Here is a 52,729-nt window from a genome sequence, read left to right as displayed (position 1 = left end):
TATTCCCATAACGACAGTTCGCTTTTTGATCAAAAAAGCTAAAATTAGTCATTTTTTATATAAACATGGTTGTAAAAGCATCAATTTATCTAAAATTTTCTCGTCTTGGTTCTTTTCCTGCCACCTGAGTGGGCGACAATCAATATATTCACAATATCCACCTTCACCTTGTAGACACTGTTCATTCCAGCTTAATTGGTATTGAAAGCTTCCTACATATCCTGCAGCTAATCCAAACTTGTAGTCACCACGGCTTTGTGCATAAAGTTCGAAAATAATTTTTCCATTTTTCTTACACTGCCAAGAAAACTCTCTGGGCAAATACATCTCTTTACCGTTCGGTGTTTTAACTTTTGGATAAACCCGATGGATATGTAAATTTACATCTTCGGTAAAGCTTTCAACAGGATTACCAAATTCTTGAATATCTAATCTTGAACATAAGATGATATTCCACTGATTTCTTATTTGTGAAAATGTAAGCTGAGCCGTTTCATTTAAGTTAATAATTTGGCATGTATAAAAACATAAAGATAAAAATGGTAAATGTAGAGCTCTTGCGTGTTTGAACCTTCCCAATCCTTCGACTTGATATTTTTGTCCTTTATAAAAAACTTCGCCCTCACACAAACATAGTGTTGACCAATAGTCCGAAACGCCCCACTGCAATGCAGAGGTATTAGAGATATTTTCTGAAATATGAATAGTAAGATTACAACCCATTTCCGGGTCTAATCGCTGAAGGTGGATCTTTGGAATTTTCCACTCAATCAAATCTGTTTTATCAAACTGATATTGTTTTGAGTCAAACTGGCATTGCCGCCGAATAGAATAAGTTTTTAAATGTCCCACACTATGCTGGCTATTACTTACAAGTACAGTTGCCGTATCGATTGCTGAAGTCGTAATTGTGTGAGTGTTATAGCAAAGAGGAATGCGCGGCTGTCCAACCAGGCTAATGTAATTAAAATAACGCAGTGGGGCCGGTAAATTTGGAAGGATTAAGCCTTGATAAACAATCTTGAAGAAGCCTCGAGAAGGTTGATATACAACCCCCTCTTTGGCATTAAGGCCCAGCTGCTGTAATTGATTAATTTGACTCATCAACATAGGCATACCGAACCTCTTCTATTTTATGTTTTTATTGTTTCATTACTCTTGCGTGCAAATAATGTCGTAACAAAACCAGAGAGAGCATAGAGAATTGAAACAGTCAAAATGCCCATTGGAATATTATAAGTGATTGCGGCAAAAATCAGTACTACTGGCAACATAACTACAAAGGGAACGCGTTTACGATCCATTTGTTTGAAAGAGTAGTATTTAATATTGGATATCATGAGTAATCCCACAACAACCATAAGCACAGCATTAATAATTTTAATCGCAATATCACGTAAATCAAAAATGAAAGGATAATCGCGAGCAACCCACACAAGTGAAATAATGATAATGGCAGCCAGTGGACTCGCAATTCCTATAAAATAGCGCTTATCAACGACACCTATCTGAACATTAAAACGTGCTAAACGGAAAGCTGCACATGCCGTATAAACAAAACAACATGCTAACCCAATACGACCTAAATCATGCAAACTCCAGCTATACATAAGCATTGCAGGAGCAACACCAAAAGCCAATAAGTCTGAGAGAGAATCATATTGCTCACCAAAAGCGCTTTGTGCACCGATCGCTCGAGCTACTCGGCCATCTAGACCATCAAGTAGCGCTGCAATAAAAATGGCATAAATAGCTTGGGTAAAATCCCCATTCATACTTGCAATGATGGAATAGAAACCAGACAACAAAGCGGCTGTCGTAATTAAGTTAGGCCAAAGGTAGATTCCTCGGCGCTTTACTTTTTGTCCTTCCGGATTATCCTCTTCTTCAACCACTTCGAATGTAATCCCATCAAATGAATGTTCATTATGAGTTAAATCTTGCTCTGGTTTAGGCGCATTTGTCATTATTTTCTATTCCAAACATGTGCATTGATTTAAGTTAACTGTTACTCACCTACTAACCAGCGAACAGCAGCGTGACCACCAATTTCTTGCATGCGTAGATGAGGGAATAACCACTGTAGAGCTTGGTCAGCTTGTTCAGAGAACTGCCATGGTGGGTTAATCACTAATAGGCCACAACCATTTAAACCTACAGGTGTATCATCTGGCCATACACAAATTTCACAGATTAATTGACGGCGAATACCGGTTTTGAACATTTTCTTTTCAAAACGCTCAATCATCGCTCGGTCTTTAATTGGATACCAAACTGCAAAAACGCCCGTTGGCCATTTTTTATAAGCTTGTTGTAAAAGTTCAACTAATTGCGGAAAGTCCTTACGCTCTAATTCGTAAGGTGGGTCAATCATGACCAAACCACGTTTTTCTTTCGGCGGGATAACTCCAAGCAAGCCTTCGTAAGCATCACGTTCATGTAAACCTGCACGTTTATCATAAATGTTGTGTCGCAATTGTTGAAAGACATCACGTTGCATTTCAAAAATTGTTGCTTTATCGATTTCACGCATGCCTTGCAACGCGAACCATGGTGATCCAGGATAACTACCCTTGCCTTGTTCAGAACGCAGCTGTTCTACCAACTTCAAATATTGCTGGATTGCTTCAGGTGCCTGACGCTTTTCCATTTCAGATATTTGAACTAGGCGATGAATGCCTGTAAGAAATTCTCCAGACTTTTGTGCAGGCGCCAGAGATAAATCGTATTTTCCTGCACCTCCATGCGTATCGATATAACGATAAGGTTTATCTTTAGCATTTAAACGGTTAAGAAGCTGTAGCAAAAGCACATGCTTCATAACATCTGCAAAGTTGCCCGCATGGAAATGGTGACGGTAATTCATGTTGACTTTAATTCCTCAATTCAACAAATAGTTTAACATGAAAAAAATATTCTTTCGTAAGGTTGTGATCATCTAAAATAAGGCTGCTTGATATTTTTACGATCTATCCGAGGTTCTATGCACTCTCATCCACTTCCCGATTCATGGAATCTGGGCCAAATTTTAGATGATTTAAATGCACATGGCTTTGCCATTATAAATCAAGCCTATTCAGATCAATATCGCGCTGAAGTCGCTAAGGAATGTAGCCAGCACATTGATGAATTTAGAGAAGCTGGTATTCAAAACGGGATCGTAAGTAATATTCGTAGCGATCATATCCTCTGGATTAATAATCAATTACCTATTGCTCAACAACATGTTGCAACATTAACTTCATTTTCCCAAAGTCTAAATCAAGCCTTCTATTTGGGGATTAAAGAAGTTGAAGCTCATTTTGCTCGCTATAATTCAGGTGAGTTTTATGCTTTACATCGCGACAATCCTCAACAAAAAAATGATCGTATTATTTCGACTGTCTATTATTTACATCCAGAATGGAATGAAGATTGGGGTGGTCAATTACGACTACAAGACAAAAATGAGAAATGGCATATTGTTAATCCGGACCCCAATCGACTGGTGATATTTCAAAGTAACTTATTACATGAAGTATTAATTTCAAAACAACAGAGATTATCTATTACAGCTTGGCTTCGTAGCGGAAATTCTATCTGGGTTTAAAGTTTACTCTTTAAATTTGGTAAAAGAACCCGATATAGATGCTATTGATCAAGAAGGGCGACGGTGTATGTCTATTGAAAGTAAAACAATTGTGAACAGAATTGGTGAAACAGACCAACTTTATTTGACTGAAAATACGCCTGAACTTGCTCTGGAGCGAGCAGACTTACGTTTGCAACTTGTCATATTAAGTCATGTTCGCCAAGAACAGCTTCACTTTTTACAAGAAGCGATTGTTTTACTTGAACAAGCGCGCATGGAATATGAAGAAATGCCATTGAGCTTATATCTGAATTTATCCTTGCACCTAGCTAAAGCTTATATGCTTTATTTCGAGTTAAATAAAGAAAAGCGTTTTGCCTTGATTACTCAGCAAATCTTGAAGCCTTTAGCACACTATGAGCATGCGGATATATATTTCTTTTTAGCTTATGCTTCAGCTGCACGACAAGAGACAGCCCTAACCCGACATTGGTTAACTAAATATTTATCGACAAGCACGTGTGATCTTGAATTAGTTCATGGCCAACCTGTATTTGACCTTGTTCGTCACGAGCCTTGGTATAAAGATCAATTAAAAGTAAAGACACATTAAACACTTAATGTAATTAGGCCTGTTTTATATATTGAATGTAAAACAGGCCTTTATTTTATTCGTTTATTTTTTCACACTATCTTCGTGTAATTGTTCATTAAGTTCATCAATAACCACAATCCATTCATCATCTTTTTCCCAATGGCTTTTTAAAAAATCGCTCTGACCTTTTGACCAAAAAGAGGCTTCATGTAATTTCTGTTCAGCTGGCAACTGATGAGTTTTGATAAAGTTTTCAATACTTGCTTCATCTGAATCTAAACCTAGCTGATCAAATAAAAGCTCTAAAGTAGGTTGCTGCTCAAACATTGTTGTTCTCCTATAACTTGTTTTAAATCATCTATTAACTAATCTAACAATAAAACCTTTTTATATGCATGATAGTGCCTATATTTTCTTGTTGTTTTTTGTGTTTCTCTTTGAATGATTGAATATAAAAAAGCACTCTAAAAAGAGTGCTTTTTTAACTTATCAAAAAGATAAATTATTTCAACATGTCAGCAATTGCTGCACGTTCTTCTTCAAGCTCATTTAACGTAAAGTTAATACGTTCACGGCTGAATTCATCAATTTCTAAACCTTGAACGATTTTGTATTCACCATTCTCAGTTGTTACAGGGAAACCGAACATAACGCCTTCTGGAATACCATAAGAACCATCAGATGGAATACCCATAGTTACCCATTTGCCATTTGTACCAAGTGCCCAGTCGCGCATATGGTCAATTGCAGCGTTAGCAGCAGAAGCAGCAGAAGACAAACCACGTGCTTCGATAATCGCAGCACCACGTTTACCAACAGTTGGAAGAAACACATCTTTGTTCCATGCCGCATCGTTGATTTTGTCTTTTAAGCTTTCGCCATTTACAGTTGCAAAACGGTAGTCAGCATACATTGTTGGAGAGTGGTTACCCCAAACTGTTAAGTGCTCGATATCAGCAACTGCAACACCAGCTTTTTGAGCAACTTGAGTCAACGCACGGTTGTGATCAAGACGCAACATTGCAGTAAAGTTTTTCGCTGGAAGGTCTGGAGCAGAGTTCATAGCAATGTAAGCGTTAGTATTTGCAGGGTTACCTACAACTAATACTTTAACATTACGACTAGCAACTTCGTTTAATGCTTGACCTTGGCCGATGAAAATTTCACCGTTAACTTTTAACAAGTCAGCACGTTCCATACCAGGACCACGTGGACGAGAACCTACCAATAAAGCGTAGTCAGCATCTTTAAATGCTACTTTCGGATCATCAGTCCCGATCATGCCAGCCAATAAAGGGAAAGCACAGTCATCAAGTTCCATCATTACGCCTTTAAGCGCTTGTTGTGCTTTTTCAACTGGAACTTCAAGCAATTGTAAAATAACAGGTTGATCTTTACCTAGCATTTCACCGCTTGCGATACGGAATAATAAGCTGTAACCAATTTGACCTGCAGCGCCAGTCACGGCAACACGAACGGGTTGCTTCATGTAATTGTCTCCAATGAGTGTCCTTAATCGGGCTAAATAGGGATTCTATCTAACCAAATCATCATAAACGGCAAAGATTGTACTCTAAAGATGTAGCAGATGCATGTAAAAGCGACTCATCTTCACCAAAAGTCTGATAGAAAATACAAATTAATATTTATAAAAAGATTCAATACATAGTCAGCATTTTTTTACGAAATGATCATCTTCTTTAATAACTACCTTTGATCATGATTTCGCCTGGGCAATTCGATACCACATGATTTGCACATTGTTTATATTGACCTTTTACCGTGTAACAAACCTTCACTTCCGTTAAGACAACATCCGAACGCGATAACTGACAAGTAAAACGAATACCATTTTGAGGCAAACTCGGGTTAAGGCGAGTAAATTGCTGTTTTAAGGCTGACTGTTGAAGTTCTACATTCGTCGAGCTTGTCAGGCTAGCCGGAATTTTCAAACGTTCAGCAAAGTTAATGACAGTCCGGAAATATTGACTTGCGCTCATAGGAATGCATCCCCCTACACTTTTCCAAAGCTGTACACGCGCATTATTGTCGGGCATGACCCGAGCTACGACTTTAGCTTGCAGTGGAGAAAGGGAGGCTGAACTTTCTGTTGAACAATCAGTTTGATTGGTTTCTGGCATAAGGCCCGTAATTGTCAATGAATATCCTTCAAGACATTTACGTTGTTTTTGCTTAGAAGGATCTAACGCACATGCGGCAGGTGTCATTTGTACATGCATGACATATCCCTGTAAATTAACAGGTTCGGCATGCAAAACGGAACTCATCAATCCTACTCCTGCACAGATCAGCCACCATGCAAGTTGTAGTATTGAACGAAGTTCCAAATATCTATATTTCATTTAATTAAAACTTAAATATGCCAATTAAAAGAAGATCCATTATCAACCACCTTAAAGTTAAGGCGACGTACGCATTGGAATGACTTTCATACGTTGTGATAACGATTGAGCACCTTGGCCCAATATCACTCCATAATGTGTTGCATTGGTCATAACATGTTTAACGTAGTCTCTGGTCTCTAACAATGGAATTGTCTCTGTATATTGGTCAGCCGAAATTGCTTGGTAGTCCGGTTGCCAACGTCTTGCCCTGTTAGGCCCAGCATTATAACCTGCCGTTGCCAATACAGGATTATTACTTAATTGCCCCTGAATCATCGACAAATAAAATGTTCCATAGCGAATATTGGTGTTCATTTCATTTAATGCCGCTGGATTATAGGTTTCACCCATTTGACGTGCAATCAACTTCGCTGTATCAGGCATAATTTGCATAAGGCCGCCCGCACCAACATGAGAACGTGCGGAGGTAACAAATCGGCTTTCTTGTCGCATTAAACCATAAGCCCACGCTGGATCAATTCCTGCATTGTAACTATGACTTACGACATTAGTCTTATGAGGTGTCACATAGCGATACGTATCATTATGTTTGTTTTTCGTGCGATCCGCTGCATAAATGGCACGATCATACCAGCCCATATCATGCGCACGTTTTGCCGCAGCTAACAATATACCATCATCATGTTGAAGATAAGCTTGTCGAACAGCCCAGTTCCACTCGCGGTTGGTATAGGTTGGGTTTGCATTAATACGTCTTAAGGTAAAAGCACGATTAAAGTGAATATTCTGGTCTAACCGTCTTAAATCACTTGCTGTTGGCTGATCATCATAGGGTTGATGATTATAACGCTCACCCAAACGATCTTTTGCTAAAAGGTTATGATAGTCATCGCCACTTTCAGCTAATTTCTTATAAATACGTTGCGCAGTATTTTTTGAATTACTGTCATTGCGCTGCTCTGTTGCACGAGCAAGCCAATATTGCCAGCGATCTTCTTGTTTTTGTGTCACGGTCATACTATCAATGGCACGAATTAAACTTTCCCAAGCACCAAAACGAATTGCCTGACGCGCATAAATTTCAGCCTCTTCAGGACTTAGAGGGTAACCGTAACTGGCATCAAAATATTGAAGAACTTCACGATTGAAATTATTTTTCATGACCGTGGTGCCACCAATATAAGCCACAGTTCGATATAAATACTTTTGTATATTCTCTGGTGTACCTTGAGCGACACGTTGTACATTCGAAAAAGCGTTGCTTAAGTCATTATTAGCCAAACGACCTAATGCAAAAATCAAATAAGCATAGTCTGTATCATTTGTTTTAGGCGCACTCCACAAATAATTGAGTGGGTTAGCCTGAATCTGGTTGAGCTGAGCCAAAGACAAATTCATACCCAAAGTCTGTGCTGTAGCAAGGGCCTGCCCTGTTAAACCAGAACGTAACTGCACCCAAAGACGCTGCTGTTTATCTTGTGCACTCATTAATGGACTAGATAACATCATACGTCCCAAACCCAGACAAGATTCTGGTTGTGACTCGGTTGCCAACCATACATCTTTGTATTCAGCAAAAACTAATGCGTCACCACTTTTCGCTCGCACTTGTGCCAATGCACAATTTTCAGCCTGATCTGGATTCGTTACATAAGACAATAAAGGTTGTGCAGATGCGAAGTCAGCTTGTTTAACTTTTTCTTCAACATAATCGGCCGCTAATTTCTCAGCCATTGCTGATTGAGGGTAACGCTGAGCAAAGCTTACGATAGAGGCAGTAGGTTGAAAGCCAAGGTTCGTATTGAGTTTCCAATATTCTGGATAATATCCCAAAACATCATTTTGCATAGCAAGCTGGTATTGATCTAATAATGCAGTATTGCCACTATTTGCAGCGCTTAATGCATCATTAAACTGCTCTTCGGCAGCATAGGTAAATGAACAACCAAGTAAACACATAGCTCCTAACCAGCTACGATGCATATATTTATTTTTCATTACACGACTATCGATTGATGAGCTCTTTCTACTTGGTCTCATAAATGTGTTAAACCCTGACTATTCACCTTCAGGACATAGTTTAATTATTCTTCGTGCTTTCTTTTGTTGTGTTATGTAACTATCTGATTCAGCATCATTAAAATTTACATTATTTATTTCAAAAAAACCTGTTCGTGTTCTAAGACTTTACTGTTATCTGTTCAGCCCAAATGCTGCTATAATAAATGATTTGCCCCATTTTGGGTCAATTTATTCTTTTTTAGATCGATTTGTTAGGAGCCTGCATGACGGTTCAAACCTTCATTCCCGATGGTGCCAAAGCTGCCTCAGAAAACACTGTTACCCAGCCAACGCACACCACTGATGTTTCAATAAAAAAACTTTATATTGAAACTCAAGGGTGTCAGATGAATGAGTATGACAGTCACCGTATGGCAGACCTTTTAGGGGATTCTCACGGTTACGTTTTAACCAACAATCCTGGTGAAGCAGACATCCTACTCATGAATACTTGTTCTATTCGTGAAAAAGCACAAGAGAAAGTATTTAGTGAGTTGGGACGCTGGCGTAAACTAAAAGACAAAAATCCTGATCTTGTGATTGGTGTCGGTGGTTGTGTTGCTTCGCAAGAAGGCGACAATATTCAAAAACGTGCGCCTTATGTCGACATGATTTTTGGCCCTCAAACATTACACCGTTTACCGCAAATGCTTGATCAACATAATGCTCAAGTCGAAAAACCCAAAAAAGATAAAATTAAACTTGTTGATATCTCTTTCCCAGACATTGAGAAGTTCGACTTTTTGCCAGAACCACGTGTAGAAGGCTTTAAAGCATTTGTTTCTATTATGGAAGGCTGTTCTAAATACTGTTCTTTCTGTGTAGTCCCATATACACGCGGTGAAGAAGTTTCTCGACCTTTAGATGATGTACTTGCAGAAATTGCAGGGCTTGCTGAAAAAGGTGTTCGTGAAATTTCACTACTGGGTCAAAATGTAAATGGTTACCGCGGTGAAACCTTTGAAGGTGGCATCTGTACCTTCCCTGAATTGTTACGACTCGTTGCAGAAATTCCGGGTATTGGGCGCTTACGTTATACAACATCGCACCCACTTGAGTTCTCTGACGAGCTTATTCAGTGTTATGAAGATTTACCTCAAATGGTGTCACATTTACACTTGCCTGTACAAAGTGGTTCGAATGATGTTTTAAAAGCAATGAAGCGAAATCACACGATTGATGTATACATTGACAAGATTGCGAAGCTACGCAAAATTCGTCCGGATATGCATTTATCAAGTGACTTTATTATTGGTTTTCCTGGTGAAACCGATGAAAATTTCGCAGAAACATTGCAATTTATCAAAGATTTAGACTTCGATCACTCGTATAGTTTTGTTTATTCAAAACGCCCAGGCACACCTGCATCTGACTTGCCGGACACTACACCTGAGCAGGTTAAAAAAGAACGTTTAGCTCAAGTTCAAAAAGTCATTAAGCAGTCTAGTATTGAAAAAACAGATGCCATGTTAGGTAAAATTGAACGTGTACTTATTGAAAAAGTATCTGATCAAGACCCTAATATTTTAATTGGTACTGCTGACAATACACGTCTGGTCACTTTCGTTGGAGATGCAACTTGGGTTGGCCGTTTTGCAGAGATAGAGATCACTGAAATTAAAACTTTAAATTTTGTTTACGGCGAGCTCTTGAATCTTGAACCTGACGTGGCGTAATGTAGAGGTATTCTAAAGTCTACTGAAAGGTTTTCTCTTGACTGCAGCGATTCGACGTACCGTAACATTTCCTGAAATTCCAATGGAACGTTTAAAGAGCATTCTTGGTGCCTATAATGGGCACCTGAAGCAAATTGAACAGCGTTTAGATGTCAAAATTACTCATCGTGGAGATGTTTTTCACATAGATGGTGAAATAGATGCTGTTGGGAGAGCCGAAGCATTATTGCAACGACTCTACGAAGAGTCCGAGGTATCTCAGCAAATCAGTGCCGATTTATTACACCTCCTTATTCAATCTTCACAGACTGAACGCAATTTCGAATTGGTTGGTGAAGAAATGGATGAGCATGATGCGCCACTAGATGTCTATTTTCAGACACGAAAAGGCCGCATCAATCCACGTGGTGCCAATCAAAAACGTTATGTACAACGTATTTTACAAAGCGATATTTCTTTTGGTGTAGGCCCTGCTGGTACAGGTAAAACCTATTTAGCAGTTGCCGCCGCCGTAGATATGCTCGAACGTAATGAGATCCAGCGGATTTTACTTGTACGCCCTGCTGTAGAAGCTGGAGAAAAGCTTGGTTTCTTACCTGGTGATTTAACTCAGAAAATTGACCCGTATTTACGCCCTCTTTACGATGCGCTTTACGAAATGCTAGGTTTCGAAAAAGTTGCTAAGTTAATCGAACGTCAAGTGATTGAAGTTGCCCCTCTTGCTTATATGCGTGGCCGCACGCTTAATCATTCATTTGTCATTCTAGATGAAGCGCAAAACACAACACCTGAACAAATGAAAATGTTCTTAACCCGTTTAGGCTTTGGCTCTCGTGCAGTAATTACAGGTGACATTACTCAAGTAGATTTACCTAAAGGTCAACAATCTGGTTTAGCACACGCACTTCGCGTACTCGAAAATATTACAGAAATTCATATTACCCGTTTCCATTCCCGAGATGTTGTACGCCATCAACTGGTTCAAAAAATCGTTGAGGCTTATGAAGGTTGGGATGGTGAACAACAGCGTCTTAATGCTGAAGCACGTGCTGAACGTAAAGCCCGTCAGGAAGCATTAGTTGCTGAAAACGATACAGCAGCAGACTTGCAACATCAGGATGCTTAAGGATTCATTTTGAAAATCAGTTTAAGTTTACAACAAGACCTTCAATTACCTGAGTTAGAGCTCAAACGAGCTCAACTCAAAAAAATTATTGAGACAACTTTACGCCACGTTGGTTATAAAGAAGATTGTGAAATTGGCGTTGCTTGTGTCGATTTAGCAGAAAGCCAACAACTTAATCTGCAATATCGCGAGAAAGACAAACCAACCAATGTTTTATCTTTCCCAAGTGATATTCCTGAAGAAGTTTTACCAATGCTCGATGCCTTTCCTCTGGGTGATTTAGTCATTTGTATTCCAGTTGTATTGCAAGAAGCGGTTGAACAGAAGAAAACAGCACAAGAACACTTTGCACATTTATTGGTACATGGTGTTTTGCATTTATTGGGTTATGACCACGAAACCAGTGATGAAGATGCTGAAGAAATGGAAGGGCTGGAAGTTGAAATTCTAGCAAAACTGAATATAGCCAATCCCTACCAAGAACAGATTTAATCATTACAAATTAGATGAAAAACATAATCTGCCTTCAGATGAGATTTTATCTAATTAACTAAAACCAATGTGGATAAGCTAAAACTTATCCACATTTTTTATTAATGCACTTCAAATTCTGCTTGAGCTGGGTCAAAACGCCAAGTACGCACAATACGCAACTCAGAAATATCTTTCATGTTGGCATCAAAATGTCCAAATGGTGCTCCACGTCTTACTGACGATTTAGCTGCTTCATCAAGAATTGAATGCCCTGAGCTTTCAAGTAATCGAATTGCACGAATTCCGCCCTGTGCATTCAAAATAACCATTAAACGAACCTCGCCTTTTAACTGTTCTTGTTTGGCTTGCTCTGGATAATATCGATTACCGTATAACTCTACTTTTTCACGGAATTTGTCCAAGTAGGCTGCCGATGCATCTTTTTTTGCTTGAATCCCATCTAATGTTTTAATTTTTTGCTGACGACTAAAGTCTTGCTGACGCTGTAAATATTGGGCTTCAAGACTTGCCACCATTGCAGCTTTTGCCTGAAATTGGCTTTGTAATTGTTCTAATTCTTTTTTCCTTTGAGTCGCATTAGCTTTTTTTTGCCAACTCAAAACAGTCATTAAGACTTTTTCTTCAAATTTAAGCTCTCTTTGTTGCTGAACCTTTTGCAAAGTTTCTAATTGTGCATCTCCAGTTGAAGCATCATTAGGCATAGGATTTGGAGTATTACTAGAGGTACGGTGGGCTTCACGAAACGCACCAGAACCTTGCTGGTCTGCTTGCGCCAAAAAGTCTGCCTGCTGAACTGGTTCATTGCTTGATCGAATCGAAATTGCAATTTCTTTAGTTGACTGCTCTGACAGACTAGGCATCGCAAAGTGAATGAGCAATACAAAAGTATGCAGTAAGATTGCCAATATTGTCGCAGCAATAAAGACGCGGTCTTGCCACCAATGATAAAAAGACTCTGTAGATAGACTTTTTTTGTTCAACATAATTTTAAAAGCATATAAATGCCTTTTCCCCACGGTTTAATACCGAATAAAATATAAACTGATATTCAAATCTGGATAAAAGTGTGATTCACTTCAAATATAGAGTTTTATCCATTTTCATTTTGTCAAAATGTATCAATTAAATTTGTTACACTGCAATATCAAAACTCGTTTTTTATCATAATAAAGATTGTGTTGGTTCTTAAGTAAATTATCTTCTGGAAGTTCTTTTATGCAAACGCTATTTTCCTCATTAGTCAGACGCCTTAAAAAAGTCTACCAAAAAGCAGAAGCATTCATTGAAGAAGAAAGAGATTTTACGCTATCACAAACCTTTCTGAATGCGACTTTACAACGTTATGTCACCAATAATGTTGAATTTCTAGATGACCTCCACGCTGATCTTTATCATGACTGGTTAAGGTTATATGCAACCATGCATGTAAAAGGCCTAGAGACGACATTATCTGTTGATTTAAAACTGATTCAGATGGAATTTAATCAAGAACAACAGCTCTTAGTTTTTGAACAAATTAGTAATACACAAATTATTGAAGCAAAATATAAAAACTTTTGGCAAAAGATTGCCGTAAAAGCTGCAGTTTTTTACTACCATAAAATTTTGAAAAAAGATCCCTTAGGAATGATTCTTGAACGTTTTAATGTAGCAAAAGAACGTGATGAGCTTATATTTCTTGACCTCAACCGCTGGTTTGGTAAAAAGGCTAGTATTATCGACACATTAGCTAAAGTACATGTAAATTACGCCCGAGTTCGTGAAGCTGAATTAGTTGTATTTGGAAATGTTAATTTAGCAGCTCTGCTTTATCGCGATCAGGACGATGATTTTGAAGATGAATTAGAAGATTCTGAAATCACGCCAATCCAGCAAAAAGATGTATAAGGTTCTTATGAGTAAAAATGAATTAACTGCCAAAAAACACAAATAGATTACACATTTAGCATAAACCCTGATTTTTTCTCCACGATCAACAGGCATAATATGTTTAAGCTATAGATGCATCAGCACTGACTTTTCAGTCTGTACAAGGATATTTACTTATGACAACAAAATTTCTGAAATCATTTGGCATCGCAACAGGTATTTCAACCACTTTGCTTTTTGTAGGCTTCTCAAGCCATGCACTTGCCATGAGCCCATTTCAAGCAAATTATCAGTTTACTTATAATAATAAAGGTATGGGTTCAGCTACACGTGCCTTAAGCCAACAAGGTAATAATTGGACTTACAATTTCACTGCAAAAGCAGGTGGAATTGCTTCTGCAAGTGAAATAAGTAAATTTAGCTTTGCTAATGGTAAAATTGGATCTCAAAGTTTTAGCCGTACCAGCAAAATTTTGATTCATAACAACACGATGAATATTAACTTTAATCCAAACAGTAAAACTATTTCTACCAAAAAAGATGATAAAGCTCGTTCATTTGCTTTGCAGCCTGGCGTACTTGATGAGCTAAATGCAGAGTTACAAGTTCGTGAAGATTTAAAGAATGGTTCACTTAAAACGTCATACCCTCTTGCCGATGCAAAAGAAGTTGAAAATCGTCGTTTTGTAAAACAAGGCAATGAAAAAATTAAAACCTCTTATGGCACCTTTGATACCATAAAAGTTGTTTTAGAACATGGCAGACCAGACCGTAATACTATTTTCTGGTTAGCACCGAAATTAGACTACTTACCAGTTAAAGTCAGCCATATTGATGGCAAAACATCTTATGGTTTGTTATTAACAAGTTATACAGGTAAGACGAATTAAAGCTTGCATTTTTTCGGATGCTTTTTAAAATACGCATTTGCTTTAAAAAGCATTCGTCTAGAGGATTCTCCCGTGCACGCACTAGAACAGAAAATCTTAACAGAAGGTATCGTTCTATCTGATCAAGTCTTGAAAGTCGACGCTTTCTTAAACCACCAAATTGATCCTGTATTAATGCAGCAGATTGGTAAAGAATTTGCCGCTCGCTTTAAAGATGCAGGGATTACCAAGATTATTACCATTGAAGCATCAGGTATTGCACCTGCAATCATGGCAGGTTTAGAACTTGGTGTACCTGTAATTTTCGCTCGTAAATATCAGTCATTGACATTAAAAGACGACTTATATCGTTCTAAAGTATTTAGTTTTACTAAACAAACTGAAAGTACGATTGCGATTTCAAACAAACATCTTCATTCAACTGATAAAGCATTAGTTATTGATGACTTCTTGGCAAATGGTCAAGCGGCATTAGGACTCATTGATTTAATTCACCAAGCAAATGCAGAAGTTGTGGGTGTCGGTATCGTGATTGAAAAATCATTCCAACCGGGCCGTGACTTATTACTTGAAAAAGGCTATCGAGTTGAATCATTAGCACGTGTTCATTCTCTTACAGATGGCAAAGTTACCTTTGTAAAAGAATAAATTGTGCAAATGAAAAAGAGCGGATATCCGCTCTTTTTTTTAACTGTCTAAAGTGAAGCCAGCAGCTTTTTAACAACCTCACCTAAACGTTTGCCTTGAGCTTCACACAAAATCTTTTCATCCTGACTTAAGCTCTGATCATGGCGAGGCCCGCTTACATGACTTGCCCCATACGGTGTTCCACCTGTTTTAGTATTAGATAAAGCTGGAATTGCATTTGGTAATCCCAAAATCATCATCCCATGATGAAATAAGGGAGGTAGCATCGTGAGTAACGTACTCTCCTGTCCACCATGCATTGATCCGGAAGTAGTAAAAACACAAGCTGGCTTACTGTGTAATGCCCCATTTAGCCAGAGACTAGTCGTTTGGTCCCAAAAATACTTCATTTCACTCGCCATATTGCCAAAGCGAGTTGGGGAACCTAAAGCCAAACCAGCACAATTTGCTAAATCATCTAAAGTACAATAAATATCACCTTCTGCCGGAATACTTGGTTCGGCTTCGACTACGACTGGAGCTATATTCGGTACTGTACGAATTTTCACTGCCATGCCCGCAGATTGAACACCATTGGCAATTAAATAAGCCATTTCTTTAGTAGAACCATATTTACTGTAATAAAGTACAAGAACGTAAGGTTGCATCGGTTTCATGAATTTTGTTAAAAAGAACACTATACGGTATTTTTTATTTTTTTGGCGAAGCCAATATTATGAAATTCTAGAAGCGATTGATCGTGTAGTACTGAAGGTAAGCTGCGTAACTTTCTCAAACCTATCAGATAAAAAGAGCAATCTTTTTGATTAATCTTATAACCTGATAAGAGAAATGTGACTTCCATCAAAAGATTATTGCTACAATTTTTTCTATAGCGCATAGTAAACTTACAGAATGACTTTCATTCTTTAAGTTATTATTTTGCTTTAATCTACTATTTAAGTTCTTAAGCTAATACTTTGCTAAGCTATCAATCGCCCAACATGATGACTAAAAAAATCGGGATAGACGACGTATGTTACAACGTTTTTTAAAGAAACTTCCTTTTTATAATAAAACCTGGTTTCAGTTCGTTTTATATGTATTTAAGCGTTTTGAAGCTGATCGTTGCCGGGAACAAGCTGGTGCCCTCACATATACGACTCTTTTTGCCGTTGTGCCGATGCTAACAGTTTTTTTAGTAATTATTTCTTCAATTAAAGCGTTAGAACCTGCAAGACAACAGCTTCAACATTTAATTTATAGTAACTTTCTACCTAAAAGTACCATCGCATTTGATAAAGCACTTAATGCATTTACCGAAAAATCCAGTAATTTAACTGTAATTGGTGTGCTATTTCTATTCGTCACGACAGTTTTAATGCTAACTTCAATTGAAACCGTTTTTAATCGTATTTGGCGGGTAAAAGAAACGCGTAGCGGCATTATGGGCTTTATGCGCTACTGGACCATTATTTCACTTGGCCCTATTATTTTAGGTAGTGCATTCGTTATTTCATCAACTGTTGCATCGATGAACTTATTAAGTAATAACTTCACAGGTTATCAACTTGATGGTGCATTTCTCCTCTGGCTAATTTCTTTTGTCCTCACTATTTTGGGGTTCTTCATTTTATATTGGACTATTCCCAATCGCACAGTACCAGTTTATGCAGCAGGCATTGCCGCTTGTTTAAGTGCAGCACTTTTTGAAATACTCAAAAATTTATTTAGCTTTGTGATGTCAAATTTCACCAGTTATGAAATTATTTATGGTGCATTTGCAGCAGTACCAATTTTCCTGTTATGGATCTTTCTTTCATGGAATATTATTTTACTAGGCGTAGAAGTCAGTTTTGCTCTAACTGCTTTTCATTCGGGTAAAGAGCAGAAACGTCACCCTGTTTTAATGCTATTAGATATACTTGAATTATTTTATAAAAAACAAAAGCTTGGTGAAAGTGTAACAGATAAAGAAGCTTTAGAGATTTTAGGCCGCGGAGAAATTGGCCGCTGGCCAGCTTATGTAATTTTACTTGAAGAGCAAAATTTGGTTAAACGCACGGATAAAGATGAATATGTTCTTGCACGTAATTTGTCTCAAGTCGACTTTTGGACTTTCTTTACAGCTCTTCCATATCCATTACCTTTACGTCAAGATGTTCAAAATGTTCATGACGATGATGAATGGATGGAAAAAATTGGTCCGGCCTTAATCGAGTCTAATGACTATTTAGCTGCAAAACTTTCTATTCCCCTTTCAACAATTTTGGAAGAGAAATAAGAAAGTAGAACCTCTCACGAATACCTCGTGTCCTAGAACCTCTAAATTATAAAAAACCCTATTATTAAAAAATAATAGGGTTAATAAATAAGTAGTTTAGCGAATTATGCTTTTACAAAAGTTTTCCACACAAAATCCTGTGTTGCACCTTTTAATGTCATTTTTAACTGATCACCCGAATGCAATGGCCCAACACCAGCAGGTGAGCCTGTCATAATCACATCACCCGGCTCGAGTGAAAAGACTTGATTAATATCAGTTAACAGATCGCCAATCGTAAACATTAATAGTGCAGTATTTCCATCCTGACGTAACTCGTCATTAATATGGAAAGTGAATTTGGTTTCTTGCCAATCTTTAATTTCGCTCACATCGACCCAGTCTGACAAAACACAAGCACCATCAAAAGCTTTTGCACGCTCCCATGGGTGACCTTTACTTTTCAGATCATTCTGTAAATCACGCATGGTTAAATCAAGACCTAAAGTCACCGCACCAATCGCTTTTAATGCTTTTTCAGGGTCTGTTTCACCCTTTAAAGGCTGGTCAATGCGTAAGACTAGTTCACACTCAAAATGACAACTGCCCCAAGCTGGATTCCATGAAATACCGTCATTTAAACCAATCAAGCTACTCGGTGGCTTAATAAATAATATCGGCTTATCAGGCATAGCATTATTTAATTCTTTGACATGATCGGCATAACTTCTGCCCACGCAAACGATTTTTGAAGGACGTGTATTCATTAGGCTTCCTTTGTTGTTGCGACTGATAATTCCAATAATTTATTTCTTAAATGTATTTTCAAATATAGTTTGATCTGAAACCTGTGCAAACGCTCGCTTTGGCACAATAATTACAGTTTTATTTTTTAGCTCTAGCATGTAAGTCAACTTACCTTTCGCAAAGGTTTGCACCTCTGCATATTGCATAACTTGCTTACGCCCATTAGCATAAAGCTCAAAATAATCCTGATATAGATCGATTCCCTGCTCACTCTTTCCAAACTGGTAACGAACAAATTGACGCTTAAATAACATTGGTAAAAGCCAATAACGCATTAAACCTTGCATTACCAGAAAAAATATACCTAAAGCGATATAATATCGACCAACCCCTGAAAGGCCTAAATAAAATCCCCAAATAATAATTGCAATACTAATCGCAGGTGTTAGAAAACGGGTAAATTGCTTTTTCCCAAACGTCACTAATGAAAATCCATCTTGTGACTCGTCTAAATTCAAATAGTAACGTAAAGATAAAGCTGTTTTTTGCTCGGTCATTGCACTGCATCAATACTCAATAAATCAAAACTATTAGAGCATATTCATTTCAGCTTTAAAATGAATCAAAGGCTATTTTTTGTTTTTGTTCAAAAGCCGAATATAGCTAGTACGACTTCATTCTTCGTTGCATATATAGAACATAGATTCATATTTTTTGAGCTTATTTCACTTTTAAAAATTTCTACAATAAGAGTATCACCCTTCTTAGTGGAATGTCTCATGTCTTTTTTTGCAAAATTATTTGGCTTAAATCAAAAAGCAACTGTCTCAAAAGATGTGGGCATACAAGCCACTCAAGAGGCCCCTTCTTTCAATGAAAAAAGTTTTTTAGAATTAATTAAAAATCGCCGTTCAATCTATTCAATTGGAAAAAATTTAGCACAATCTCCTATCGAGATTGAAAAACTTATTCAAGAAGCTGTAAAACATAGTCCATCTGCATTTAACTCCCAATCATCTCGTGCCGCAGTTTTATTTGGGCAATCACATCAAACTTTTTGGAATACTGTTTTAGAGGTTTTAAAAGATATTATTCCAGCGGAAGCAGTGTCTGGAACAGAGCAAAAAATCCAAAGCTTTGCAGCAGGTGTCGGCACAGTTTTATTCTATGAAGATAAAAATGTAATTAAAAGCTTACAAGAACAGTTTGAAACGTATGCCGATAATTTTCCAATTTGGTCTGAACATTCAACAGCAATTGCACAATTTGCTGTTTGGAATGTGTTGGCGGAACAAGGCATTGGCGCTTCGTTGCAGCACTACAATCCAATTATTGATGAGAAAATTAATACTGCATTTAATATTCCAGCCGACTGGAAATTAAGAGCTCAGTTAGTTTTTGGATCTATTGAAGGTGAAGCAGGCGAAAAAGCTTTTATTGAAGATGAACATCGTTTTAAAACGTTCAGCTAATTTTTTAATCCCGTTTCTTTTTAAAACTGGTTGCTATAAGCGGCCAGTTTTTTTATTAAAAAGTATAAAATTAAGGCACAAAAAAACCGCTATATATAGCGGTTAATTCTTCAAGTTGGTGCGCTCAGAGAGATTCGAACTCCCGACCCCTTAGTTCGTAGCCAAGTGCTCTATCCAGCTGAGCTATGAGCGCGTACTTGATGTTGCGCATTATACGCACTTTTCCTAGCTTAGGAAGCCTTTTTTCATATTTCTGTCATCAACCGTCTAGTTCTTAGCCAGTATCCTACTTTCCATCAAATAGTCGATAAAATTACTGACGTTTTTCTCATCTAAGATGTATTTGAAATATTTTTTTTCAAATAAGTTTTATAGGCTTTTTGAAGTATTTGACCATATAACTAGAAGTTAAAGGCGACTATTTTAGTCAACATTATAGAAATAATATATTTCTAGTTGAGCTTTAGCATTATAAACCCAAATAAAATTCATCTAATATAATGCTTCAAATAAGTGAAAATATAAGAAAAATCTAATTAATTAAAAAAATATTATATAAAAACCATTATTATTTTTATGTCTAAATTAAATAAATTACTATTCCTCTAAATATTATTAGCATCAAAAATGTGACTAGAAATACACATTGACAGCTTTTGATATCTAACCAATACTAAATTCCAATTATTGAGATACAAATCTCATTAATTATGTAGCGCAATAAATAATACTTACTTAAAAATACATAATTATATAGGAAATAGACCAACATGTTTTTACTAACAAATCTCGTATCTTCGATCTCAAAAGTTACTCAAGGCTTGGGTAATGGCGTATCGGCAAATACCACTGTAAACACTGGCTCCTCTGTTGACGCACACGTTTCAACAGGCTTACTTTCAAATGTTCTTTCAACAGTAACTAATACCGTTAGTCACGTAACAACAGGTGTCGTTGGTACTGTAACTGGTACCGTCGGCTCAACAAATCCATTAGGAACAGTAACCAATGTTGTTGCTGGTATAACTAGTGGCCACCCACTTGAGACTGTTACTGGCGCTATCAGTGGTGTAACTGGTAGTAACCCTCTTGGCACAGTAACTAATGTTATTGGTGGTGTAACTGGTGCTATCGGTGGCGTGACGGGTGGTACTACTGGCGGCAACCCGCTTGGTACTGTTACCGATATTATCGGTGGTGTGACTGGTGGTGCTACCGGAAGTAACCCTCTTGGTGCAGTAACTAATATTATTGGTGGTGTAGTGGGTGGCGGAACTTCTCCACTTTCACCAGTAATTAACATTGTTCAAAGTGGTATTGATGTTCTTCAAGGTGTCGAAAGCCTAAAAACTGGAATTATTAATACAGGCATTAATACAGTTGCAGGCACCGTAGTGGGTGTACTTCCTCAAACTGAACATCCTGTTACTGATATTGCCCATCTTGGCACTTTAACTTTTGAAACTTCTCGTGACACAGTAAATGGTGCTTTAGAAACTGTTTCTAACTTAGTCGGTGGTGATATTTCAGGAGCGACCCACTCTGCAACAGGTATTATTGGAACATTGGTTCACAACGGTTCAACTGCGACTGGCATTTTAACTGACATTCTGGGTGGTGTGACTGGTGCTATCGGTGGTGTGACAGGCGGCACAACTGGTGGAAACCCACTTGGTACGGTTACTGATATTATCGGCGGCGTAACTAGTGCTATCGGCGGTGTGACAGGTGGCACAACTGGCGGCAATCCGCTTGGTACGGTTACTGATATTATCGGCGGTGTAACTGGCGCTATCGGTGGTGTGACAGGCGGTGCGACTGGTGGAAACCCACTTGGTACTGTTACTGATATTATTGGCGGCGTGACAGGTGGCATTATCGGCGGCGGTACATCTCCTCTTTCTCCAGTAGTTAATGTTGTTCAAAGTGGTATCGATGTCCTTCAGGGCGTTGAAAGCTTAAAAACCAGTATTATTAATACAGGCATTAATACAGTTGCAGGCACCGTAGTGGGTGTACTTCCTCAAACTGAACATCCTGTTACTGATATTGCCCATCTTGGCACTTTAACTTTTGAAACTTCTCGTGACACAGTAAATGGTGCTTTAGAAACTGTGTCTAACTTAGTCGGTGGTGATATTTCAGGAGCGACCCACTCTGCAACAGGTATTATTGGAACATTGGTTCACAACGGTTCAACTGCGACTGGTATTTTAACTGACATTCTGGGTGGTGTGACTGGTGCTATCGGTGGTGTAACTGGTGGTGCTACTGGCGGCAACCCTCTTGGTACTGTTACTGACATTATCGGCGGTATAACTGGCGGTGCTACTGGCGGCAACCCGCTTGGCACTGTTACTGACATTATCGGCGGTATAACTGGCGGTGCTACTGGCGGCAACCCGCTTGGCACTGTTACCGACATTATCGGCGGTGTAACTGGTGGTGTGACTGGCGGCAACCCGCTTGGTACCGTTACTGACATTATCGGTGGTGTGACGGGGGGCGTTATTGGTGGTGGCACATCACCTATTTCTCCAGTAGTTAACGTTGTGCAAAGTGGTATAGATGTCCTTCAGGGCGTTGAAAGCTTAAAAACCAGTATTATTAATACAGGAATTAATACGGTTGCAGACACTGTAGTAGGTGTACTTCCTCAAACTGAACATCCTGTTACTGATATTGCTCACCTTGGCACTCTAACTTTCGAAACCTCTCGCGACACTGTAAATGGTTCTCTGGAGGTTGTATCTGATTTAGTGGGTGGTAATATCCAAGGTGCAACTGATCATGCAACTGGTGTTATCAATACTCTTGTTCATAATGGCTCAACTGCGACTGGTATTTTAACTGACATTCTAGGTGGTGTGACTGGTACTATTGGCGGTGTAGCAGGTGGCCATAGTCCACTTGGTACAGTGACTGATATTATCGGCGGTGTAACAGGCGGTACTACTGGCGGCAACCCGCTTGGCACAGTTACCGACGTTATCGGTGGCTTAACTGGCAGTGTAGGTGGTGATAGCCCACTCGGTACAGTGACTGACATTATCGGTGGTGTAACGGGTGGTGCGACCGGCAGCAACCCTATTGGTATCGTAACTGATATCGTAGGTAGTTTAACTGGTGGTGTGACTGGTGCAAGCGGCTCAGACGTTATCTCTGGCTTATTAGATGGATTAACTAGCGGTAACTTAGGTGGAGTAACTTCTACAGTATCGAGTGTAACAAATACTGTTCATAGTTTAGTACCTCAGTCATTACTTACTGATCACTTCTTAGATAATTCTTTACATACTGTTTAATAAAGCTAAAGAAAGCCACGGATATAGTGGCTTTCTTTTTTATATATACTTTTAAGTATTAGTTAATATTAATTCACTTCTTGCCATTTATAATATTTCTTATGTGCCAACTCTAACATTGCACAATCATTAGGTGTATCGCCATAAGCATAAATTATAGAATATTGGCTTAAATCATATTTATTTTTAATTCTATTTACTTTTTCTAAATAACCACAATCACCATCAATAAAATCACCTGTCAAAATACCATTACGTATTTCAAGTTGATTACAGATAAGGTCTAAACCTAAAGACTGACACCAACTTTCCAAATAAACATTTAATGACGCAGATACAACAACGACCTGATCTCCCTGCTCTTTATGCCAGAGAATACGCTCCAATGCGTTTTCACGAACACATGTAGGAAGTACCTTTTTAGCAAACTCTTGTCCCATATCTTTTAGGGAGTTCGCATCATAACCAATATACCCTACTTGGCAGAGCTTAGTCCGAATGATTCTATCCGTTACCCATCCAAGCTTATAACCTGCAATATAAGGTGCAAGACGAATCCCGCCTATTATTTGGGTTTTTCTATTCAAAGAAAATTTAAGAAATAAGCTGAATGTATCGTTATGAGTAATCGTGCCGTCAAAATCGAATAAAGCTAGGTTCATTTATGATTATCTCTAATATAATTAAAAAGTTATAAATTTAGATTTTTTTTAAAATCACTAAAAAACAAGCACAAAAAAACCGCTATAAAAGCGGTTAATTCTTCAAGTTGGTGCGCTCAGAGAGATTCGAACTCCCGACCCCTTAGTTCGTAGCCAAGTGCTCTATCCAGCTGAGCTATGAGCGCGTAACTTGTGTGCCTTTCAGCGATTCGTTCTATTTACTTGGTGCGCTCAGAGAGATTCGAACTCCCGACCCCTTAGTTCGTAGCCAAGTGCTCTATCCAGCTGAGCTATGAGCGCATTAAGTAATGGCGGTGAGAGAGGGATTCGAACCCTCGATACCAGTAATAGGTATGCTTCCTTAGCAGGGAAGTGATTTCAGCCACTCATCCACCTCACCGGAACGAGCCGCCATAATACAAACTAAAACCACATTGTTCAAGTCATCATACTGAAATTTTCTTGTTTTTTAGTTCAATGAATTATTTTTTAAGCAATTTCCTCATTATTTTCGTCTTTTTCGATCAAACGCTTGTTAAGATAGATATTATTTCTTCATCAAAATACTGTAGTGCATAACACATTATTGCAAACCTAAACGTGCAGTTCGGGTCTGCATGGCTTATGCTAAACTTATCTGCCAAGCGTGAAACAAAACGACATGACAAAAAACTGGGCTGACCCTGAAGCGAAAGCTGAAGCTGAACGTTATGACAATCCTATTCCAAGCCGTACTCTTATTTTAGATACATTGGAGCAGGTGCAAACACCACAATCTCATGCAGAGCTTGTCGATCATTTTAATATTCATGACCAAAAAAGTATCGAAGCATTAAGTCATCGTTTAAGTGCTATGGTTCGTGATGGTCAAATCATGAAAGACGGTTTTAAATTTCAGTTGGTGGCAGATCAACCAACATATGAAGCAACTGTCTATATTAATAGTAAAGGTTTAGGTACAGCACATATTGATGGTCAAACTGACCTTTTACTTCCTGAACGTGAACTACGTTTAGTATTTAATGGTGACCGAGTTAGAGTGCGCCAGACTTCGGTAGACCGTAAAGGTAAACCTTGGGGCTTTATTACAGAAGTTTTGCAACATCGCGTCAAACAATTGATCGGTAAATTGTCAGTTCATGATGGCGAATATTTTATTCAACCCAACAATCCTAATCAGCACCAGCCTATTCCTTTGGAAAAAGAACTCGTAAAACATGCTGAAGCGAATGTTGGCGATATGCTACGTGTTGCAATTGATACTTATCCGACCCGCGAAGAGTTTTCAACGGCACATATTATTCAGTCTATGGCAGACAAAGCTGATACAGAAATTATCATTCCACAAACCATTCTTGAATTTGGTTTGCCATATGAGTTTCCAGATCAGGTATTAAAAGAAGCTGAAAGTTTTAAAGAGCCATCTGCTCAAGACCGTGAAGGCCGTATTAATTTAAGAGATTTAGCATTAGTTACAATTGATGGTGAAGATGCCCGAGATTTTGACGATGCAGTTTATGCAGAAAAACGTCCGGGTGGTGGTTACCGTGTTGTAGTCGCAATTGCCGACGTAAGCCATTATGTACGCTTAAACTCAGCCCTTAATGAAGAAGCTGAGGAACGAGGCACTTCAGTATATTTCCCACACTTTGTATTACCAATGCTACCAGAGGCATTGTCAAACGGCTTGTGCTCTCTGAACCCTCATGTAGACCGCTTATGTATGGTCTGTGACATTAAACTCTCTCGTACAGGCCGTGTAACTGGCTATGAGTTTTATCCATCGGTCATGCACTCAAAAGCGCGTTTGACCTACACACAAGTAGCACAATATTTTGAAGGCGCAACAGACGCGATTCCAAAAGATCGTGATGTTCATAAATCATTAAATACGCTTTTCCAACTTTATCAAATTTTGAAAAACTTGCGTGCCGACCGTCATGCAATGGAATTTGAAACCGTTGAAACGTACATGACTTTTGATGAGTTGGGTGGAATTAAAGAAATTTTGCCACGTACACGTAATGAAGCACATAAGCTTATTGAAGAATGCATGTTGCTTGCTAACGTCGCTGCGGCTGAATACGCGTTAGAAAACGATATTCCAATGTTATATCGCGTGCATGAAGCTCCTGAGTTTTCACGTATTCAAAAAGTGAAAGACTTTGTGAAATTGCTTGGTCTACCCTTCCCTGATCAGCCAACTCAAGCAGATTATCAAAGAGTTATTGAAGCCACCAAAGACCGCATAGATGCACCAAGTATTCATGCCGTTTTATTACGCTCAATGATGCAAGCTTATTATGGCGCAAAAAATGCGGGTCACTATGGTTTGGCATATGAAGCGTATACGCATTTCACTTCGCCAATCCGTCGTTACCCAGATTTATTGTTGCACCGTGCTATCAAGGCACACTTGAAACAAAAACCTTCTCCTCTCTCTGGTGCCGCACTAGATGATGCTGGTGAACATTTTTCTAAAACTGAACGTCGTGCAGATGAAGCTTCTCGTAGCGTAACGACTTGGTTGAAATGTCACTACATGCAACAGCATTTAGGCGAAGAGTTCATTGGTATTGTAAGTGCGGTAACCGAATTTGGTTTATTCGTAACTCTTAAAGACTTATACGTCGATGGTATGATCCATATTAGCCAACTCGGTGATGACTTCTTTATTTATGACCAAGCGAGTCAAAATCTTGTAGGTCAAAATCGGGGTCAGGTCTTTGGTTTAGGTGATGAAGTTAAAATTCAGGTTGCTGGCGTAAATCTTGAAGAACGCAAAATTGACTTCCAGCTACTTCAACAAGTCACACATGCAGGACGAGTCGTTCGTAGCCGAGCTCCACGTACAACGAAAACATCTCCACAGGCAACTGAAGAAGTTTTCAGTAAACCAACGAGTAGTGATGGCGAAAGACCTGTTCACAAAAAGAAAGAAAAAGCTAAGCCTAGTTCTTATACTAAAAAGCCTGGTAAAAAAACTTCTGCAAAAGCAGAAAGTAAACCAGAAAAAGTAAAGAAAAAGTCTAAGCCTAAAAAGAAAAAGGCAAATGCTAAATCAAAGGCTGAATAATTAAACAATAGATGTTGCCAACTTAGAAATAAGTCCCGATTTGGGACTTATTTCTTTTTAGAAAGCTTATTTTGCAAATTAAACTTGATTTCCGACCTGACAGGACCTACATCTAATACCATGTTTAAAAAATAATGTGGCTAACAGCAATGACTTTACAGCAAGCAACTTTACCAACTCCGCGTTTTGACGAAATTAAATTAGAAAATTTAAAACAAGACATCCAGCAGGCAATTCAAGCTGGTCAAGAGTTTTTAAATACACTTACAGCCGCACCAACTGACACAGCACAACAACTTGCCGTACTAGAACAAGTCGATGCGCTTGAAAATAATTTGAGTGAATCATGGGGCGTTTTATCACATTTAAATGCTGTGATGAGCAATGCTGAAACAAGAGAAGTTTATCAATCGTTATTACCAGCCTTAAGCGAATACTATACTCAGCTTGGTCAACACACGGCGCTCTATCAAACGTATCAGCATCTCCATGATGGTCAGGGCTATACGGCTCTTAGTCCAGCCCAACAAAGTGCTATTCGCCTCGCTTTACGTGATTTTAAACTTTCTGGTGTAGCTTTAGAGGGCGAAGAGAAAAAACGCTATGCAGATATTTCTGCTCGTCTTTCACAGCTTTCTTCTGACTTTTCTAATCACGTACTTGATGCAACACAAGCTTACTTTAAACCCCTTACAGAAGCTGAGCTAAAAGGTCTCCCTGAAAGTAATATTGAGCTATTAAAACAGTACGGCAAACAACGTGAATTTGACCAAGCCGTAGCAACACTAGATTTCCCAGCTTATTTTGCAATCATGACCTATGCAGATGACCGTTCATTGCGTGAAGAGCTTTATAGAGCTTATGTGACTCGTGCATCTGATCAGTCTGAACAAACTGAGTTTGATAACAGCAAAATTATGGATGAGATTTTGAGTCTTCGTCAGGAAATGGCGAAATTACTCGGTTTCAACAACTATGCTGAATATTCTCTTGCAAGCAAGATGGCACCCGATGTTAAAACAGTTCATGACTTTTTAGTTGATCTCGCTGAGCATGCCCGTGCTCCTGCACTTCAAGAAGTTGCTGAACTTCAAGATATTGCCAAACAAGATGGGGTTGATGAACTTAAACCTTGGGATAGCACTTACTATTCTGAAAAGCTTAAACAGCAACAATTCAACTTATCTCAAGAAGCATTAAAACCGTATTTCCCTGCCCCTAAAGTCATTCAGGGATTATTCCAGATCGTGCAGCGCTTATATGGTATTAATATCATCGAACGACAAGCACCAGTCTGGCATCCAGATGCACGTTACTTTGAATTAGAAGACCAAGGCCAAGTGATTGGTGGATTCTTCTTTGACATATATGCACGTACAGGCAAACGTGGTGGTGCATGGATGAATGGTTTCCGCTCACGCATGCAAACTGTTCATGGACTACAAAAGCCAATTTGCTACATGGTATGTAACTTCACTCCTCCAGTAGGTGATCAACCTGCTTTACTCACCCACGATGAAGTAATCACTTTATTCCATGAGTTTGGACATGGCTTACATCACATGCTAACCGAAGTAGATAATATCTCGGTTGCAGGCACTCACGGTGTCGCTTGGGATGCGGTAGAGCTACCAAGCCAGTTCATGGAGTTCTGGTCTTGGGATAAAGAAAGTTTAGATGTTTTAAGTGAACACATCGAGAGTAAACAAACCTTACCACAAGAGTTACTTGATGCTTTACTAAATGCTCGTTTCTTCCAGTCTGGCATGCAAACTCTACGTCAGCTTGAATTTGCGTTGTTTGATTTGACTATTCACACTAAAACACCTGCTTTGAATAATGAGCAAATTCAGCAGACCTTAGATGATATTCGTAAGCAGTATTCAGTTGTTCCAGCTGTGGACTACAATCGCTTCCAACATAGCTTCAGTCATATTTTTGCTGGTGGTTATGCGGCTGGATATTATTCTTACAAATGGGCAGAAGTCTTAGCGAGTGATGCATTCGATCGTTTTGAACACGAAGGTATTTTCAACACTCAAACGGGTAAAGAATTCCGTCAGGCTATTTTAGCTGTGGGCGGTAAAGACACTGCTCTTGAAGCATTTGTTAGTTTCCGTGGCCGTGAACCAAAAATTGATGCATTGTTACGTCATCAAGGTTGGACGAATGACAGTAAAACCGCTTAAACTATGGGCCTAAATTGATCGTGTGGTTAGGGTGATAAAGATGAAAAAACGTTTCATTGCTGGGGCTAAATGTCCAAAATGTGAAGCAACAGATCGGATTGTCATGCTAACCACCGCTGAAGACGAATGGATTGAATGTATCGAATGCGGCTATAGCGAAAATCGTCCGACTCATATAGATGAGCCTGAAGTACCTGCTGTACCTGATGAAGTTGGAGTAATACAGTTCAAGCCTCGTCGTCCTGACTAAAGGTCTTAGAGATGCCACTACAAAGAAAACAAAACTCAAAACTATTGTGGATTTTAATTGGGGGCTTAAGCATTCTTGTAGTGCTTTTTTTGGTTGCACAATGGTTTTTCAAAAAAACCGAGTCATCCGTACCAATGGTTGATCCTCAACCTGTTTCGACACCTGTTCCTACTAAAACCACTGATTCATCATCAGGTTCTGAACCGATCGCAGAGGCTACAAGCTCACAACAACTTGTGAATGAAGATCTGCTCAAACAGCCCGTACCTGCTCAGGAGTCTTTAGCAAAAGAGGAAGTGTCTAAACTCGATGACATCGATCGTCAATTGCAAGATCAAGAAAGTTCGTTAAAAGCTCAACATGCAGATGCAGATCAATTAACGAAACTCAAAGAAGAACAAGTTAAATTACTTGAAGCCCAGCTCAAAAATCAATAATTTTTCAATAGGAACTTAAAAAGCTAAAGTTATTCATTTTTAGCTTTTTATTCTCATTAAAATAATTCCAATCATCTTTTTCCCTAAATTTACTGAATTCTCTTACTAAAAAAGCCCTCCATTTAGGAAGGCTGTTTTGTAGGGTCGATACTCTAATTTAAGTTATTTATACCAACCAAATAGCTTAAATACGTATGGCACATAAGTTACCAATACTAAAGATGAGAACAAGACAATAATTGGTAGCAACCAGCGCTCATAACGGAAGTAGAAACTTGTATATTTCTCTTTTGCTTCCGCATCAGCAGCGTTAACTTCATCATCTCCGACGGACAACCGCGTGAGTAGATGGTTCAAGGCAACTGGTGGAGTTACATAACCAAATTCGAAGGCAACCAACACAATCATCCAGAAGTGAATTGGATGAATACCATTTTCGTATGCTACAGGTGCAATGGTTGCAGCAACTAAAATTACAGCACCGAATGGATCTGTACACATACCAATAATGGCAAGTAGCAGTGCAATACATGCCAGTGATATATAGATACTGCCTAAATGAGTCGGCAATAATTCAACCACTTCAGAACGTTCAATTAAACCACCAACACTTGCAGACAATGCCATCAAGATAATTAGTGCGCCAATATGACCTACAGTTTCTGAGGTCGCAAAACGAAGCGCACCACCAAAACCAAGACGGAATTGAGAACTATGTGGATCATGTGCACGAAGGAATGGTGATTTCTGTTCGTGTTCACGAACAATCGCCTCATGAATATTGATCGCAGGAGCTTCTTTTGGTGCCACCAATTTGTCGTACAAAATCATTGCGATCAGGACTAATGGTAAAATTACTGGTGCAGTAAATTCATTCATTCCTGTATCTAACGCATATTTATAAATTGCAAGAACAACAGCAGTGATCAAAATGTATGGAATGACAGGAACAAAGGCGCGCATCATGCCCGGAATCGCAACTTTCGGCGAATTCACACGGAATTTTTCTTCAGCCAATAGTAATGAAACACCCAAGAAAATAAATGCTGTTAACCAAAATACATAAACACCATGGCCAAACAACTCATCGGACGTTACATGACGGCTATCCAGCATCGCAATTAAAACGACCAGTAGACATGGGCGTACCACCACCCCTAAAGAACCTGACATTGCAGATACAGCTAACGCATATTGACGGCGAGCGCCCGCATTCCAGACTTCTTTATAAATAATTGCACCTGCTGCAATAACAAAAATACCTGACGCACCTGTATAAGCCGTTGGTACTGCAGCTGCAATTAGAATTAACCATGTTAAGGTTTCTGGTGCCAAATTCCATGGACGAAGCACATTAAGGAATAAATCCATAACACGTGTTTGAGTTAGAAGCATACCTGCCCAAATAAACAAGGCAAGGTTTAAGAAAATACCTGAAAACTCAACCAATAAACCAAGGTAAATCCCTTGCCCCATTGGATAATCCATAAAGAATGTAAATACTATGCCCGTAATCAAAGCCATATAAGCATATAAAGGCACACTTAGTAGGGCCAAGCCAATATTACCGCCTTCACGTTTAGGTGGAGGTGAAAAAAATAGTTGATAAAGACTAATTAAAGTCAGAACAACAAATAGAATCATCCATATCCAGTAAATAGTGACTGTTTCATAGGTAGGTGTCACCCCAGAATTGATAACTGAACGATACTGGCTAATTACAGAGAAACTGAGTAGAGCATTAGCAACCACCATAAAGATGGAATAGACTTTGTAATCTATTTTTGTTGCCGGATTACGTAAGCCAATATGGTGAAATTTTAACGATGCTGTAATCGCAGAAATCAGAACCATAAAAATTAGTAAAATTGCGCGATTTTCTGTACCAAATTTAAAAATACCAAAGAAACCTGTCTCGATGGCACGGTAAGTACGCACCCCTGGGTTAGCTTCTATATATTTAATTGTTTTGTCATACGCCTGATACTTCTCATCACATTGTTGCTGTGCTGCAAGTAGTGATGCACGGACATCACTTTCCGATGTTGCACCAAAGAAACTCGAAAAATCATCAGATGCATTCGCTTTCATTTGTTCTTTTACTTGAGCATCGATATTTGGGTGACGATCACAAGTCGGTTTTTCAGGTTCAGCACGCAAAAATGAATATTGCATGCCTATAGCAGGGTCACCATAAAGACGTTCCCCTATACGTAATAATTGTCCGTGGATCATTTCCCCGGTACCAATTATTAGAGTCATTAATAGCAGAATGAGGATGACGAATGTTGAGATCCATTCGTTCCATACATAACCCAATAGACCTAATCCAGATCTTTTTTCTTGATGTCCTTGCATAAGTATTCCAATTTTGTTCTCTCAAAAACCTGAAAACAGGAGCTTGAGTCATGCAATTTTCTTGGTCAGGGGTTTAATCCTTCCCCCTTCTACCAATCCCTTTATTCAACGATCAAATTTGCATCAAACTTTATTAATAAAGAATGACTAGAATCACTTTTTTAACAGTTTGTATTGTCAATATTTCTTTCTTAATCTTTGAGCAAGCCAATAGCATCCCCCAAAGATTGCACCACCAATTGCTCCATATAAGTGAGCTTCAGTTAAAACCGGACTTCCTATTAAGTGGGCTGTTCCTGTCTGCCCAAAGGTATTTTCCCATATCAGTTTTGCAATAATTAATCCTAAAACCAGAAAAGCAAAATTCCGTTCTTTACGATATTGCAAGTAAACTAAAGCAACTGCTGTATATAGCCCATGCAAAACACCTGACAAACCAGCATATGCCTCGATATAAGGTAAATGAAAATAGAAGATCAAACTAATGAACGGCGGCAAAAGGAAAAGTAGACTTAAAAGATGCCATGCTTTGGTATGCGGGAAGATAAACGGTAAACAGGCGAATGCCATCATATTTAAAAGGAAATGAATCCACCCAACGTGTACCCAATGTGCAGTCCATAAACGCCAGAATTCACCGAGTAAACTTTCGCGCCAATAAATAAAAGTATCAGGAAACACCTGTAAACAAGCAGACACAGAAATGCACACTGCGACCAAAAGCACTTTATGATTCAGTACATGATCCTTCATGACACACTCCTTGAAATTAAACTTCTTGCTACCATTGTAAAACTTAACAACAGTCTCGCAAGAAGTTAACCTTTCAAATATTTTTACTGCGCTGCTGGTGGAGCAGATGAATCTGCAGGAGCTTCAGATGCGGCTCCTCCATCAAACAATTCATCTAGCTCTGCTGCACCTTCATTCTTATCATCCCAGAAATGTGACATACCATCATCTCCAGTACGTACACCGGTATGCTCAGTCCAGTAACGGTCAGAGATACCTCGCACAATCAGTCCAGCCATACTATCAATTAACTTAAAGTTCGGATTGACAGGCTTATCATCAGCTTGAGAGGCCGCATAGGATCTTAATGCATCACGGATTTTTGCATCATCACCACTTGCTTGAGCAGCTACCGCATACAAAGCATGAGACAAACGAACACCTTTTTGTTCACCAATTTGCACTGATTGCTTTAATGTTTGATATGGGTCAGGTTTCCCTTCATCGGCCCCTGGTAATAAAGTCCAGATAACAGCACGTGTTGCATTCGGTGCGCCCCAGAATTTTTCATTATCAAGACAAACCATTCCGCGCTCTACAATAGCAGCAATATCTTTTGGAACATTGACTGCGCCACCAGAGTTAATATCATTGGTTACAGCCTGAAGACCACTAATCATTCCAAGTAAATATACAGTTTGATCTGTGTCATTACGCATCGTTGGACAAGAATCACCTAAATGATATTTATATTTAGATTCCCAGCGATCAGCAAACAACTTATAGCCAGTATATTGACGCTCAGCAGCAATTGCCGCCCAACGCTTCTGTGCAATACGTGCATCTTGAGCTTCAGTTACCTGCCCTGCTTTTGAGGCACGTAAATAACGCAATTCTTGTTCTAACGCTTGGTTTTCCGCACATACGCCTGATGCTGCATACATTAATACCGCAACACGCGTTGGATCTGCACCCATACCTTTAGTAGACATGATTGCAGGTGTTAAAGCACTACCAGTATTACAAACCATTTCCGCATCTTGCATTGCCAGAATAGGCGGAACCACGTGCTTTTGCGTAAAACCTAAAGCAACATTTGCTCCGGTTTTCACGACATATGAACAACCTGATAAAACTGAAGCTGCAAGAAAACTCATCGCCAAACCTTGGCTTATTTTTTGGACTTTAGACATCTTCCTGTCCTCTGTGTAATTTGTTTTTTCCTTTTCAGATGTACATTAGCAGATGCATATCTTGAATAAAAGAGTAATTACTCTAATTGTAGCGCTTATACTTTGACATACTTCACAGCAGATAAAATTGACAGTTTTTCAGGAAAACAGAAATTTTAGGCAAAAAAAAGTAGCATTGCGACGGTTCAGCACATGCTACTTATTAACTGGGATAAGCTTTTAACGGCTTATATTATTTTTGTTCTATATAATCCTTAAGTAAAGTTCCTGCTCTTCCTACTACCACAGCCATAACCACTGCAATTAACAGAAACATCCACATTGAAATCTCCATGAGAGACCTCCTTTACTACAATCGCACCCAGTTATAAACTGGACACTTGATGAAATTAATCGACTAACCAATTTAATAATTGACTGATCGACGACCTTGCATCCTCTGTCTCTTAACTTTGTTAAAATTAACTTTGTTAAGATGTTCCCTGAGTAAAGTTCCTGCTCTTCCGATCACCACTGCCAAAATGATGGCAATGACCAAGAACGACCATGTTGGCATCTCCATTTTGAGACCTCCGACACACTTTACGTTGGTGTTTGTACTTTAACCGATCAAATAGGTACCAATAGCTGAAATTGTCAGACAATTGTATTTCCTTGGCTTTTTTCTATATTTTAATTAGACAATCTAAAACTTAAGCAAAAAAATAAAGATTAAATTATTGTTTTTTATAATTTTTAAATAAATATACAAATGTAGAATTGTCTGACAATTAATGAAGTTTCTGTAAGACTTTTAGCTTTTTCCAGTTCTGCAAAGGAAGTTGATCAAACCAAATAATGGCTACTTTTAAAGGTGCTCCCTCAAAGTAAATAACCATAAACAACTGATAATCAATTATTTTATTAATTTCTGTGCGAGAAACTATCTTTTTTGAGGAGTATGCAACTGACCATGATTTTTGGTCTAAATATGCAATTTGAGAAATCCGTGATTGTCTTAAAAAAAACAGAAAGCTAATAGATAAGAGGATGATAGCAATCAACCACCAAATTGGTGATAGCAATTGATAAAGTAGGATTGCTAAATTCAAGCCAATAAAAAGCTGAAATATTACCGAGAAACGACTATATTTCAGCTCAAAATTCAATTCTTTTATCAAAACAGTTTAGCCATGTACATACTGTTTTAATTTATAAATAAATTCACGTAACTCTGTACGTGGAGGTTCAGAAACTTCCATGAACCAATCCAATAAATCTGGATCTTCTTGTTCAACTAATTCTGCAAATAAGGCCTTCTCTGCTGAATCCGCTTTTAGATAATAGTTTTTTACATAAGGGTCAAAATAGACGTCAATTTCTTTTAAGCCGCGGCGTGCTCGATAAATTACTTTACGTTCTTCCAAGGTCATTTCGTCAGACATTTATTTCCCCATCTGCGTTGATAGTGCGTCTAGTTTACCTGATCACATTCCAAAGATCGCTAAAAATATCAAATTGACCAAATTTATCATCTTGTACTCATAATTGAGCATTCATCACATTGTTAGTCATGAAATGCTTCCGTATGTTTAAGGAAATAACATCACACCTGAACCAAGGAAGAAATACAAATGCAATCTGGTGCTATCCGTCCCATTCCAAATATGTTACCTAGACAACTATTTAACGAAGAGCATGAGGCTTTCCGCGAAACAGTTCGTAAATTTTATGAGAAAGAAGTCGTTCCCAACATTGAGAAATATGAACAACAACAACATGTTGATCGAGACCTTTGGAATAAGGCCGGAGAATTAGGCCTATTGTGTACCACAATGCCAGAGCAATATGGTGGGTCTGGAGTAGATCGCTTATACAGTATGATCTTAATTGAAGAGCAAGCTTATGCTATGGACTCTAGTACGGGCTTTTCTTTGCATTCAGATATTGTTGCCAATTACGTGAATAACTTTGGGAATGAAGAACAAAAACAAAAGTGGTTACCGAAAATGGCAACCGGAGAAGTGGTCACAGCTATTGCCATGACTGAGCCGGGCACTGGTTCTGATTTACAAGCAGTGAGAACCACAGCTGTACTTGATGGGGATGATTATGTCATTAATGGTTCAAAAATTTTCATTACCAATGGTTACTTATGTGACATGGTTGTAGTCGTTTGTAAAACTGGCAATAACGACAAAGGTTCAGCAAACTTATCACTCATTATTGTTGAAGCAGATCGAGCAGGCTTTAGCAAAGGTAAGCCTCTTAATAAAATTGGAATGAAAGGCCAAGATACCTGCGAATTATTTTTCGATAACGTTCGTGTCCCTAAAGAAAATCTTTTAGGTATGGAAGGCATGGGCTTTATCATGCTCATGAAGGAATTAGCTTGGGAACGAATGTTAGTTGCTATTATTTGTCAGGCAGGAGCTGAAGCGGCATTCGCACATACCGTCCAATACACGAAAGACCGTAAAGCATTTGGTAAGCCTATTAGCACATTCCAGAATACGCGTTTTAAACTTGCTGAATTCAGAACAGAGATAGATTTCTGCCGCACCTATTTAGATCGTTGCATGGAATTACAACTTGAAGAAAAATTGAGTGTGGAAGCTGCAGCAGCTGCCAAATATAAAATTTCCGATATGTTCTCAAAAATTGTAGATGAATGTCTTCAATTACATGGTGGTTATGGCTATATGCTTGAATATCCAATTGCACGGGCTTATATCGACCATCGTGCCAATCGAATTTATGCTGGCACAAATGAAATTATGAAAGAATTAATCTCAAGAACACTTTAATAGCTTCATAATAAAAGGGGCATTACGCCCCTTTTTTCTATCTAGTATCTTTTAAGATACTAGTTTTGGCTTACGCTCACTCGTTTCAGAACGCTTATGAAAATGTAGAACACCATCTTCAAAGTTTGAATTTTTTAGCGACTTTCTATCTTCTAAATAGTTATTAGTGACTTGCCATGGAGCATGTTTACCCTGTTTTGGAAGCTCATGCGCCGCACGGTTAATATAACCTGAAGACAATTTACCCATTACGGTATCTTCTTCCATTTCAGTTTTATCACCAGATGGAATTACTTCATCATAACTATTCTTGTCCATATAATTTAACAAGCGACAGATATATTCAGCAGCAATATCTACTTTGAGTGTCCATGATGCATTTACATAACCAATAATCATAGCCATATTTGGTACATCACTTAACATCACACCGTTATAAAGCATATGTTCAGATGAGTTAATTGGTTTCCCATCAAGAGTGGCCTGTACACCGCCCATAATCTGAACTTGTAAGCCCGTTGCGGAAATAACAATATCCGCATCAAGATGTTTACCAGATTTAAGCTGGATACCTTTTTCAGTAAATTTTTCAATCTGATCAGTTTCTACACTCGCTTTGCCTTCACGCAAAATCTTAAACAAGTCACCGTCTGGCACCACACATAAACGCTGATCCCAAGGATTGTATGAAGGAGTAAAATGCTTCATATCAACCTTACCTTTAAGCTGCACTTCAATTGCTTTTAAAAGTAAGCGACGTACAGTTTTAGGATGTTTCTGAGATAATGCATAAATAGCGCGCTGCATACCAATATTACGTGCACGGGTAAATTTATAAGCTGCTTCTTCAGACATAAATTTACGCGTTTTTTCATAGATGAAATCGATAGAAGGTACACTAGCAATATACGTTGGTGAACGTTGCAACATGGTTACATGACCTGCCCCACCTTTAGCCATTGCTGGCACTAAAGTAATGGCCGTTGCACCACTACCAATAATAACGACTTTTTTACCTGTATAATCTAAATTCTCAGGCCAATGTTGTGGGTGAATGAGTTGCCCTTTAAATGCTTGTTGATTTGGAAAAGAAGGAGCATATCCCTGATCATAATTATAATAACCGGTACAACCTACAACAAAATTAGCAATCCAAGTCTGTTGTTTTTTCTTACTATCTTCAATTACCACCTGCCATTTCTTTGATTCAGAATCATAATTAGCAGAAAGTACACGATGACCAAAGTGAATTTTTTCTTTTAATTTATATTCATCAATTACTTCGCCTAAATAGCCTTTAATAGAAGCACCATCAGCTAATACATTCGCTTTACACCATGGTTTAAAATTAAAACCAAATGTGGACATATCTGAGTCTGAGCGAATACCTGGATAACGGAAAAGATCCCATGTTCCACCAAAAGATTCCCGACGCTCTAAAATTTCAAATTGGCGTTGTGGAGAATTTTTTGATAAATGGGCAGCAATTCCAATTCCTGAGATACCTGCGCCAATGATTAAAATATCAACTTGCTTTTCCATTTTATTTTTATACCCATTGTTGAGAATATAAGTTTATTAAAGCACAATTTTGACAATACACAATGTCAAGTTTGACCGTTTATCCGTTTTTTTATGTCACTTGGGGACATTTTTATATTTTTATTAATTAATAAAAATAAAAAAGACCGGTATAAAACCGGTCTTTTTTTGAATAAAATCAATTATTCAGCTGAAGTTTTCACTTCACGATCTACAAGCTCAACGTAAGCCATCGGCGCTGCATCACCAGCACGGAAGCCCGCTTTAAGAACACGTAGATAACCGCCGTTACGTTCTTTGTAACGAGGGCCGAGTACGGTAAATAATTTACCTACAGTTGCAGCATTACGAGTACGAGCAAATGCTAAACGACGATTTGCTACAGTATCGTTTTTTGCTAGAGTGATTAAAGGCTCAGCAACACGACGTAATTCTTTAGCTTTAGGCACAGTTGTTTTGATCAACTCGTGTTCAAATAAAGAATTAGCCAAGTTTTGGAACATCGCTTTACGATGGCTGCTTGTACGGCCTAATTTCACACCACTATTACGATGACGCATGGTGATAGTCCTACTTAATTAACGGCTACGATAGGCAAAACGGTCGTCCATACGAAGACTAGCTGGTGGCCAGTTTTCAAGACGCATACCGAGTTGTAAGCCTTTCGATGCCAAAACATCTTTGATCTCTGTTAACGATTTTTTACCAAGGTTAGGAGTTTTTAACAACTCAACTTCAGTACGTTGAACAAGATCACCAATGTAGTAAATATTTTCTGCTTTCAAACAGTTAGCAGAACGAACAGTAAGCTCTAGATCATCTACTGGGCGAAGCAAGATTGGGTCAACTTCTTCACGAGGCTCTTGAGCAACTGGAGTTTGGTCTTTCTGAAGATCAACAAAAATTGCAATTTGTTGTTGCAAGATTGTTGCCGCTTTGCGGATTGCTTCTTCAGGATCAACCGTTCCATTTGTCTCGAGGTCGATTACCAGTTTATCTAAATCGGTACGTTGTTCTACACGCGCATTTTCAACGGTGTAAGAAACACGTTTAATTGGGCTATAAGAAGCATCTAATTGCAAACGACCAACAGGGCGTGTTTCACCTTCAGGGAAACGAGAATCAGATGTTTCATAACCACGACCTTGAGCAACCTTCAAGCGCATTTTTAATGAGCCTGAAGCACTCAAAGTACCGATCAAATGTTCTGGATTAACCACTTCAACATTATGAGGTAAACGAAGGTCAGCAGCAGTAATTTCGCCAGGACCTTGTTTTTCTAATGTTAAATATGCTTCATTTTGATCGAACAGCTTAATAGACAATCCTTTTAGGTTCAGCAAGAGCTCGACGATGTCCTGCTGCAAGCCTTCTAAAGTACTGTACTCGTGCTCGACACCTTCTATTTCCACTTCAACCACAGCAGCGCCAGGTAAAGAAGACAATAGAATGCGACGTAAAGCATTACCTAGAGTATGGCCAAAACCACGCTCTAAAGGTTCTAGAATCACTTTTGCCGAGGTCCCGCTAACCGCTTCGACCTTGATCGCTTGCGGAGTTAGAAACTCGTTTGCAGTACGCGTCATTATTGCTACCTCAAGGATTATTTAGAATACAATTCTACAATCAAGCTTTCATTGATTTCAGCAGGTAAATCAGCACGATCTGGTGCAGCTTTAAACGTACCTTCAAGCTTAGAATGATCAACATCCATCCAAGCTGGAATACCACGTTGTGCAGCTAACTCAATCGCGTTTTTAATACGCAACTGTTGTTTAGCACCTTCGTGAACCGCAATTACATCACCAGCTTTAACTTGAATAGATGCGATGTTTACACGACGACCATTCAAAGTAATGCTACGGTGACTTACTAACTGACGAGCTTCTGCACGTGTAGAACCAAAACCCATGCGATAAACAACGTTATCGAGACGGCTTTCAAGCAATTTCAACAAGTTCTCACCTGTTGCGCCTTTAACACGAGCTGCTTCTTTGTAGTAGTTACTAAATTGACGTTCTAACACACCGTAAATACGACGGACTTTTTGTTTTTCACGTAATTGTAGTGAATACTCAGATTGCTTACCACCGCGTGCCTGACCATGTTGACCAGGTGCTTTGTTAGCTTTTTTAGTTTTGACGTCAAAAGGTTTAACGCCAGATTTAAGTTGCAGGTCTGTCCCTTCGCGGCGAGAGAGTTTGCATTTTGGACCAATATAACGAGCCATGAATGTTTCTCCTTACACGCGACGTTTTTTAGGTGGACGGCAACCGTTGTGAGGAATTGGCGTCACATCGGTAATGCTGTTAATTTTATAACCCACTGCGCCTAATGCACGAACCGCAGACTCACGACCTGGACCAGGACCTTTTACAAGGACATCCAGATTTTTCAAACCGTAATCTAAAGCTGCTTTACCAGCAACTTCAGCAGCTACCTGAGCAGCAAACGGAGTTGATTTACGTGAACCACGGAAGCCTTGTCCACCAGAGGTGGCCCAAGCCAATGCATTACCTTGACGATCAGTAATCGTAACAATGGTGTTATTAAAAGACGCGTGAATGTGTGCAACACCTTCAGAGACGGTACGGGTGACCTTCTTGCGTGTGCGAGTATCTTTAGCCATCTTTTAGCTTCCAGAAATCTTACTTTTTAATCGGTTTGCGCGGACCTTTACGGGTACGTGCGTTAGTTTTGGTGCGTTGACCACGGACAGGCAAGCTGCGACGATGGCGAAGGCCGCGATAGCAACCCAAATCCATTAAACGTTTAATGTTCATGGAAATTTCGCGACGTAAGTCACCTTCGGTAGGAACCTTAGCAACTTCTGCACGAATCGCATCAAGCTGAGCATCGTCCAACTCACGGATCTTAGTAGTTTCAGTAATACCAACTGCTGTTAAGATATTCTTAGCAGTATGGCGACCGATACCAAAGATGTAAGTGAGGGAGATAACAGCATGCTTGTTATCCGGAATGTTTACACCGGCAATACGAGCCATTCACTTTCTCCAAAAAGGCAGTAGAGATAATCAACCGCCCCACAAAATCTTGAGGGGCGGATATTAACCCAATTCGCCTACTGAAATCAACAGGTCTTGATTAGATTAACCTTGACGCTGCTTATGACGAGGTTCTGCGCTACAAATTACGCGAATAACCCCATTACGACGGATAACTTTACAGCTACCACAAATTTTCTTTACAGAAGCTTGTACTTTCATGATGAAACCTCTAAGTGCGCTTATCCCTTAGGATGAGCAGTCGTTTTTCTCATTAATGTTTGATTATCATATTGATGAGATGTTAAGTGCGCTTGTAGCTGAGCCATAAAGTCCATAACAACGACAACTACGATTAGTAATGATGTACCACCCAAAGAAAATGGGATCCCAAAAGAACTTTGTAGAATCATTGGCATTAAACAAATGACCGTAATATAAATCGCACCAATAAACGTCAAACGATTAAGAATATGATCTAAGTAACGAGCAGTTTGCTCACCTGGGCGAATACCAGGCACATAAGCTCCGCTGCGTTTTAGATTTTCTGATACTTCCTTAGGGCTAAATACTAAAGCCGTATAAAAGTAACAGAAAAAGATAATTAACGCACCAAAGAGCACCAAATACAAAGGCTGTCCAGGCGACAATACTAAAGCTAAATCTTGTAAGCTACGCTTAATTAATCCAGCATTTGCATCTGCACTTCCTACCCATTGACCAAGACTTGCCGGGAACAATAGTAAAGAACTTGCAAAAATCGCAGGAATCACACCAGCCATATTAATTTTCAATGGCAAATGTGTCTGCTGTGCCGTAAATATACGACGACCTTGCTGCTTTTGTGCATAGTTTACTGGAATACGACGTTGTGCTTTTTCAATAAACACAATGGCAGCCAACACACCTAAAGACAAAAGACCAAAGATCACGAGACCAATTAAGCTTGTCTGACCATTATCTACTGATGAAACTGATTGCATAATTAATTTAGGCAAACCAGAAACAATACCAGCAAAAATAATCATTGAGATACCGTTACCAATACCTCTTTCAGTGATTTGTTCACCTAGCCACATTAAGAACATAGTTCCAGCGACAAGTGATGTAACTGCTGGTATATAAAACTCAAGACCAACTGACAGAGTAATACCCTGACCAATCAAGCCTGCGCACATACCAACTGCCTGAACCACTGCAAGCAATAATGTACCCTGACGCGTATATTGATTAATTTTACGCTTACCTTGCTCACCTTCCTTTTTCAAGGATTCTAGTGAAGGAATTACCGTAGACATTAACTGCACAATAATTGACGCAGAAATATAAGGCATAATTCCTAAAGCAAGAATAGACATTCGCTCTAAAGCACCGCCAGAAAACATATTGAATAGCCCAAGAATAGTTCCTTGGTTCGCATGAAATAAATTTTCTAACGCAGCATTATTAATGCCTGGTACTGGAATATGCGCTCCTAGTCGAAAGACCAGCAATGCACCGATTAGAAAACTCATCCGGCGAATAATTTCACGATATTTCACATGAAATGGCTGACCTTTCATCATGTTGACATGACCTGAAGAACTAGGAGACATAGACACTCGAGATTACTCCTCGACTTTGCCGCCAGCTGCTTCAATCGCAGCTTTAGCGCCTTTAGTCAATGCAATACCTTGAACAGTGAATGCACGAGTGATTTCACCAGAAAGTACGATACGAGCACGAATTTGGTCACGACGAACAACATTCGCAGCTTTCAAAGTTTCTAGGCTAACAATGTCGCCTTCAACTTTGCTTAACTCAGATAAACGTACTTCAGCAGTTTTTAAAGCGATTTGGCTAGTGAAACCGAATTTAGGTAAACGACGATAAATCGCTGTTTGCCCACCTTCAAAGCCCGGACGAACGCCACCACTTTTACGTGATTTTTGACCTTTGACACCACGGCCACCAGTCTTACCAACGCCAGAACCGATACCACGGCCTAAACGACGGTTTTCACGTTTTGCACCTTCCGCAGGTGCAAGCTCATTTAAACGCAGAGTCATGGCTTATTCCTCTACACTAACCATATAGTAGACTTTGTTGATCATACCGCGGTTAGAAGGCGTATCTTGCACTTCTACAGTATGACCAATACGACGCAGACCTAAACCTTGTAAGCAAAGCTTGTGATTTTTCAAGCGATGTGAAGAAGATTTAGTCTGGGTAACTTTAATCGTTTTCATGATTGATTACCCTTGAATTTCTGCTACTGATTTACCACGTTTCGCAGCGACTTTCTCAGGAGAAGTCATATCACGCAAACCTTTGAAAGTTGCGTTTACTACGTTTGCAGCATTAGTAGAACCATAACATTTAGCAAGTACGTTATGCACACCTGCAGCTTCTAGAACGGCACGCATTGCGCCACCAGCGATTACGCCAGTACCTTCAGAAGCAGGTTGCATGTATACACGGCTTGCACCATGACGAGCATTCACAGGGTGTTGTAAAGTAGTACCTGCAAGGTCTACAGTAATCATGTTGCGACGTGCAGCTTCAAGTGCTTTAGAAATAGCAGCTGGAACTTCACGTGCTTTACCACGACCGAAACCAACACGACCATTACCATCACCCACAACAGTTAATGCTGTGAAAGAGAAGATACGACCGCCCTTAACAACTTTGGCTACACGATCAACGGCAACCAGCTTTTCAACAAGACCTTCGTTTTGTTCAACTTTAGCCATGATTAGAACTCCAAGCCGTTTTCACGAGCAGCATCAGCCAAGGCTTTGATACGACCATGATATTTAAAACCAGAACGGTCAAATGCAACTTTAGTTACACCAGCTGCTTTCGCGCGCTCTGCGATTAAAGTGCCTACTTTAGTAGCTGCGTCTACATTACCTGTAGTACCGCTACGTAAAGATGCATCCAAAGTTGAAGCTTGTGCTAAAACTTTGCCACCATCTGCTGAAATAACTTGAGCATAGATGTGACGCGGAGTGCGGTTTACACACAAACGAGTCGCACCCAATGCACGGATGTGCAAGCGTGTGCTTTTCGCACGACGCAAACGGGTTTGTTTCTTTTCGTTCATAAGAACCTCGCGCCTTATTTCTTCTTAGCTTCTTTACGAAGAATGACTTCATCCGAATAGCGAACACCTTTACCTTTATATGGTTCAGGAGAACGATATGCACGGATTTCTGCCGCTACTTGACCTAACAACTGCTTGTTTGCTGATTTCAAAATGATTTCAGTTGCAGTTGGAGTTTCCGCTGTTACACTTTCAGGTAAAGCGTAGTCAATTGGGTGTGAAAAACCAAGGTTAAGGTTTACAACAGTACCCTTAACCGCAGCTTTATAACCAACACCAACTAGCTGCAACTTACGTTCGAAGCCTTCACTAACCCCTTTTACAAGGTTATTCAATACAGCGCGAGCAGTACCAGCTTGCATCCAAGCATCTTTCGATTCTTTAACTGGAGCAAGTTGAAGTTTACCTTCTTCCTGTTTTAGCTCGACCAGCGCATGCAGGTTGAAAGACAACGTACCTTTGCTGCCTTTCACTTCGACCTGCCGGCCGTTCTGAGTAACTGTTACACCATTCGGTACAGTTACTGGGGCTTTAGCCACACGAGACATGAGGAATCACCTATTAAGAAACAAAAGCAATAACTTCACCACCAACGCCCGCAGCACGTGCAGCGCGATCAGTCATGATGCCTTTGCTTGTAGAAACAATTGCAATACCTAAACCTTGCTTAACGCTTGGAAGTTTATCTTTACCGCGGTATTGGCGAAGACCTGGACGGCTTACGCGCTTAACCACTTCGATAACTGGTTTGCCTTCGAAATATTTTAAAGTAATTGTCAAAGTAGATTTTGTCTCTTCTTGAGCAACTTCTACATTTGAAATATAACCTTCTTGTTGAAGAACGTTTGCAATTGCAACTTTCAACTTAGAAGAAGGCATAGAAACAGTTTGTTTCTTAGCCATTTGTGCGTTACGAACACGTGTTAGCATGTCGGCAACGGTATCTTGCATACTCATTTAGTCGCTCCTTACCAGCTTGCCTTAACAACGCCTGGTACATCACCCTGCATTACTGTTTCACGTAATTTGTTACGGCTTAAACCGAACTTACGGAAGTAACCATGAGGACGACCAGTTAAACCACAACGGTTACGAAGACGCACCGGAGATGCATTACGTGGCAATGCCTGTAACTTTAACGTCGCTTCGAAACGCTCTTCTTCACTTGCGTTTACGTTTGCAATAGTAGCTTTTAATTCAGCACGTTTTGCAGCGTATTTCGCAACTGTTTTTTCGCGTTTCAATTCGCGATTAATCATACCTTTCTTAGCCATATCGACCTCTTATTTGAACGGGAAGCCGAATGCACGCATAAGCGCACGGCCTTCGTCATCGGTGCGAGCAGTCGTAGTAATAGTAATATCCATACCACGAATACGATCAATCTTATCGAAATCGATTTCAGGGAAAACGATTTGCTCTTTCAAACCCATTGAGTAGTTACCACGACCATCAAATGATTTCGAAGAGAAACCACGGAAGTCACGGATACGAGGGATTGCGATTGAGATCAAACGATCCAAGAATTCGTACATTTGGTCGCCACGTAAAGTAACTTTACAACCAATCGGCCATCCATCACGGATTTTAAAACCTGCGATAGATTTACGAGCAAGTGTAATTACTGGTTTTTGACCGGCAATTAACTGCATGTCGACTACAGCACCATCTAATAATTTCTTATCAGTTGCAGCTGCGCCCACACCCATGTTTAGGGTGATTTTTGTGATGCGTGGAATTTCCATCACGTTCTTAACGCTAAGTTCTTCTTTTAACTTTGCTTTAAGTTCATCATTGTAACGTGCTTTAAGTCTGGCCATCGCCTATTCAACCTATTACTTCGCTACCGCCACTGATTCACCATTTGATTTATAAACGCGAGTTTTCACGCCATCAATCACTTGGTAACCAACACGGTCAGCCTTCTGGGTTGTAGCATTTAAAATTGCCACGTTTGAAATATGAAGCGAAGCTTCTTGAGTAACAATACCGCCTTCAGCGCCAGTTACACGATTCGGCTTTTGATGCTTCTTCACTAAGTTAAGGCCTTCAACCTTAACGCGGTCTTCAGAAACAGACAATACAGTACCCTGTTTGCCTTTTTCTTTACCTGCGATCACGATAACTTGATCGCCTTTTTTAATCTTAGCCATGATTGCCTCTTATAGAACTTCAGGAGCCAATGAAATGATTTTCATGAACTGTTCAGTACGAAGTTCACGAGTCACTGGTCCGAAGATACGAGTAGCAATCGGAGCTTTGTTGTTGTTCAGGATAACTGCAGCATTATCATCAAAACGGATCACAGAACCATCTGGACGACGAATGCCGAATTTAGTACGAACTACAACCGCATTCATCACGTCACCTTTTTTAACACGTGCGCGTGGGATTGCTTCTTTTACAGTAACTTTAATAATGTCGCCAACAGAAGCATAACGACGATGTGAACCACCAAGTACTTTAATACATTGTACGCGGCGAGCACCACTGTTGTCTGCTACGTCGAGCATAGTTTCGGTTTGAATCATTGCCCTACTCCAAAACCGAGCATCACCGGTCACAATTTCGAAAGGCTCAAAGAGTACTCGAAATTGACCGATGATGCAACAAGAACGTCGAATTACTCAGCAGCTGCTTCAACTACTTCCACTAAAGTCCAAGCTTTAGTTTTAGAAATTGGGCGGCTTTCTTTAATGGTTACAACATCACCAATTTTAGCGACGTTATTCTCATCATGAGCGTGTAACTTAGTTGAACGGCGAATTGACTTGCCATACAACGGGTGTTGAACGCGGCGTTCAATAAGTACAACAATAGATTTATCCATTTTGTCACTTACGACTTTGCCGGTTAACGTGCGGACTGTTTTTTCACTCATTGTCCGTTCCCCTGTTTTTCGGTAAGGAGTGTCTTAATACGAGCAATTGTCTTACGAGCAACTTGCACTTCGTGCGATTTACCCAACTGACCAGTTGCTTTCGCCATACGAAGACGGAATTGGTTAAGCTGTTGCTCATCAAGCAAAGCTTTCAACTCTTCTACCGACTTTTCACGTAAATCTTTAGTTTTCATTACATTACCGTCCGAGTCACGATAGTGGTTTTAAACGGAAGTTTAGCAGCAGCTAAAGCAAATGCTTCACGCGCTAATTCTTCGTTCACACCTTCAATTTCGTACAGGATCTTGCCTGGTTGGATCTGGCAAACCCAGTATTCCACGCTACCCTTACCTTTACCCATACGCACTTCAAGAGGCTTTTGAGTAATTGGCTTATCCGGGAATACGCGAATAAAGATTTTACCACCACGCTTAATACGGCGGCTAATAGTACGACGTGCAGCTTCAATCTGACGCGCAGTCATACGACCACGTTCAGTTGCTTTAATTGCAATCGAACCAAATGATACTGTACTACCACGATGCGCTAGACCAGTATTACGGCCTTTGTGCACCTTACGGAATTTGGTACGTTTAGGTTGCAACATGGATTATTCTCCCTTGTCAGCAGCACGGTCACCGCGACGACCACGACGCTCTTGACCTTCACCACGACCACGACCACGTTTAGCTGGACGATCTTCAGCAGGAGCAGGGTTCATGACTTGTTTCATGCCACCTAAAATCTCACCACGGAAAATCCAAACTTTAACACCAATCGTACCGTAAGTTGTTTCTGCACGCACAGTAGCATAGTCAATGTCTGCACGTAATGTATGCAAAGGTACACGACCTTCACGATACCATTCAGTACGAGCAATCTCTGCACCACCTAAACGGCCAGACACTTCAACTTTGATACCTTTAGCACCAGCACGCATAGTGTTTTGAACCGCACGCTTCATAGCACGACGGAACATTACACGCTTTTCTAATTGAGAAGCGATTGCTTCAGCAACTAAACGCGCATCTAAGTCTGGGCGATCAATTTCGTTGATACTTACTTGCGCAGGAACACCCATAATGCTGGTAAGTTCGCGCTGTAATTTCTCAATATCTTCGCCTTTTTTACCGATTACGATACCAGGACGAGCTGTGCTAATAGTTACTTTAGCAGCGCCTGATGGACGTTCGATAAGAATGTTGCTGATCATCGCATTCTTAAGTTTTTTAGTTAAAAACTCACGAACTTGAAGATCTTTAAGCAAATATTCAGCGTATTGTTTCGGACTCGCATACCAGTTAGCGTTATGACGTTTCACAACACCTAGGCGGATACCGATTGGATGAACCTTCTGACCCATATCAAACCCCTACCTTAACGGTGATGTGACAAGTACGCTTCGTAATACGATCTGCACGGCCTTTAGCACGTGGCATAATACGCTTAAGGCTAACGCCTTCATCAACGTAAATCGTAGAAACTTTAAGATCGTCAACATCTAAACTGTTATTGTGTTCAGCGTTTGCAATCGCAGATTCCAATGCTTTTTTCACTAAAACAGCAGCTTTTTTATTGCTGAAGTTTAAAATGTTTAAAGCATGCGCAACAGATTTGCCGCGAATAAGATCTGCAACCAAACGTGCCTTTTGTGCCGAGATAGCGGCACCGCGTAATTTAGCAGTTACTTCCATCATGACACCTATTAACGTTTAGACTTCTTGTCAACACCGTGACCACGATAGGTACGAGTTGGCGCGAATTCACCGAGTTTATGACCAACCATATGCTCAGTAACAATTACTGGAACGTGATTACGACCATTATGAACAGAAATTGTTAAACCAACAAAATCTGGAAGGATCATCGAACGACGAGACCAAGTTTTAATCGGCTTGCGAGAGTTACTAGCAACAGCCGCTTCAACCTTAGCGAACAAGTGCGCATCGACGAATGGGCCTTTTTTCAGAGAACGAGGCATTAGTCAGATTCCTTTACTTGACGCGACGGTCGCGAATAATCATCTTAGTCGTACGCTTATTGGTACGTGTCTTGTACCCTTTAGCTTTTTGACCCCATGGGCTTACAGGTTGAATACCTTTATTACGCCCTTCACCACCACCGTGCGGGTGATCAACTGGGTTCATCGCCATACCACGTACGGTAGGACGAACACCACGCCAGCGCGAAGCACCAGCTTTACCCAATGAACGAAGGTTGTTTTCTTGGTTAGAAACTTCACCAATTACAGCGCGGCATTCAACATGAATTTTACGCATTTCGCCTGAACGAAGACGAACAATCGCGTAAGAACCATCACGACCCAACAACTGAACAGAAGCACCAGCAGAACGCGCTAATTGCGCACCCTTACCAATTTTAAGTTCAACGTTATGAAGTGTAGAACCGATCGGCATGTTACGAAGTGGCAAGCAGTTACCTGGACGAATTGGAGCATCGTTACCAGATTGTACTTTATCGCCAGCACGTAAGCCTTTAGGTGCAATGATATAGCGACGCTCACCATCAGCATATTTCAACAAAGCAATATGTGCTGTACGGTTAGGATCGTATTCAATGCGCTCTACAACAGCTGGGATGCTGTCTTTATTACGTTTGAAGTCAACGATACGATAGTGTTGCTTATGACCACCACCAACGTGACGAGTTGTAATGTGACCGTTATTATTACGACCACCAGTACGTTTTTTTGCTTCAACCAACGGTGAGTAAGGCGCGCCTTTGTGAAGGTGATCATGAACCACTTTCTCTACAAAGCGACGTCCTGGAGACGTTGGCTTACATTTTTGAATCGGCATAATTTTCGTCCTTATTCCGCTGCGCTTTCAGCGGTATCGCCCAAGTCAGCCATTTCAACATCTTGGCCGGCTTTCAGGGTGACGTATGCTTTTTTAACATCAGAACGACGTCCTAATGTTTTACCAAAGCGCTTAGTTTTACCTTTAGTAATAGTAGTGTTAACTTTAACAACTTCTACACCAAAAAGTTTTTCAACTGCTTTTTTAACTTCAAGTTTAGTAGCATTAATATCTACTTTAAATACTTGAACGCCAACAGTATCACCTAAAACTTGTGCCTTTTCTGAGAAGACTGGTCCTTTAAGGACTTGATAGATACGTTCGTTGTTCATCCGAGTTCTACCTCAATTTTCTTAGCAGCAGCTACAGACATAACAACTTTATCAAACGCGATCAAGCTTACAGGATCGATTGCAGTTGCATCCACCACATCTACATGCGGAAGGTTGCGTGCTGCAAGATATAAGTTCTCATCTACAGCTTCAGTAACGATCAATGCACGAGCGGCATTTAAATCGCCAAGCTTAGCAAGCAATTCTTTAGTTTTTGGAGCTGCAATAGCAAACTCTTCAACTAATACAAGACGATCTTGGCGAACAAGTTCAGCTAAGATACATTGCATTGCACCGCGGTACATTTTGCGGTTTACTTTTTGAGACCAATCTTGTGGGCGAGCAGCAAAAGTTTTACCACCACCAACCCAGATAGGGCTACGAGTAGAACCCGCACGAGCACGACCAGTACCTTTTTGACGGAATGGTTTTTTACCACCGCCAGAAACGTCTGCACGTGACTTCTGAGCACGAGTACCTTGACGACCACCTGCTAAGTAAGCAGTAACAACTTGGTGTACAAGAGCTTCGTTAAATTCACGTCCGAAAGCAACTTCAGACAATTCAACAGCAGAGCCGGAAACAGTTTTCAAATTCACGGTATTTCCCCTCAGGCCTTGATGGTAGGACGTACAATCACGTCACCGCCAGTTGAACCAGGAATTGCACCTTTAACAACTAAAACAGAACGTTCAGCGTCAATAGATACGATTTCAAGACCTTGTACTGTTACGCGTTCATCACCTAAGTGACCGGCCATTTTTTTGCCTTTGAACACGCGACCAGGAGTTTGGTTTTGACCTGTAGAACCTAATACACGGTGAGAAACTGAGTTACCGTGAGTAGCGTCTTGGGTACGGAAGTTCCAACGCTTAACACCACCTTGGAAACCTTTACCTTTTGATTGACCAGTTACGTCAACAACTTGACCAACTGTGAACAAATCAACACCAATAGTACCGCCAACTTCACGACCTTCAAGCTCAGCTTCAGTAACACGAAACTCTTTAACTAAACGACCAGCAGCAACACCAGCTTTCGCAAAGTGACCTTTCTGAGCGTTAGTTACGCGAGATTCGCGACGTTCACCAGTAGTTACTTGAACAGCTTGATAACCATCAGTTTCAAGTGTTTTGATTTGCGTAATGCGGTTTGGATCGACTTCGATGACTGTAACAGGTACAGAAACACCTGCATCTGTAAAGATGCGAGTCATACCACATTTGCGACCGACTAAACCAATAGCCATGTGCATAAACCTCTAAAAAAGCGGCCTAATTAACTTAAAAGTTAATCAACCGAAAGCCTTAACCCAAAGCGATCTGAACATCAACACCAGCCGCAAGATCTAATTTCATCAATGCATCAACAGTTTTATCTGTAGGTTGAACGATGTCGATCAAACGTTTGTAGGTGCGGATTTCGTACTGGTCACGCGCATCTTTGTTAACGTGCGGTGAAGTAAGAACGTTGAAGCGTTCGATGCGAGTAGGCATCGGGATTGGACCACAAACTTGTGCGCCCGTACGCTTAGCGGTTTCTACGATCTCTTGAGCAGATTGATCAATCAGACGATGATCAAAAGACTTCAAACGGATACGAATTCTCTGGTTAGACATACCAGTAAACTCCAAGCCAAACATATAAAGAATCACCCTTGACGCATCTCACCTATCGGTAAGTGTCAAAGGCAGTGAAAATCACTAAGGTCATGATCGATGCCACGACTGTAATGCACATTTACCACTTTCTTCGCAGCAAATGCCCCTCCTCTTGAGGGTCGCTCATTATAACGATTGTTTAAGTCTTATGCAATTCTCTTTTTCTATTTTCTCCACAAAACCTGCTTTGATCGGGTATTGAGAGTTCAATTAAGCACTTATTACAAATTCAATCGCTTTATTTAGGAGTTGATTACCTTGCTCAAATTTTTGTGCGTCTGAATACTGTAGTTCATTCGTAGATTGAACATATTCACCATCAAAAATAGATAACTCTTCTTCGTCTTCAAGTAAAAGCGCTAAAGCAGCTGGTGTAATCTCTGGATGAAACTGAAAACCCAGCACATTTCTCCCAATCTGATACATCTGATTGCGACAAGCCAGACTTTCAGCTAAACGTATAGCACCTTTAGGTATTTCAAATGTCTCACTATGCCACTGCATAACTTTTATATTCTCAGGTAATGGAAAGCTTTCTTGAGGTAAATTTGCAACTCTATGAACTGTTGACCATCCAAGTTCCTGATAGCGATTACGACTCACGGCTGCCCCCAATGCATTAGCAATTAACTGTCCCCCTAGACAAAGACCAATAGCT

General features: G+C 39.7%; 61 protein-coding genes, 4 tRNA genes and 2 pseudogenes (1 of these 67 running past the window's edge). 16 read left to right on the top strand and 51 right to left on the bottom strand.

The annotated features are described in order from the left end of the window. Positions 1-44: 44 nt before the first annotated feature. The 3 genes and pseudogenes from I5515_RS15745 to I5515_RS15735 form a co-directional block, all read right to left on the bottom strand. Positions 45-1,116 (bottom strand): annotated as a pseudogene (locus tag I5515_RS15745) (DUF6670 family protein). A 17-nt stretch (positions 1,117-1,133) separates the two neighbouring features. Continuing rightward, positions 1,134-1,967 carry a CDP-diacylglycerol--serine O-phosphatidyltransferase gene (gene pssA, locus I5515_RS15740; RefSeq protein WP_199968434.1) on the bottom strand — a complete coding sequence of 278 codons (834 nt, stop codon included), beginning with the start codon at positions 1,965-1,967 and terminating at the stop codon, positions 1,134-1,136. Between the two features lie 41 nt (positions 1,968-2,008). Further along, complete coding sequence (locus I5515_RS15735; RefSeq protein WP_199968432.1) at positions 2,009-2,866, bottom strand: 23S rRNA (adenine(2030)-N(6))-methyltransferase RlmJ; 858 nt, start codon at positions 2,864-2,866, stop codon at positions 2,009-2,011. Between the two features lie 117 nt (positions 2,867-2,983). Here I5515_RS15735 and I5515_RS15730 point away from each other — a divergent pair, with 117 nt between their 5' ends. Both I5515_RS15730 and I5515_RS15725 read left to right on the top strand, forming a co-directional pair. Beyond that, the gene (locus I5515_RS15730; protein ID WP_199968430.1) at positions 2,984-3,589 is read left to right on the top strand and encodes a 2OG-Fe(II) oxygenase; all 606 of its coding nucleotides are present in this window, start codon (positions 2,984-2,986) and stop codon (positions 3,587-3,589) included. A gap of 67 nt (positions 3,590-3,656) precedes the next feature. Then, on the top strand, positions 3,657-4,184 hold the full coding sequence (locus I5515_RS15725; protein WP_199968428.1) for a hypothetical protein: 528 nt from the start codon (positions 3,657-3,659) through the stop codon (positions 4,182-4,184). 63 nt (positions 4,185-4,247) lie between these two features. Here I5515_RS15725 and I5515_RS15720 read toward each other — a convergent pair whose 3' ends face one another. The 4 genes from I5515_RS15720 to I5515_RS15705 form a co-directional block, all read right to left on the bottom strand. Beyond that, positions 4,248-4,493 carry a DUF2789 family protein gene (locus I5515_RS15720; protein WP_002119522.1) on the bottom strand — a complete coding sequence of 82 codons (246 nt, stop codon included), beginning with the start codon at positions 4,491-4,493 and terminating at the stop codon, positions 4,248-4,250. Positions 4,494-4,668: 175 nt separating this feature from the next. Continuing rightward, the gene (locus tag I5515_RS15715; RefSeq protein WP_199968426.1) at positions 4,669-5,655 is read right to left on the bottom strand and encodes a malate dehydrogenase; all 987 of its coding nucleotides are present in this window, start codon (positions 5,653-5,655) and stop codon (positions 4,669-4,671) included. A 211-nt stretch (positions 5,656-5,866) separates the two neighbouring features. Then, a complete protein-coding gene (locus I5515_RS15710) occupies positions 5,867-6,529 on the bottom strand; it encodes a ribonuclease T2 family protein (protein WP_199968424.1) in 663 nt (220 codons plus the stop codon). A gap of 57 nt (positions 6,530-6,586) precedes the next feature. Next, the gene (locus tag I5515_RS15705) at positions 6,587-8,530 is read right to left on the bottom strand and encodes a lytic transglycosylase domain-containing protein (protein ID WP_199968422.1); all 1,944 of its coding nucleotides are present in this window, start codon (positions 8,528-8,530) and stop codon (positions 6,587-6,589) included. A 287-nt stretch (positions 8,531-8,817) separates the two neighbouring features. On the opposite strand from I5515_RS15705, the gene miaB reads away from it, so the two are divergent. The 3 genes from miaB to ybeY are packed head-to-tail and all read left to right on the top strand — an operon-like array spanning position 8,818 to position 11,887. Beyond that, positions 8,818-10,269 (top strand): tRNA (N6-isopentenyl adenosine(37)-C2)-methylthiotransferase MiaB, encoded by a 1,452-nt coding sequence (gene miaB / locus I5515_RS15700; RefSeq protein WP_199968421.1) that lies wholly within the window; start codon positions 8,818-8,820, stop codon positions 10,267-10,269. 37 nt (positions 10,270-10,306) lie between these two features. Then, positions 10,307-11,395 (top strand): PhoH family protein, encoded by a 1,089-nt coding sequence (locus I5515_RS15695; RefSeq protein ID WP_199968420.1) that lies wholly within the window; start codon positions 10,307-10,309, stop codon positions 11,393-11,395. Between the two features lie 9 nt (positions 11,396-11,404). Further along, complete coding sequence (gene ybeY / locus I5515_RS15690; protein WP_199968418.1) at positions 11,405-11,887, top strand: rRNA maturation RNase YbeY; 483 nt, start codon at positions 11,405-11,407, stop codon at positions 11,885-11,887. Positions 11,888-11,988: 101 nt separating this feature from the next. Here ybeY and I5515_RS15685 read toward each other — a convergent pair whose 3' ends face one another. Beyond that, entirely contained in the window at positions 11,989-12,873 is an 885-nt protein-coding gene (locus I5515_RS15685; protein ID WP_199968416.1) for an energy transducer TonB, read from the bottom strand. A gap of 232 nt (positions 12,874-13,105) precedes the next feature. Here I5515_RS15685 and I5515_RS15680 point away from each other — a divergent pair, with 232 nt between their 5' ends. The 3 genes from I5515_RS15680 (at position 13,106) to I5515_RS15670 (ending at position 15,297) form a co-directional block, all read left to right on the top strand. Beyond that, on the top strand, positions 13,106-13,777 hold the full coding sequence (locus I5515_RS15680) for a hypothetical protein (protein ID WP_199968414.1): 672 nt from the start codon (positions 13,106-13,108) through the stop codon (positions 13,775-13,777). Between the two features lie 158 nt (positions 13,778-13,935). Then, complete coding sequence (locus tag I5515_RS15675) at positions 13,936-14,649, top strand: DUF3108 domain-containing protein (RefSeq protein ID WP_199968412.1); 714 nt, start codon at positions 13,936-13,938, stop codon at positions 14,647-14,649. A gap of 72 nt (positions 14,650-14,721) precedes the next feature. Next, positions 14,722-15,297, top strand: coding sequence for a xanthine phosphoribosyltransferase (locus I5515_RS15670; RefSeq protein WP_002119547.1), 576 nt, complete (start codon positions 14,722-14,724; stop codon positions 15,295-15,297). A gap of 47 nt (positions 15,298-15,344) precedes the next feature. On the opposite strand, the gene wrbA is transcribed toward I5515_RS15670, so the two are convergent. Next, entirely contained in the window at positions 15,345-15,953 is a 609-nt protein-coding gene (gene wrbA / locus I5515_RS15665) for an NAD(P)H:quinone oxidoreductase (RefSeq protein WP_199968411.1), read from the bottom strand. Between the two features lie 359 nt (positions 15,954-16,312). Here wrbA and I5515_RS15660 point away from each other — a divergent pair, with 359 nt between their 5' ends. Beyond that, positions 16,313-17,560, top strand: coding sequence for a YihY family inner membrane protein (locus I5515_RS15660; protein ID WP_199968405.1), 1,248 nt, complete (start codon positions 16,313-16,315; stop codon positions 17,558-17,560). Positions 17,561-17,664: 104 nt separating this feature from the next. Here I5515_RS15660 and I5515_RS15655 read toward each other — a convergent pair whose 3' ends face one another. Beyond that, entirely contained in the window at positions 17,665-18,333 is a 669-nt protein-coding gene (locus I5515_RS15655; protein WP_320159798.1) for a fumarylacetoacetate hydrolase family protein, read from the bottom strand. Between the two features lie 12 nt (positions 18,334-18,345). Further along, positions 18,346-18,843 carry a YcxB family protein gene (locus I5515_RS15650; protein ID WP_199968402.1) on the bottom strand — a complete coding sequence of 166 codons (498 nt, stop codon included), beginning with the start codon at positions 18,841-18,843 and terminating at the stop codon, positions 18,346-18,348. 222 nt (positions 18,844-19,065) lie between these two features. Between I5515_RS15650 and I5515_RS15645 the strand changes: the two genes are divergently transcribed. Further along, positions 19,066-19,758 carry a nitroreductase family protein gene (locus I5515_RS15645; RefSeq protein WP_199968396.1) on the top strand — a complete coding sequence of 231 codons (693 nt, stop codon included), beginning with the start codon at positions 19,066-19,068 and terminating at the stop codon, positions 19,756-19,758. A 116-nt stretch (positions 19,759-19,874) separates the two neighbouring features. Here I5515_RS15645 and I5515_RS15640 read toward each other — a convergent pair. Then, positions 19,875-19,951 (bottom strand) — tRNA-Arg (locus I5515_RS15640). A gap of 577 nt (positions 19,952-20,528) precedes the next feature. Here I5515_RS15640 and I5515_RS15635 point away from each other — a divergent pair. Beyond that, positions 20,529-23,063 carry a beta strand repeat-containing protein gene (locus I5515_RS15635; protein ID WP_199968395.1) on the top strand — a complete coding sequence of 845 codons (2,535 nt, stop codon included), beginning with the start codon at positions 20,529-20,531 and terminating at the stop codon, positions 23,061-23,063. A gap of 68 nt (positions 23,064-23,131) precedes the next feature. Here the strand turns inward: I5515_RS15635 and I5515_RS15630 are convergent, their stop codons facing one another. The 4 genes from I5515_RS15630 to I5515_RS15615 form a co-directional block, all read right to left on the bottom strand. Beyond that, positions 23,132-23,725 carry an HAD-IB family hydrolase gene (locus I5515_RS15630; RefSeq protein WP_199968394.1) on the bottom strand — a complete coding sequence of 198 codons (594 nt, stop codon included), beginning with the start codon at positions 23,723-23,725 and terminating at the stop codon, positions 23,132-23,134. Between the two features lie 108 nt (positions 23,726-23,833). Then, positions 23,834-23,910, bottom strand: a tRNA-Arg gene (locus I5515_RS15625). A gap of 38 nt (positions 23,911-23,948) precedes the next feature. After that, positions 23,949-24,025, bottom strand: a tRNA-Arg gene (locus tag I5515_RS15620). Between the two features lie 9 nt (positions 24,026-24,034). Further along, positions 24,035-24,125: transfer RNA gene (locus tag I5515_RS15615), tRNA-Ser, on the bottom strand. A 261-nt stretch (positions 24,126-24,386) separates the two neighbouring features. On the opposite strand from I5515_RS15615, the gene rnr reads away from it, so the two are divergent. The 4 genes from rnr (at position 24,387) to I5515_RS15595 (ending at position 29,677) form a co-directional block, all read left to right on the top strand. Further along, positions 24,387-26,801 carry a ribonuclease R gene (rnr, locus tag I5515_RS15610; RefSeq protein WP_199968393.1) on the top strand — a complete coding sequence of 805 codons (2,415 nt, stop codon included), beginning with the start codon at positions 24,387-24,389 and terminating at the stop codon, positions 26,799-26,801. Between the two features lie 134 nt (positions 26,802-26,935). Then, the gene (locus I5515_RS15605; protein ID WP_199968392.1) at positions 26,936-28,990 is read left to right on the top strand and encodes a M3 family metallopeptidase; all 2,055 of its coding nucleotides are present in this window, start codon (positions 26,936-26,938) and stop codon (positions 28,988-28,990) included. Between the two features lie 40 nt (positions 28,991-29,030). Continuing rightward, entirely contained in the window at positions 29,031-29,240 is a 210-nt protein-coding gene (locus I5515_RS15600) for a YheV family putative zinc ribbon protein (protein ID WP_199968391.1), read from the top strand. 11 nt (positions 29,241-29,251) lie between these two features. After that, complete coding sequence (locus I5515_RS15595) at positions 29,252-29,677, top strand: hypothetical protein (RefSeq protein WP_199968389.1); 426 nt, start codon at positions 29,252-29,254, stop codon at positions 29,675-29,677. Positions 29,678-29,839: 162 nt separating this feature from the next. Here the strand turns inward: I5515_RS15595 and I5515_RS15590 are convergent, their stop codons facing one another. From I5515_RS15590 to I5515_RS15570, 5 genes are all read right to left on the bottom strand, one after another. Beyond that, on the bottom strand, positions 29,840-32,035 hold the full coding sequence (locus I5515_RS15590; RefSeq protein ID WP_199968386.1) for a TRAP transporter large permease subunit: 2,196 nt from the start codon (positions 32,033-32,035) through the stop codon (positions 29,840-29,842). A gap of 177 nt (positions 32,036-32,212) precedes the next feature. Then, the gene (gene rrtA / locus I5515_RS15585; protein WP_199968384.1) at positions 32,213-32,788 is read right to left on the bottom strand and encodes a rhombosortase; all 576 of its coding nucleotides are present in this window, start codon (positions 32,786-32,788) and stop codon (positions 32,213-32,215) included. Between the two features lie 83 nt (positions 32,789-32,871). Then, entirely contained in the window at positions 32,872-33,960 is a 1,089-nt protein-coding gene (locus I5515_RS15580; RefSeq protein WP_199968374.1) for a hypothetical protein, read from the bottom strand. Between the two features lie 770 nt (positions 33,961-34,730). Then, positions 34,731-35,120: a hypothetical protein gene (locus tag I5515_RS15575; protein ID WP_199968372.1), complete on the bottom strand. Its 390-nt coding sequence runs from the start codon at positions 35,118-35,120 to the stop codon at positions 34,731-34,733. A gap of 6 nt (positions 35,121-35,126) precedes the next feature. Beyond that, positions 35,127-35,384: a succinate dehydrogenase assembly factor 2 gene (locus I5515_RS15570; protein WP_017388310.1), complete on the bottom strand. Its 258-nt coding sequence runs from the start codon at positions 35,382-35,384 to the stop codon at positions 35,127-35,129. Positions 35,385-35,573: 189 nt separating this feature from the next. On the opposite strand from I5515_RS15570, the gene I5515_RS15565 reads away from it, so the two are divergent. Then, on the top strand, positions 35,574-36,746 hold the full coding sequence (locus I5515_RS15565; protein ID WP_199968370.1) for an acyl-CoA dehydrogenase family protein: 1,173 nt from the start codon (positions 35,574-35,576) through the stop codon (positions 36,744-36,746). Positions 36,747-36,797: 51 nt separating this feature from the next. Here the strand turns inward: I5515_RS15565 and I5515_RS15560 are convergent, their stop codons facing one another. The 30 genes and pseudogenes from I5515_RS15560 to I5515_RS15415 all read right to left on the bottom strand — a co-directional run. Beyond that, positions 36,798-38,288 (bottom strand): flavin-containing monooxygenase, encoded by a 1,491-nt coding sequence (locus I5515_RS15560; RefSeq protein ID WP_199968368.1) that lies wholly within the window; start codon positions 38,286-38,288, stop codon positions 36,798-36,800. A 182-nt stretch (positions 38,289-38,470) separates the two neighbouring features. After that, entirely contained in the window at positions 38,471-38,848 is a 378-nt protein-coding gene (gene rplQ, locus I5515_RS15555; RefSeq protein ID WP_042895180.1) for a 50S ribosomal protein L17, read from the bottom strand. An 18-nt stretch (positions 38,849-38,866) separates the two neighbouring features. After that, complete coding sequence (locus tag I5515_RS15550) at positions 38,867-39,874, bottom strand: DNA-directed RNA polymerase subunit alpha (protein WP_003653641.1); 1,008 nt, start codon at positions 39,872-39,874, stop codon at positions 38,867-38,869. Positions 39,875-39,891: 17 nt separating this feature from the next. Continuing rightward, positions 39,892-40,518: a 30S ribosomal protein S4 gene (gene rpsD, locus I5515_RS15545; RefSeq protein WP_003653643.1), complete on the bottom strand. Its 627-nt coding sequence runs from the start codon at positions 40,516-40,518 to the stop codon at positions 39,892-39,894. Positions 40,519-40,530: 12 nt separating this feature from the next. Beyond that, on the bottom strand, positions 40,531-40,917 hold the full coding sequence (gene rpsK / locus I5515_RS15540; protein ID WP_001040166.1) for a 30S ribosomal protein S11: 387 nt from the start codon (positions 40,915-40,917) through the stop codon (positions 40,531-40,533). A gap of 19 nt (positions 40,918-40,936) precedes the next feature. Then, positions 40,937-41,293 carry a 30S ribosomal protein S13 gene (gene rpsM, locus I5515_RS15535; RefSeq protein ID WP_199968366.1) on the bottom strand — a complete coding sequence of 119 codons (357 nt, stop codon included), beginning with the start codon at positions 41,291-41,293 and terminating at the stop codon, positions 40,937-40,939. Between the two features lie 105 nt (positions 41,294-41,398). Next, complete coding sequence (gene rpmJ, locus I5515_RS15530) at positions 41,399-41,515, bottom strand: 50S ribosomal protein L36 (protein WP_000867907.1); 117 nt, start codon at positions 41,513-41,515, stop codon at positions 41,399-41,401. 20 nt (positions 41,516-41,535) lie between these two features. Beyond that, positions 41,536-42,855 carry a preprotein translocase subunit SecY gene (secY, locus tag I5515_RS15525; protein ID WP_170834093.1) on the bottom strand — a complete coding sequence of 440 codons (1,320 nt, stop codon included), beginning with the start codon at positions 42,853-42,855 and terminating at the stop codon, positions 41,536-41,538. A gap of 45 nt (positions 42,856-42,900) precedes the next feature. Continuing rightward, a complete protein-coding gene (gene rplO, locus I5515_RS15520) occupies positions 42,901-43,341 on the bottom strand; it encodes a 50S ribosomal protein L15 (protein ID WP_199968363.1) in 441 nt (146 codons plus the stop codon). A 3-nt stretch (positions 43,342-43,344) separates the two neighbouring features. Then, complete coding sequence (gene rpmD / locus I5515_RS15515) at positions 43,345-43,521, bottom strand: 50S ribosomal protein L30 (RefSeq protein ID WP_000849088.1); 177 nt, start codon at positions 43,519-43,521, stop codon at positions 43,345-43,347. A 6-nt stretch (positions 43,522-43,527) separates the two neighbouring features. Further along, positions 43,528-44,025: a 30S ribosomal protein S5 gene (gene rpsE, locus I5515_RS15510; protein WP_003653653.1), complete on the bottom strand. Its 498-nt coding sequence runs from the start codon at positions 44,023-44,025 to the stop codon at positions 43,528-43,530. A gap of 2 nt (positions 44,026-44,027) precedes the next feature. After that, on the bottom strand, positions 44,028-44,378 hold the full coding sequence (gene rplR, locus I5515_RS15505; RefSeq protein ID WP_005043857.1) for a 50S ribosomal protein L18: 351 nt from the start codon (positions 44,376-44,378) through the stop codon (positions 44,028-44,030). 14 nt (positions 44,379-44,392) lie between these two features. Continuing rightward, the gene (rplF, locus tag I5515_RS15500) at positions 44,393-44,926 is read right to left on the bottom strand and encodes a 50S ribosomal protein L6 (protein ID WP_003653655.1); all 534 of its coding nucleotides are present in this window, start codon (positions 44,924-44,926) and stop codon (positions 44,393-44,395) included. Between the two features lie 13 nt (positions 44,927-44,939). Beyond that, entirely contained in the window at positions 44,940-45,335 is a 396-nt protein-coding gene (gene rpsH, locus I5515_RS15495; RefSeq protein WP_005038490.1) for a 30S ribosomal protein S8, read from the bottom strand. An 11-nt stretch (positions 45,336-45,346) separates the two neighbouring features. Beyond that, on the bottom strand, positions 45,347-45,652 hold the full coding sequence (gene rpsN, locus I5515_RS15490; RefSeq protein WP_016140109.1) for a 30S ribosomal protein S14: 306 nt from the start codon (positions 45,650-45,652) through the stop codon (positions 45,347-45,349). Between the two features lie 9 nt (positions 45,653-45,661). After that, on the bottom strand, positions 45,662-46,198 hold the full coding sequence (gene rplE / locus I5515_RS15485) for a 50S ribosomal protein L5 (RefSeq protein ID WP_003653658.1): 537 nt from the start codon (positions 46,196-46,198) through the stop codon (positions 45,662-45,664). Positions 46,199-46,213: 15 nt separating this feature from the next. Further along, entirely contained in the window at positions 46,214-46,531 is a 318-nt protein-coding gene (gene rplX / locus I5515_RS15480; RefSeq protein WP_002116820.1) for a 50S ribosomal protein L24, read from the bottom strand. Between the two features lie 9 nt (positions 46,532-46,540). Further along, positions 46,541-46,909, bottom strand: a complete 369-nt coding sequence (gene rplN, locus I5515_RS15475) for a 50S ribosomal protein L14 (protein WP_001982634.1) — start codon at positions 46,907-46,909, stop codon at positions 46,541-46,543. Positions 46,910-47,001: 92 nt separating this feature from the next. Next, complete coding sequence (gene rpsQ, locus I5515_RS15470; RefSeq protein WP_001291845.1) at positions 47,002-47,259, bottom strand: 30S ribosomal protein S17; 258 nt, start codon at positions 47,257-47,259, stop codon at positions 47,002-47,004. Continuing rightward, positions 47,256-47,453, bottom strand: a complete 198-nt coding sequence (gene rpmC, locus I5515_RS15465; RefSeq protein ID WP_000849928.1) for a 50S ribosomal protein L29 — start codon at positions 47,451-47,453, stop codon at positions 47,256-47,258. The genes rpsQ and rpmC overlap by 4 nt, the downstream gene beginning before the upstream one ends. Beyond that, positions 47,453-47,866: a 50S ribosomal protein L16 gene (rplP, locus tag I5515_RS15460; protein ID WP_002049688.1), complete on the bottom strand. Its 414-nt coding sequence runs from the start codon at positions 47,864-47,866 to the stop codon at positions 47,453-47,455. Before rplP ends, rpmC begins: the two co-directional genes overlap by 1 nt. Continuing rightward, positions 47,806-48,622: pseudogene (gene rpsC / locus I5515_RS15455) on the bottom strand (30S ribosomal protein S3). Before rpsC ends, rplP begins: the two are co-directional and overlap by 61 nt. Position 48,623: 1 nt before the next feature. Then, on the bottom strand, positions 48,624-48,953 hold the full coding sequence (rplV, locus tag I5515_RS15450; protein WP_004639524.1) for a 50S ribosomal protein L22: 330 nt from the start codon (positions 48,951-48,953) through the stop codon (positions 48,624-48,626). Between the two features lie 11 nt (positions 48,954-48,964). Then, positions 48,965-49,240: a 30S ribosomal protein S19 gene (gene rpsS, locus I5515_RS15445; protein WP_001138119.1), complete on the bottom strand. Its 276-nt coding sequence runs from the start codon at positions 49,238-49,240 to the stop codon at positions 48,965-48,967. Positions 49,241-49,253: 13 nt separating this feature from the next. Further along, positions 49,254-50,078 carry a 50S ribosomal protein L2 gene (rplB, locus tag I5515_RS15440; RefSeq protein WP_005301260.1) on the bottom strand — a complete coding sequence of 275 codons (825 nt, stop codon included), beginning with the start codon at positions 50,076-50,078 and terminating at the stop codon, positions 49,254-49,256. An 11-nt stretch (positions 50,079-50,089) separates the two neighbouring features. Beyond that, on the bottom strand, positions 50,090-50,410 hold the full coding sequence (gene rplW, locus I5515_RS15435) for a 50S ribosomal protein L23 (protein ID WP_003653662.1): 321 nt from the start codon (positions 50,408-50,410) through the stop codon (positions 50,090-50,092). Then, a complete protein-coding gene (gene rplD / locus I5515_RS15430; RefSeq protein ID WP_003653663.1) occupies positions 50,407-51,009 on the bottom strand; it encodes a 50S ribosomal protein L4 in 603 nt (200 codons plus the stop codon). Before rplD ends, rplW begins: the two co-directional genes overlap by 4 nt. Before the next feature lie 11 nt (positions 51,010-51,020). After that, the gene (gene rplC / locus I5515_RS15425) at positions 51,021-51,659 is read right to left on the bottom strand and encodes a 50S ribosomal protein L3 (RefSeq protein WP_004639526.1); all 639 of its coding nucleotides are present in this window, start codon (positions 51,657-51,659) and stop codon (positions 51,021-51,023) included. Positions 51,660-51,717: 58 nt separating this feature from the next. Further along, complete coding sequence (gene rpsJ / locus I5515_RS15420) at positions 51,718-52,029, bottom strand: 30S ribosomal protein S10 (RefSeq protein ID WP_000070912.1); 312 nt, start codon at positions 52,027-52,029, stop codon at positions 51,718-51,720. Between the two features lie 252 nt (positions 52,030-52,281). After that, positions 52,282-52,729, bottom strand: partial view of a type 1 glutamine amidotransferase gene (locus I5515_RS15415; RefSeq protein WP_199968362.1) — the 3' portion only. It continues 281 nt past the right edge of the window; only the last 448 of its 729 coding nucleotides appear in the window; its start codon lies off the right edge, out of view — the gene reads right to left on this strand; the stop codon is at positions 52,282-52,284.

Source organism: Acinetobacter calcoaceticus, from assembly GCF_016508255.1.
GTDB classification, from domain to species: domain Bacteria; phylum Pseudomonadota; class Gammaproteobacteria; order Pseudomonadales; family Moraxellaceae; genus Acinetobacter; species Acinetobacter calcoaceticus_E.
Note: the sequence above shows the minus strand (reverse complement) of the source record. Positions and strands in the feature narration are given on the sequence as shown.

Bases quoted from the DNA above. Each gene is read 5' to 3' on its own strand.
- pssA (WP_199968434.1), bottom strand. From the start codon at position 1,967: ATGACAAATGCGCCTAAACCAGAGCAAGATTTAACTCATAATGAACAT.
- I5515_RS15735 (WP_199968432.1), bottom strand. From the start codon at position 2,866: ATGAATTACCGTCACCATTTCCATGCGGGCAACTTTGCAGATGTTATG.
- I5515_RS15730 (WP_199968430.1), top strand. From the start codon at position 2,984: ATGCACTCTCATCCACTTCCCGATTCATGGAATCTGGGCCAAATTTTA.
- I5515_RS15725 (WP_199968428.1), top strand. From the start codon at position 3,657: ATGTCTATTGAAAGTAAAACAATTGTGAACAGAATTGGTGAAACAGAC.
- I5515_RS15720 (WP_002119522.1), bottom strand. From the start codon at position 4,493: ATGTTTGAGCAGCAACCTACTTTAGAGCTTTTATTTGATCAGCTAGGT.
- I5515_RS15715 (WP_199968426.1), bottom strand. From the start codon at position 5,655: ATGAAGCAACCCGTTCGTGTTGCCGTGACTGGCGCTGCAGGTCAAATT.
- I5515_RS15710 (WP_199968424.1), bottom strand. From the start codon at position 6,529: ATGAAATATAGATATTTGGAACTTCGTTCAATACTACAACTTGCATGG.
- I5515_RS15705 (WP_199968422.1), bottom strand. From the start codon at position 8,530: ATGAAAAATAAATATATGCATCGTAGCTGGTTAGGAGCTATGTGTTTA.
- miaB (WP_199968421.1), top strand. From the start codon at position 8,818: ATGACGGTTCAAACCTTCATTCCCGATGGTGCCAAAGCTGCCTCAGAA.
- I5515_RS15685 (WP_199968416.1), bottom strand. From the start codon at position 12,873: ATGTTGAACAAAAAAAGTCTATCTACAGAGTCTTTTTATCATTGGTGG.
- I5515_RS15680 (WP_199968414.1), top strand. From the start codon at position 13,106: ATGCAAACGCTATTTTCCTCATTAGTCAGACGCCTTAAAAAAGTCTAC.
- I5515_RS15675 (WP_199968412.1), top strand. From the start codon at position 13,936: ATGACAACAAAATTTCTGAAATCATTTGGCATCGCAACAGGTATTTCA.
- wrbA (WP_199968411.1), bottom strand. From the start codon at position 15,953: ATGAAACCGATGCAACCTTACGTTCTTGTACTTTATTACAGTAAATAT.
- I5515_RS15660 (WP_199968405.1), top strand. From the start codon at position 16,313: ATGTTACAACGTTTTTTAAAGAAACTTCCTTTTTATAATAAAACCTGG.
- I5515_RS15650 (WP_199968402.1), bottom strand. From the start codon at position 18,843: ATGACCGAGCAAAAAACAGCTTTATCTTTACGTTACTATTTGAATTTA.
- I5515_RS15645 (WP_199968396.1), top strand. From the start codon at position 19,066: ATGTCTTTTTTTGCAAAATTATTTGGCTTAAATCAAAAAGCAACTGTC.
- I5515_RS15635 (WP_199968395.1), top strand. From the start codon at position 20,529: ATGTTTTTACTAACAAATCTCGTATCTTCGATCTCAAAAGTTACTCAA.
- I5515_RS15630 (WP_199968394.1), bottom strand. From the start codon at position 23,725: ATGAACCTAGCTTTATTCGATTTTGACGGCACGATTACTCATAACGAT.
- rnr (WP_199968393.1), top strand. From the start codon at position 24,387: ATGACAAAAAACTGGGCTGACCCTGAAGCGAAAGCTGAAGCTGAACGT.
- I5515_RS15605 (WP_199968392.1), top strand. From the start codon at position 26,936: ATGTGGCTAACAGCAATGACTTTACAGCAAGCAACTTTACCAACTCCG.
- I5515_RS15600 (WP_199968391.1), top strand. From the start codon at position 29,031: ATGAAAAAACGTTTCATTGCTGGGGCTAAATGTCCAAAATGTGAAGCA.
- I5515_RS15595 (WP_199968389.1), top strand. From the start codon at position 29,252: ATGCCACTACAAAGAAAACAAAACTCAAAACTATTGTGGATTTTAATT.
- I5515_RS15590 (WP_199968386.1), bottom strand. From the start codon at position 32,035: ATGCAAGGACATCAAGAAAAAAGATCTGGATTAGGTCTATTGGGTTAT.
- rrtA (WP_199968384.1), bottom strand. From the start codon at position 32,788: ATGAAGGATCATGTACTGAATCATAAAGTGCTTTTGGTCGCAGTGTGC.
- I5515_RS15580 (WP_199968374.1), bottom strand. From the start codon at position 33,960: ATGTCTAAAGTCCAAAAAATAAGCCAAGGTTTGGCGATGAGTTTTCTT.
- I5515_RS15570 (WP_017388310.1), bottom strand. From the start codon at position 35,384: ATGTCTGACGAAATGACCTTGGAAGAACGTAAAGTAATTTATCGAGCA.
- I5515_RS15565 (WP_199968370.1), top strand. From the start codon at position 35,574: ATGCAATCTGGTGCTATCCGTCCCATTCCAAATATGTTACCTAGACAA.
- I5515_RS15560 (WP_199968368.1), bottom strand. From the start codon at position 38,288: ATGGAAAAGCAAGTTGATATTTTAATCATTGGCGCAGGTATCTCAGGA.
- rplQ (WP_042895180.1), bottom strand. From the start codon at position 38,848: ATGCGTCATCGTAATAGTGGTGTGAAATTAGGCCGTACAAGCAGCCAT.
- I5515_RS15550 (WP_003653641.1), bottom strand. From the start codon at position 39,874: ATGACGCGTACTGCAAACGAGTTTCTAACTCCGCAAGCGATCAAGGTC.
- rpsD (WP_003653643.1), bottom strand. From the start codon at position 40,518: ATGGCTCGTTATATTGGTCCAAAATGCAAACTCTCTCGCCGCGAAGGG.
- rpsK (WP_001040166.1), bottom strand. From the start codon at position 40,917: ATGGCTAAAGATACTCGCACACGCAAGAAGGTCACCCGTACCGTCTCT.
- rpsM (WP_199968366.1), bottom strand. From the start codon at position 41,293: ATGGCTCGTATTGCCGGTGTAAACATTCCGGATAACAAGCATGCTGTT.
- rpmJ (WP_000867907.1), bottom strand. From the start codon at position 41,515: ATGAAAGTACAAGCTTCTGTAAAGAAAATTTGTGGTAGCTGTAAAGTT.
- secY (WP_170834093.1), bottom strand. From the start codon at position 42,855: ATGAAAGGTCAGCCATTTCATGTGAAATATCGTGAAATTATTCGCCGG.
- rplO (WP_199968363.1), bottom strand. From the start codon at position 43,341: ATGACTCTGCGTTTAAATGAGCTTGCACCTGCGGAAGGTGCAAAACGT.
- rpmD (WP_000849088.1), bottom strand. From the start codon at position 43,521: ATGAAAACGATTAAAGTTACCCAGACTAAATCTTCTTCACATCGCTTG.
- rpsE (WP_003653653.1), bottom strand. From the start codon at position 44,025: ATGGCTAAAGTTGAACAAAACGAAGGTCTTGTTGAAAAGCTGGTTGCC.
- rplR (WP_005043857.1), bottom strand. From the start codon at position 44,378: ATGAACGAAAAGAAACAAACCCGTTTGCGTCGTGCGAAAAGCACACGC.
- rplF (WP_003653655.1), bottom strand. From the start codon at position 44,926: ATGTCTCGTGTGGCTAAAGCCCCAGTAACTGTACCGAATGGTGTAACA.
- rpsH (WP_005038490.1), bottom strand. From the start codon at position 45,335: ATGAGTATGCAAGATACCGTTGCCGACATGCTAACACGTGTTCGTAAC.
- rpsN (WP_016140109.1), bottom strand. From the start codon at position 45,652: ATGGCTAAGAAAGGTATGATTAATCGCGAATTGAAACGCGAAAAAACA.
- rplE (WP_003653658.1), bottom strand. From the start codon at position 46,198: ATGGCCAGACTTAAAGCACGTTACAATGATGAACTTAAAGCAAAGTTA.
- rplX (WP_002116820.1), bottom strand. From the start codon at position 46,531: ATGGCTAAGATTAAAAAAGGCGATCAAGTTATCGTGATCGCAGGTAAA.
- rplN (WP_001982634.1), bottom strand. From the start codon at position 46,909: ATGATTCAAACCGAAACTATGCTCGACGTAGCAGACAACAGTGGTGCT.
- rpsQ (WP_001291845.1), bottom strand. From the start codon at position 47,259: ATGAGTGAAAAAACAGTCCGCACGTTAACCGGCAAAGTCGTAAGTGAC.
- rpmC (WP_000849928.1), bottom strand. From the start codon at position 47,453: ATGAAAACTAAAGATTTACGTGAAAAGTCGGTAGAAGAGTTGAAAGCT.
- rplP (WP_002049688.1), bottom strand. From the start codon at position 47,866: ATGTTGCAACCTAAACGTACCAAATTCCGTAAGGTGCACAAAGGCCGT.
- rplV (WP_004639524.1), bottom strand. From the start codon at position 48,953: ATGGAAGTAACTGCTAAATTACGCGGTGCCGCTATCTCGGCACAAAAG.
- rpsS (WP_001138119.1), bottom strand. From the start codon at position 49,240: ATGCCTCGTTCTCTGAAAAAAGGCCCATTCGTCGATGCGCACTTGTTC.
- rplB (WP_005301260.1), bottom strand. From the start codon at position 50,078: ATGCCGATTCAAAAATGTAAGCCAACGTCTCCAGGACGTCGCTTTGTA.
- rplW (WP_003653662.1), bottom strand. From the start codon at position 50,410: ATGAACAACGAACGTATCTATCAAGTCCTTAAAGGACCAGTCTTCTCA.
- rplC (WP_004639526.1), bottom strand. From the start codon at position 51,659: ATGGCTATTGGTTTAGTCGGTCGCAAATGTGGTATGACTCGCATCTTT.
- rpsJ (WP_000070912.1), bottom strand. From the start codon at position 52,029: ATGTCTAACCAGAGAATTCGTATCCGTTTGAAGTCTTTTGATCATCGT.